The following is a 55,581-nucleotide window of genomic DNA, read 5'->3' as shown; positions in this document are numbered from 1 at the left end:
CAGTGACGCCGTCAGGGAACCGATGAGGTAAGGCGTGTTCAGCCCGCCGTCGTTGAATTGATAGCGCGCGCCCAGTTGGATGTCACCGATCCCCCGGCCGGAATTGCTGAATACCTGATCGTTGGCGGCACCCTCGGCAATCGGTCGCGTAATGGTGTTCTGGCGGCCATACACATAGGGGATCTTCGCATTCAGTTCCAGCCGGTTCGTCAGGCCGTAGCGAACGGCGGCCGCCGCCGTCACCGTCGTCGTGTCGACCTGGCGCACGTCGATCAGACCGACGAGAATGGCCGGCAGCACGCTGAAGCCGATGAGATTGATCTGATTGTCGGACGAATAGTCATATTGCAGCGACGGTTCTATGGCGAACCGGCCACGCGGCGTCAAGATGCCCGGCTGATCCAGAATCGGAGCGACTTTCGAGGCCTCGACCTCTTGAGGGTGAGGCGGTGCCTTGCCGACAGCATCCTGCTCCGTGGCCTGATAGTCCACCGGACCCTGCACGGGACCGCTGCCGGGCGCCTGCATGCGGATCTTCAGGCGCTCAAGGCTTTGACGGGTCTGTTCCAGCATCTTCTGCTGTTCGCTGAGCTGTTGCTCGAGCTGCTGGATGGTGGGTGCGTCTTGCTGAGCATGCACCGGCAGCGCTGCCACCAGAAGCGCCAGAAGAGTTGCATTGGGCAATATCTGTTTGACGTTCATGGGCGCTCGCTATCAGTTAAATGACATCTCGCAATGTGAATTATTCTACGAGTAACAAATGACATGCACTACTGTCATGCCGATGAAAACGCCGATTCAGTGTAGAAATCGCAACAGTGTATTTTGAGTCAGGGACTGCACGGCCATCGTCTGCGCCAGCATCTGACTGGTGATGGTGATATTCAAAGTATTGATCGAGTTGATCACCTGATCGTTCAGGCTGTTCTGAATCACGGTATTCAGCGAACCGCTGGGGATGCCGTTCAAGACCCCTGAGCCGACCGAATTATCCAGCCCCTGCTGGATAACGGTCGTCGTCCCGCCGGACGATCCGGTGGCCTGCTGTCCGGACACGGCATTTCCGTTGATCATGTTGACCTGGATCAGGTTCATGGCCAACATCAACTGACCGAAATTGAACTCCATGGAAAATCCACCCCGGATATGATCCAGGGCCTGCGTGCTGACCGGATTCAATCCGTCGAATGCATCGGCACTCGCAGGCGTCTGAAACGCCAGGGCACCAACCGCCAGGGCCAGCGCGGCCCCACTGCGCATAGATGAAGACATCATGCCTCTCCTTGCATCCACCGCTTCAGAACACGCCCGGTCTGGGGCTGACGAAGACGGTTTCCTGTGCCAGCCGAGCCGCCGACATTGCAGTCCCGAGCGGAGCCAGGGGTTCCGTGCGCCAATCGGTACGCCCATTGAATGTGGCTCGCTGGCGTTGATCGGTAATGACGAAGACAATCGGGGTGACGAGTATTTCCTGAAAACGTTCGCGGGACATCACCCGGGCCCCTGCGGACGGATCGCCCAGCAGCACACGATCTTTGCTGAGCCCCTTGATCACGACGAAATGGTTATATCCATGATCGCTGATCAGCATGACGGCCGGCACCGAGTTCTCGATCAGTTTTTCAATCGGCACTTCGTAGCCGTTTGATTGATAGCCACGCGCATCCAAGTAGCGTTTCATGTCCAGCAGCGAGAAACCATCCTGGCGGATTTTTGCCTGATCACCATGATCCCACATGGCCTGGAATACATCTTGCTCAGTAACCGGATCGCCATATTGGTAAGTCAGCAATGTCGCGACCGCGGCAGATCCGCAACTGAAATCGAACTGCTGATGCACCGTGCGGCTGAACGCTCTTTCCCGAATACTTTCAATGCCAGGCACGTTGATGCCGCCCAAGGCAGGCACCTGTACACTGCCCGCTCGTGCGGCACCGGCAAGGCACAACAGCAGGATGGCTGCCAGCAGTTGCGTTCTCATGGCGGACGCTCATTGCATCTTCACGTTGACGACCGTGGAGTTCTGGATCAGGACGTTGTTCCCGGAATTCTGAATGACGGTTGAAAACCCGTTCATGCCCGAAAACGCCTGTCCGGTCACCTGATTGCCCCCCGAAACGGTATTTGTCGCCTGGTTGTTATACAGCTGTCCATCCGTGTCTTGCATATTGAAGGTGATGTCGCGGGCACCACGGTATTGAGAAAGTGCCGACTCGGTTACCGGCACACCCAACTCCGAGACCTTGGACGCCTCAGCCTGAGGAGCTCCGGCCCAGGCGAGCATTGGCGCAACGCCCATCATCACGACAACAAAGAATTGCCGCCCGTTCATATTGACCTCCTAGCGTACAAAACGCTGTGGGGTGCCCAGGACGCGGCGGTTTCCGGGCGCATCCTGGGTAAGAACTACCACACTGCCGGCCGCTTACCGGAAACTGACGTTCCCCTGGACCGTCACACCCTGCTGGGTCAACGCGTTCGAGCCTGTGTTCTGGCTCACGTTCATGATGCCGGCCGCACTGGCAAACGAGCTGTTGGCGATGGAATTGGACACGGTGAAGTTGCCGGCCGCACCGCCATTCGCGGAACCGCCATTGCCGCCTGCTGCGCCGTTGCCGGTGGCAGCCATGGCCAAAGCGCCACTGGCAACCGCTCCGATGGCAGCACCGCCGTTGCCCGCCTCACCACCCGAACTTCCGTTATCGCCGTGCTTCTTGTCGTCGAAAACGAAACCCTCACCGCCCCCATGATGGCCGCCGCCGCTGGCGCCAACGCTACCGCCGTTGCCGCCATCGCCACCGATGGCCTTGCTGTGCGCATGGGCGTCGGCATCGCCATTGTTACCTACGCCGCCGTAGCCACCGCCGCCGCCATTGCCGCCCATATTGCCGTTGATCCCATCGGAACCATTATTCTGCACGGTGCCATTCAGCGTGGTGGTTGCATAATACATTCTGAGAGACACATCACCCAATTTGACGGACGTCGCACTGGCATGATCCGTCGCGACGGCACTGTGGTCGTTGTCACGAACGTAATTGGCGATGCCCTGACTCTGGTGTTTGCCAGTATGCTGCTGACCCTCACCCCCATGATCACCGGCAAATACCGGGCCACTAACAGCCATTGCCAGGGCAGCCCCCACCCCGGTCGCAATCAGCGATGCTTTGAACTTTTTCATGATGACATGCTCCTACACTTAGACCTGCTGAACAGGTGGAAACTACTCTGGAAACAGTCGAAATGGCACATGATTCAAATTGCAGCAACTGGTCATTTCCCAACTGCGGCTACAGTATGCGCTCAATCAAAAGTTGGAATTAGAAAAAAAATTTATCGTTGCCAATTATCATAATTGTGTCCCAGGTAACGACATTCGGTATTTTCTGAAACCGATGTTTATCCTGAGTAACCAGATATGATGGAACGCATTCATGGAAACTGATACCCGGTTGAAGGCAGGATCGACGAATTTGCCGATTTTCCACACAGGAATTCAATGACCGGGAGACGCAGAATATTCACCGTCTGCCGGCATCCAGGCGCGGCGGCGCCGACCAGCCCCGCGCGCCCAGAGCGCACGGCAGCAAGTCTCTTTTTCAATATCAATTCATTCAAAAGGGCAATGCGCGATCACCGCAGGACGCAGCGATGCCGGCCACGGTGCGCGAGCACCGCACCCGATATTCCGGATTGGCGCACCAACGACTTATTCTGAGTTTATATTGTCAGGCCGCGTATATTACCGGGCCTATGCAACCGGGCCCATATCATGATTGACTGGATAATCAAGCTGCGACGGCATGGTGTGCCGACAGGCACCATTGCGCCAAAGACCGCGCGGCCTGGCTGGCGATCGCATCGGGCATATAACGGGTGACCGGCTTCTTGCTGGCCAATGCCTCGGGCAGGCTTTCGTCGGAATAAATGGTCTGGGGCAACACCCGTGCGCCATAGTGGTGCTGCCAACCCGTCAGGACGTCGCACTCCAAACGCCTGGTCGGATCGAAAGCATTGATCAACAGATAGCTGCTTGTTTCGAAATCGATCTGGGACAGCAATTCCCGGGCCGCCATATCCGGGTGCACCACCATCAAGTCCAGAGAACTGCGAAACCGCAGCGCGGACGCCATCCGATGCGGACAAGGCGGGCAATCGAACAACACCCAGTCAAAGTCCCGGCTCAGGCTCGGCAATACCTGGAGCCAGAAGTCATCGCCCCGCAACAAATGCGAGACGCCTGACTCCTCGATGGCCTTGCGCCCAAACGGCGCCAGCACCAGGCCGTTGTCCAGTTGGAACGCCTGCTGGCGCCATTCGTCCGGAAACAGGGAAGCCACCCACCCGCGACCGTCCGCATGAGGGATGTCGAAATGCATCCGCAAGAGATCGGACGCATTCAGATCCACCAGCAGCACGCGCTGGTTCAGCGCATGCAAGGCGTCCCCCAGCATGCCGACGATGGTCGTGGTGCCGCCCCCTCCACGTACCCCGGTCAAGGTCACAAGGTCCATGGCGTCCCCCTGAACCGATCAAAGAAAAATTGCATGACTTGATCTCCTGCCACTCACCGCAAATCTTGCACATTCACAACACTCTGTGTCTGATGACAATAAATGTTCTGCGTTTGTTGTGGCGTGGGGCAGATGCCCGATCAGCCATTCGGCCTAAACCATGGGGGGGACGGCTGAACCGGCCTAGCGGTGCTTGAAGTCCGGTTTGCGCTTTTCCACGAAAGCGCGCATGCCTTCTTTCTGATCCTCGGTGGCGAACAAGGCGTGGAAATTACGCCGCTCGAACAGCAGCGATTCGCTCAGCGGCGCCTCGTAGGCGCGGTTGATGCATTCCTTGGCCATCATGACGGCGGGCAGCGACATCGAGGCGATCGTCGTGGCGGCCTCGAGCGCCTCGTCCAGCAGGCGCTCGGCCGGCACGATGCGCGACACCAGTCCGGCACGCTCGGCCTCGGCGGCGTCCATCATGCGGGCCGTCAGCACCAGGTCCATGGCCTTGGCCTTGCCCACCGCGCGCGGCAGACGCTGGGTACCGCCATAGCCGGGAATCACGCCCAGCTTGATTTCCGGCTGGCCGAACCTGGCATTTTCGGCGGCGATGATGAAGTCGCAGAGCATGGCCAGTTCGCAGCCCCCGCCCAGAGCGTAGCCGGACACGGCCGCGATGAGGGGTTTGCGGGTGCGGCGCAGCGCGTCCCAGTTGCCGCCCAGATAGTCGGACTTGTAGACGTCCATGTAGGTCCAGTCGGACATGGCGCCGATGTCGGCCCCGGCGGCGAAGGCCTTCTGGCTGCCGGTCAGCACCATGGCGCCGATGCCGTCGTCGGCTTCGAAAGCGCGCACGGCGGCCGCCAATTCGTCGATGACCTCGTTGCTGAGGGCGTTCAGGACCTCGGGACGGTTCAGGGTCAGCAGGCCGACGCGGCCCCGGACCTCGACCTTGACGAACAATTCGCTCATGGTGCCTCCAAAGTAAACTACCGACATGAAAAATGAACAGATGATCCAATACCAGGTGCGGCTGGCCGACCCGGCCGGGCACCGCTACGCCATTCGTCTGACGATTCCGCGCCCCGATCCGGCCGGACAGAACCTGCGCCTGCCCGCCTGGATTCCAGGCAGCTACCTGATCCGTGATTTTGCCCGACAGATCGAAACTTTGCAGGCTTCGTCCGGCGGTGCCCCGGTGGTCTCGCGCAAGACCGACAGTCACACCTGGCACTGCGCCCCCTGCTCCGGACCGCTGACCGTGGACTACCAAGTCTACGCCTGGGATCTGTCCGTGCGCGGCGCACATTTCGACGAAAGCCACGCCTTCTTCAATGGCTGCAGCCTGTTCCTGGCCGTCGTCGGCCAGGAAGCGCAGTCCTGCCTGCTGGATCTGTGCCCGCCCACGCATGCGCGCGGCTGGCAGGTCTACACCAGCCTTCCCTCCGCCGCCGGACATCCCGACGCGGCCCCCTTGCGCGGCTTCGGTCTGTACCAGGCCCGCAACCACGACGAACTGATCGACCATCCCGTCGAAATCGGCACGCCGCAGTGCGTCAGTTTCGAGGCCCACGGCGCGGTCCACGATCTGGTCTTCACCGGCCGCGTACCCAATCTGGATCTGGAACGCGTCGCCGCCGATGCGCAAAAGATCTGTGCCGCTCAGATCGAACTGTTCGAACCCCGCACTCGCCGCGCACCGTTCCTGGATGGCGCCGAACGCTACGTGTTCCTGGTGACGGTCACGGGCGATGGCTACGGCGGTCTGGAACACCGCGCCTCCACAGCCCTGATCACCCGCCGCGCCGACCTGCCTGCCCGGGGCTGCACGGTGCCCGAGGGCTACGTCACCTTCCTGGGCCTGCTCAGCCACGAATACTTCCACACCTGGAACGTCAAGCGCATCAAACCCGCCGCGTTCGTCCCCTACGACCTGAGCCGCCCAGAGCACACGGAGCTGCTGTGGGTGTTCGAGGGCTTCACGTCCTATTACGACGATCTGATGCTGCTGCGCGCGGGCGTGATCGACGAGCCCGCCTACCTGAAGCTGGTCGGCCGCACCCTGGATCAGGTGCTGCGCGCGGGCGGGCGCCTGAAACAGTCCGTGGCGGAAAGTTCTTTTGACGCCTGGACGCGCTACTACAAGCAGGACGAGAACTCGCCCAACGCCCTGGTCAGCTACTACACCAAGGGCTCACTGGTGGCCTTGGGCCTGGACCTGGAAATCCGCCGCCAGTCCGACGGCGCGCGCAGCCTGGACGACGTCATGCGCCTGCTGTGGCAGCGCTATGGCCGCGACTTCTATCGGGGCCGCCCCCGAGGGGTGGCCGAAGACGCCATGCCGGCGCTGATCCACGCAGCCACCGGTGCCGACGTGACGGACTTCATCGCCCGCCACGCGCTGGGCCGCGAGGACGTACCCCTGAAAGCCGCCCTGGCCCGCGCCGGCATCGAACTGTCCGCGCAGCCCGAGCACACCCGTCCCACGCTGAACGTCCGCACCCAGGCGGACCCGGCGGGTCTGCGCCTGGCCACCGTCTACGAGCACGGCCCCGCGCACCGCGCCGGCTTGTCGGCCGGCGATCTGCTGATCGCCGCCGACGGCCTGCGCATCACCGACGCGGCCAGCCTGGACCGCCTGCTGGACGCGCGCCGGCCGGGCGAACGCCTGAGCCTGCACGTGTTCCGACGCGACGAACTGCGCCAGCATACGGTGCGGCTGGGCAAGCCTGCCGCCCTGCGCCACCAGTTGCAACGAGTCGGCAACGAGGCATCTGCATGAGCGCAAACACCCGGCGCGTGATCCTGGACGAGTTGCGCGTCCAGGCGCCCATCGGCATGCTGGATCATGAACGCCAGGCCCCGCAGCCGCTGGTGATCCGGGCGGAATTCGATACGGACGCCGCGCGACCCGTGGACGACGCGGACATTGGCACGGTGCTGGACTACCGGCTGCTGCGCGCCGCCCTGATCGAGGAAGCCACCCGCGCCCACACCGACCTGCTGGAGACCCTGGTGGACCGCACACTGGACCGCATCCTGCGCGACTTCCCGGCGGTCCTGGGCGTTAAAATCCGCATCTGCAAGCCGCAGGCCTTCGATGATTGCGCCGTCTGCATCGAACAGGCCCGCTGCCGCTGAACCCACCCCCTGCCCGCCCCATGAACACATTCTTTTCGGCGCAGTCCGCTGCGACTTCCTCCTCCGATCCGACCCCGACCGCTCCCACGCCGGAATCCGACGCACACGCCCTCCAGCGACGCAGCGTCAACGAGAACAAGCTCGTCAAGCGCCTGCTGCGCGAAACCGGCAAGGCGATCGGCGACTACGGCATGATCGAGCACGGCGACCGCGTCATGGTCTGCCTGTCGGGCGGCAAGGATTCCTACGGTCTGCTCGACATCCTGCTGACACTGCGCGAACGCGCGCCCATCGATTTCGAGATCATCGCCGTCAATCTGGACCAGAAGCAGCCCGGCTTTCCCGAGCACGTCCTGCCCGACTACCTGCGTGCGCGTGAGATCCCCTTTCATATCGAGAACCAGGACACTTATTCCATCGTCAAGCGCCTGATCCCGGAAGGCAAGACCACCTGTTCCCTGTGCTCGCGCCTGCGGCGCGGCATCCTGTACCGCGTCGCCCGCGAACTGGGCGCCACCAAGATCGCCCTGGGCCACCACCGCGACGACATCCTGGCGACCTTCTTCCTGAACCTGTTCTACGGCGGGCGCATGAAGGCCATGCCGCCCAAGCTGGTGTCCGACAACGGCGAACACGTCATCATCCGGCCGCTGGCCTACGTGCGCGAAAAAGACCTGGTCGCCTACGCCAGACTGCGCGAATTCCCCATCATCCCCTGCAATCTGTGCGGCTCCCAGGAAAACCTGAAACGCAAGGAAGTGGGCCGCATGCTGGAGGAATGGGACCGCCACTTCACCAACCGCACCTGGAGCGTGTTCCGTGCCCTGTCGCACGTAGTGCCCTCGCACCTGATGGACCCGGCGCTGATGGACTTCGCCGGCCTGAAGCCCACGGGCCAGGCCGACGCCGACGGCGACCGCGCCTTTGACGAGGAAGACTTCCCCCCGCCCTCCTTCGCGGCGGACGAGGACGGACACGACGAGGCCCCGGACGCGGACGGCCCGGCGGAACTGGTCGTCGCCCGCCCGCGCGTGCGCCGGCCGGACACGCCCTAACAGGCGCCGGGCCGGTGCGGACGCACACGCCGGGCACAGCGCATCACGAGACACGAGGCGCGCCATGACGATACGCTGGACACTCGCGCTGCTCGCCCTGCTGGCCATCCTGGCGGCGGCCTGGTGGGTCAGCATCAAGCCCTCGAACGACCGCGACTGGGCCGACGAGGTCTCCCGCACCCTGCGCGGCAGCGTGCGCGGCTCCCTGGTCACGCTGCACGACATCCGCGATTTCGACTGGCGCAGCGACACCGACTACACCGCGCGCTGGCATGACGGCGTCTACGACCTGGACACCCTGACGTCCGTGGACATGGCGCTGTCCTACTGGATGGGGCCGGCCATTGCCCACACGCTGGTGTCCTTCGGCTTCTCGGACGGGCGTCACCTGGTGTTCTCCGTCGAGATCCGCCGCGAGCGCGACGAGGCCTTTTCCACCCTGGGCGGTTTTATCAAGCAATTCGAACTGTCCATCGTGGCCGCCGAAGAACGCGACATCCTGCGCGTACGCGCCGGCCCCCGGGGCGAACAGGTGTTCCTGTATCCGGTCCACATGCCGCCGGACGCCCGGCGCGCCCTGTTCCTGTCCTACGTGGAGCGCGCCAACCGGCTCGCGGACGAGCCGCACTTCTACCACACGCTGACGGCCAACTGCACGACCCTGGTCTACGACATGGTCCGCCCGCTGGTGCCCGGCCTGCCGATGGATTACCGGCTGATCCTGTCGGGCTACCTGCCCGAATATCTGTACAAGCACAGCGGCCTGGATACGAGCCTGCCGCTGGACACCCTGCGCGCCCGGGCCGACATCACGCAGCGCGCCGGACAGCCGGAAGCCGCACAGGATGCCGCACGGGTCTTTTCACGGCGCATCCGGGCGCCGCAACCGGCCGCCGGCCCCGCGCAGAACAGCACGGGCCCTTCACCATGAACGCCTCTCGCACCGAACGCAGAGGCGCGGCCCTGGCCCATTTTCCGCGCAGAATCGGCCTGCTGTTGATGATCGGCCTGATGGGCCTGCTGGTCGGCTGCGCCGGCGTGCGGATCAAGCCCGTCAGCACCCAGGAATTCATTGCTCAGCATCGGGGCGACATCCTCAGTTCCGGCACGCTCAGCATCGCCGCCCGCAACACCTTGTCCATCGTCGGCCAGGACCCGGCCCCCTGCCGCCTCGATCCCTCCCTCTGCATCGGGGCGCTGTTCAACCCGACGGGCCTGGACGAGGAGCAGCGGCTGTCGGCGCTGGCGGAACTCTGGCTGGTCCAGGCCTTGAATCAGGGCCGATCGGACGACTCGACCGGCCTGGACCCCTACCTGCAGGCAGCCCGGTACGCCTACGCCTATCTGTTCTACACCTCGCGGCCGCCTGCGCGGCGAGCCTTCGAGGACCGCCAGACCCAGGTCCGCGACTACTACAACTATGCCACCGAGCAGGTGTCCCTGCGAGCATACCGCCATTATCAGACTCATCCAGGCGAGGCTCCGCTCAACGGCGCGGCGCTGCAGACCGCGGAATGGCGGCTGCGCATCCGCAACGCCGACGTGCGCCTGCCCGAGGGAGAACGTCTGCCCGACGAACTGATTCCAGCCAGCACGCTGACGTTCCGGGGCCTGCGCAGCATCTACCGGCGCGACGGTCTGGGTGCCGAACTGGTCGCCGTCACCCAGTCCAATCGCGAGGACACGGGAAATTTTCCGCATCCCTGGAGCGAGCCTGCCTTCCCGGCCGTGACCGCCGTGCTGTCCTTTCCCGGAGGCGACCTGGAGGCCATCCTGCGCGCCCGCGAAGCCACGCTCAGGGTCTACGATCCCTACAAGCACGACGCCATCCGGCTGGCGGGCGATACGGTGCCGCTGGCGGCCAATTTCACCTCCGGCTACGGCCTGTGGCTGGCCCGCTCGGATTTCGCCAGCCAGGCCATCCGCAACGTCCTGGGCAGCGCGGACGGCCTGCGCGAGCCGCACATCTATCTGCTGCAGCCCTATGACCCCAAGCGGCGCATCGTCCTGATGCTGCACGGCCTGGCCAGCAGCCCGGAGGCCTGGGTCAATGTGGCCAACGAAGTCCTGGGCGACGAAGATTTGCGCCGCAACTACCAGATCTGGCAGGTCTACTACCCCACCGGCCGGCCGCTGGCCTACAACAACCGGGCCATTCGCCAGACGTTCCAGGCCACCCTGGATCATTTCGATCCCGATCATACGGCCCCGGCAGGACGCGACATCACGCTCATCGGCCACAGCATGGGGGGCGTTCTGGGCCGCCTGCTGGTGTCGTCCTCGGGCAGCGTCCTGCACGACGCCATACAGGCCCGCTACAGTCTGGAGCCCGAACAGCAGGCCCGCCTCCTCAACGACTACTCCGGCCTGCTGTATTTCACACCGGTCTCAGGCGTCAGCCGCGCGGTCTTCATCGCCGCGCCACATCGCGGCACCGCCTACGCCAACAACCACCTGGCGCGATTCGCCTCGTCGCTGATCCGCCTGCCCCTGGCGATTTTCCAGGATCTCAGCGGCCTGACCCGCATGACGCAGCGGGGCCAGGCCCAATACGACCGGGCCCTGATGTCCAACGGCATCGACAATCTGAGCGACCAGGACGGATACCTGCGCCTGAGCAACGCCATGGCGATCTCACCTGCCGTGCGCTATCACAGCATCATCGCCCGCCGCTCGGAGGACGGTCCCCTGGAAGACTCTGACGACGGGCTGGTGCCCTGGCGCAGCGCTCACCTGGAAGGCGCATCATCGGAAAAAATCATCCCGGGCACGCACAGCATCCAGGAAACCCCGCCGGCCATTCTGGAAGTCAGGAGAATCCTGCACGAACATCTGCGGGCCCTCGAGCCGGATCGCTGAGACCGCGATTACGGGGCCGGGCGTGCGTGCCGGGCCCGCCATTCGCTGGGCGACCCCCCGAAGCGGCGCCGGAAGGCGTGGCTGAACACCGAGGTGTCGATGAACCCATGTGCATACGCCAGTTCGCCGATCTGCCGGGTACAGGCGGGGTCCGCCAGCAGATCCCGGCACCGCTCCAGCCGGGCGCCCAGGATATAGTCCGCCGGGGTCAGCCCCCGGGCGGCAAACAGCTTGTACAGATAACGGCGGGACATCCGGAAACGCTGCGCCAGCGTATCGGCGTTCATCCCGCTGTCATGCAGGTGTTCGTGCACGTGGCGCAGGATGACGCGCAACTGTCCCTGGCGGACTTCCTCGAGGCTGGAGGCGCCGCCGCCATCGGCATGCTCGCCCAGGCTGAGCGCGAACAGCCGCATCACGGTCGAGGAGACCTCGAAGGCCAGCGCCGATCCCAGCGCCGGCCCCTGCGATACCAGCGCCCGCAAGGCATCCATGGCGACCCGCGCGCTGCCGTGCTCCGAACCGAAGCGCCGGGCAAGCTGGGACTGGATGCAGGGTTCCCACACGGAGAGCACGTGGGCCGGAACCTGCAGCACGAGAAAATGCGCGCTCGGTTCCTCGCAGATTTCGTAGGGCCGCGACGTGTCGTAGATGCCCCAGTCGCCCGGGTCGAGCAATGCCGAACGGCCATCCTGCTCGATCTGGGTGCGGCCGGAGAGCTGGACGCTGAATTTGTATTGTGCGTTCTCGGAGCGGCTGGCCAGCACGCGTGTGCGCCGCACCCGCTGCGCCGCCGTCACCAATTCGGAGACCTGGAGACAGCCGAGCATCTCGTTGGCCGCCAGGTTGCGGAACGCGCCCGTGCTCCTGGCCTCGACCTCCAGGGGCACGAAATGCTCGGAGATGCTGTCCGCCCAGGCGCCGCGCGTGTCGAAGCGCCGCAATGGCGTGCTCAGCCACGTGGGCTTGAACGGGGGCGCCGCGGACTTGGGCATAGGCGCGGACATGGTGTCGATCCTCACTTCCTGACTATCGGGAAATCTAGCCTCCCGGCACAATTCCGGCTAGCGGGACAAACCCCTAGCCGGACAGCCCCGAAGCCGAGTGACGATCGAATCCACGCACGCCGGGAAAGGGGTGGCGCTCCCGTGCGCTCAGTTTGACCCATAGAGATACGGGGCTGGCGTCAGGCCCAGCTTCTGAAGCTTGGCTTCCAGTTGCCGGCGCGAGGCCACCACGTCATCGAAGCGATAGGGCCGGACCGCCCCGACCTCGCCGGCCGTGAAAGGCCTGAAGTCGGGTGCCACCGCGTCCGGACTGTAGTTGGCAACCATCCAGTTCAGCACGTCCGCGAGCTCGGCGTTGCCCAATTGCGACTGGGCGGCACCCGGCACGCGGATCATGTATTCCCGGCCTTCGGGCAGACGGGTGAACAAGCCGATGGAGTTGAGAAAACTGGGCACCGCATTGCGGGCCACGCCCTGGCCGTCGTAGCGGTGACAGCCCCCGCAATTGAGCATGTAATCCTTGTAGGCCGACTGGCTGGCCGCCATGGATTCGAGCATCGCATGCGGGGCGGACGCGGCCTCTGCGGCCCAGACCGGGACCGACGGGGCCAGCCCCAGGCAAAGGAACAGACCAGCCCGGAACCCGCGTACGTACTTGGACATGATCCGCTCCCCCTTCTAGAAGGTCAATTCTTGCCCAGCCCCACGATGGTGGAGACGGTGCAATGGTAGGTCGTGTTGCTGTTGGCCATGCACCAGTTCACATCATTGTGCAGGAAGAACTCGTAGCCCGGCCGTTCACGCACCTGGCCGCCGCAGTAGCACCGGCCGCAGGCCGTCTTGCCGCAACAGTCATGGTAGCTGACCAGGTAGTCCTTGCCATCCTTGGGATTGTGGCAGGTGCCGACCCACGAGATGGGCGAGGGCTCGCTGCCCGGCGGGCAGGTCGTCGCCGAACCGCCGCAGCAGGTGCACAAAAAACCGTCCACCGCGCAATAGCGCCAGTAATCGCAGGAAGAGAGTTCCGCCTCGGTCGCGGTGTCCAGGTCCGTCTTGGGCGCCGATTCCGCAGCCTTCGCGATCCGGGCGACCGGCAGGACCGGCATGACGAAGGCCGTCCCGACGAACACCTTGCCGATCGAACACAGCACGCTGCGCCGCGACGAGGCATGGGCCACCTTGCGTGTCAGGGATTCACCAAAATGATCAAGCCATCGCATTGCCATTCTCCTTGCGAGTAATTTCCTGGACCGTCGTGCCGCGCTCCAGCCATTCCTGGGCCGAGGCCACACCGATCTCCTTGGCCGTGAACAGGCTTTCGAGCTGTTCACGGGAATTGATCAGGCCCTTGGCCCGAACGACGCCCTGCTCATCGAGCAAAATGGCATAGGGCAGCTTGCTGACCTGGAAACGCATGCCGATCTCGGTGGACAGCGCGTAGGGGAAGGCTTCCAGGCCGGCCTTGCGATAGAAGGCCAGGTGCTCGGGCATCTCGCCGTCGCTGGCCAGCACGATGTCCAGCCAGGCACCCTCGGTCCGCGCCACCGATTTCAGGATGGGCAGCAGCTTCTTGCACACCGGGCATGTGGGGGACACGAAGAACAGCAACTGACCACGCCCGCCGCCATGACCGATGCGCAGGGGACGGCCCAGCAGGTCGTCGAGTTCGAACCGGGGCGAGGCGGCGCCCACCGCCGGTCCCTTGTCGATGGTCAGGGCGCCCATCGGGGCGACCCGCTCGTACAGGACGCCAATCTGCCGGGACAAGGCCAGCACCACCAGCAGCAAGGCCAGCGTCACGACCCACAACACAATATTCGATACGATCAATGCCGTCATGATTGACTCCTTTTACGCATCTCGAGGTGAGATGCGAGCAACTGATTGAAAGCGAGGTAGAGGCCGAGCAGGGCCAAGGACATGCCGAAGAAGGTGACGCCGTCCAGCCAGACGAGGTCGCGCGCCGCAGCGCCGCCGCCCTCCGGCCAGGCCAGCAGGGCCAACAACGCCAGCAGGCCATTGCGCGCCACGACCCACCAGGACAGGCTGGTCGGCGCCTGGGACAGGCCGCCGCAACCGCAGTCGATATCGGTGCGGCCCCGCAGCAGGTTCACGGTGACGCCCAGCGAGGCCGCCGCCAGGACGGCCAGCGCCACGGCGACACCCGCCGCACGCGCGGCGGGCCACAGCAACAGCCCCCCCGCCAGCAACTCAGCCGCAATGAAGACGAGAGCGAACGGCCGGTGCAACACGGCAGGCAGCAGGCGGTAACCCGCCACGGCCGCCTCGAACCCGGTCCAGTCCCGCAGCTTGTGCAAGGCGCCCAGCCAGAAGATCGCCGTCAGCACCGCCAGCGCGGCATATGCAATGACAGGATCACCCATTGCCGCCTCCCGCATAACCCATCAGTTGCAAGGAAGCCTCGGCCGCCTCCGGGATCGTCAGGACTTCTTTGGGCTCGGGCTTGGAGATGTCATAGACGTTGACGTTCCCACCGTCGATGGTCAGCAACTGGGGCTTCTTGCCCGGGATGACGGACATGGACAACGCACTCTTGCCGGGCACACGGGCGATACGCTTGCGGGTCTTCAGATCGTAGACCCAGATCTCGGCAGCAGGATTCTTGTGCGAGCCTTCGACACCATCCGGGTGCATGAAGATGTACAGGCGCTCGCTGTGCGGCTCGACCGCCAGCAGGTTGTAGCCGCCCGGAACCCAGTGCTTCGCCCGGTCTGCGTCATCGAGCAAGGACCAGACGGGGTCGAATTTCATGTCGCCGTCCTTTTGCGGCCTGGCCGTGTAGACATTGCCATAGAAGGAGACGAACACCAGCGCGTTGGACAGGCGGCCCGGGGTGATGAAGACGGGATCGTCCTTGACCGGGAACATGGGCTCGCTGCGCTTCTGGGACGCCACCTTGCCGTCGTCTCCCAGCGCGATCGTCAGCAGGGCACCGTCGCCGCAGACCGTGGAGAAGCTGCGCGGCGTACCCGGGACGGGAATGATGCTCCAGCAGCCTGCCGTGGCGGTGATCTCATCGGCGAAGGCGTTTTTCCGCATGTCGACCACGCTGACCGAAGCAGCCGGCGTGGCATTCTGCACCAGGACGAAATGGCCGTCCCCCGTCTGGCGGAAAATGCCGTCGTAGTTCAGTGAGCCGGCCCGCTTGGGCGGAATCTTGATCTCCCGCACGAAGCTGAGCGTCTCGTTATCCCAGACTTCAACCACGTCCGTGCGTTCGCCGCGCGTGACGCGCTCGAAGTACGTGGTGGTGACATAGATTTGCTTGCCGTCCTTGGAAACCTGGGCCTGGCCGTTGAACGCGGTGGGGATCATCCCCAGGAGTTTCCCGGTGCTGCGATCGAACTCCTTCAGACGGCTGTCGGTCAGGTGGAAAAACACCGAATCCATCACATAGATGCGCTGGTCCGGGGCGACCTTGACTGAATGGCCGCCGGTCAATTGCTCAACGGGTAGCGGCGGAGCGGCCTGGACACCTGAGGCGGTGCCCAGCAGCAACGCCGCCGACAGCAGGCTCAGCCCGGTCGAGATCCTGAATACTGGTTTTTTCATGGCATGAGTCTCCTGGGTCCAGCCTAGAAGGCATAGACATAACGCATCTGCACACCGCGCATGCGCGGGCCGTTTTCGACCTTCAGGTCGTGGATGTACTGCAGTTGCACTTGGTTGGCGTCATTGATCTGGTGGGTGATCTCGAAGGCCAGCTGGTGGTTCCTGGCGCTGGATACCGTCTCGACCCCGTCGACTTTTTCGCGACCGCCCGTTTCGTAGCGGTAGCGCATGCCCACGTAGGTGCTTTCGGTGATGTTGGTCGACGCCAGCGCCATCAGACGGATGGCCGGCGCCTTCTTGAGCGTGCCGCCGTAGTAATTGGTGTTGTCACCGAAGAACTCGAATTCGGCCACAGCCTCGAGGAAGGTCGATTCGCCGATTCCCTGCACGAAGGCGAAGTCCTGGAGCGTCGTCCAGCGGTTTTTCCCCGGCGAAGCATCGGCGTGGTTGCTGTGATATTTGCCTGTGGGTACCGTGATGAAGGGCTCCCAGGCGAACCAGGTCTTGCTGGCTTCATTGTTGATGAACCAGACCGCTGCGCCCAGTTGGGCATCGCCCACGCCGGTGACACGGTCGTCGGGCGCGCCGCTGACCCCGATCGTGGTGCGCATGGCGGGCAGGATCAGTTCGTACTGGACGGTCTTGCCCATGATCTCGCTGAAATACATGGGGCGCAGGACCATGCCCCGCACGTCCACCGTGGGCCCGTCATCGATCTGGTTCCCACGGTCATAGAAACCATGGGAATTCAGGCCGAGCAGGTAAGCCGCGAACACACTGGTGCCCGGCGGCGCCGGAATCCAGTCTCGCGCGCTGGGATCCCCCGCATGGGCGGAACCCGCTGCCACCAAAGCTGCAGCCAGCGCAAGCCGGCGCATCGTACGCATCATCGTCATGCATGTCTCCTCGTGGCCGGCTTCCAAGCCGGCTCTGTTGGAATGAAAAAACCGCTGAAACCCAATCGTCAGACAGCGCCTGGATAGGCGATGCAAACCGACTTGGTCTCGATGTAGTTGTCGATCACGGCGCGGCCATGCTCGCGCCCGACCCCGGACTGCTTGTAGCCGCCGAACGGCATGCTCGGGTCCAGCATGTTGTGCGTGTTGACCCAGACCGTGCCGGCCTGGATGCGCGGCACCAGGCGATGCACGCGGCCCAAGTCGTTGCTCCAGATGCTGGCCCCCAGACCAAAGCGCGTGTCATTGGCCAGGGCCACGGCCTGGTCCTCGTCGCGGAACCGTGCCGCCACGACGACGGGGCCGAAGATTTCCTCGCGCACGATCGTGGCATCGGGCGCTGCGCCGTCGAATACCGTCGGCCGCACGAAATAGCCCGGGCCATCCCAGGCCTGTCCACCCGCCACCACGCGCGCGCCCGAGGTGCGCCCGGCCGCGATGAAGTCGGAAACCCGCTGGCGATGACGGGCCGACACCATGGGGCCGATCTGCGTGTCCGGATCGAAGCCGGAGCCGATCTTGAGGCTGTTTGCAACGGCCGCCAGGCCTTCCAGCACCTGGTCGTAGATGCCTTCCTGGACGAACAGCCGCGAACCGGCCGTGCACACCTGGCCCTGGTTGAAAAAAATGGCCCCGGCCGCGCCCTGGATCGCCTGATCGATGGGGCAATCATCCATGATCACGACCGGCGACTTGCCGCCCAGTTCGAGCGAGATCCGTTTCATGTCGTCCAGTGCGGCATGACCGATGAGCTTGCCGACTTCGGTGGACCCGGTGAAGGAAATCTTGTTGACGCCGGGATGGGCGACGAGCGCCGCACCGGTCGTCTCGCCCCGGCCCGTGATCACATTGATCACCCCAGGCGGGAAACCGACTTCGAGTGCGAGTTCCGCCAGCCGGATGGCCGTCAGCGGGGTTTCCTCGGCCGGCTTGAGCACGACCGTGCAGCCCGCCGCCACGGCAGGCGCAATTTTCCAGACCGCCATCAGCAGCGGAAAATTCCAGGGCACGATCGCGGCGACGACCCCCACCGGCTCCGCCCGGGTATGCGCGTGATACTGCACACCCGGCGGGAACGGAATCGACAGGTTCAGGGTTTCGCCCGTGATCTTGGTCGCCCAGCCCGCCATGTAGCGCAGCCATTGCGCGCTGGCGCCGACTTCGAGCATCTGGGACAAGCCCAGCAGCTTGCCGTTGTTCAGCGTCTCGAGGCGCGACAGAGACTCGCCCTCGGCCTCGACGCGATCCGCCAGCGCCAGCAGCAGGCGCTCGCGGCCCGCCGGCGTCATGGTGCGCCAGGCGGAAGATTCGAAGGCACGGCGCGCGGCGCGCACCGCCTGATCCACCTGGGCGGGACTGGCCTCGACCTGATGGGCGATGATGTCGCCGGTGGCCGGGTCATAGACGGGCAGGCGGCCTTCCCCCTGGGCGCAAGGCTTGCCGTCGATGATCATGTGTTCTCGAATGGCGGCCTGCTCGGGGCGCGGATCCGTCGCGATCATGTCTACCTCTTCTTCGCATTGATTTAGGCGAAGAATACCTGCGACCGCCCACCGCCAATTGTCCCGCCGTGCACAGAAAGATGTCACGCCGTGCACGCCCGACCTCAGGAGGCCGCTTCCGCAAGAGTCTAGACCTGCGCCGCCTCGGCCGCGCCCGACAGAATGTCCACATCCGCGAGCCGTTCCTTGACGAAGTCGATGAAGACCCGCGCCCGAGCCGGCATCATCCGCGACGGAAACAAGGCCACCATGGGGACGGGCGCAAAAGACCAGCCCGGCAATACCCGGATCAGACCGCCGCCCTTCATGTCCTGAATGGACAAGGGCACGATACCCATGCCCGCCTCACCCATGCGGCGCAGCATCAACACCTGGTTCAAGGCGATCCGCCCCCTGACCCGAACCCGCTGTTCCTGGTTGTCCCCGGAAAACAGCGTCCAGATGGAATCCACCCGCTCGGCGGTGGCGCGCAGGCACTCATGACGCGCCAGGTCCGCCGGACTGGCAGGGGCTCCCTGCGCGTCCAGGTATTCCCGGGACGCGTACAGCCCCAGGACCAGCGTGCCGAGCCGCCGCGACACGATCCCGGAAGCGGGCGGCTCGCCCACCCGGATCACCACATCGTAGGGGTCCGACTGCAGATTGATCCGGCGGATGCTGAGGTCGTACTCGCATTCGATCTCCGGGTAGCGCAGCGAGAATTCCCGCAAGGCGTTCGAGAGCAGGGACATGGCCAGCGTGGACGGCATCGACACTTTCAGGCGTCCGCGCGGATTGCTGGTCTCGTCCATGAGCACTTCATGGGCGATGCGCGCTTCTTCCACGATGTGCTGACAGCGCGCAAAATACGCCGCGCCCGCCTCGGTCAGACTCACCTTGCGGGTGGAGCGGTTCAGCAAGCGCACGCCAATGGATTTTTCCAGCGCCGAGATCCGCCGGGAAATCGTGGACGCCGGCATGTCCAGCGCCTCGCCTGCGCGGGTAAAACCTTGGCTGCGCGCCACCTCGACAAACAGCTCGATATCGTTCAATGAAGGAGACATGACTTCTTTCCTGGGCAAGATTCGGCCCGAGCGTGACATTGTCCCGCATTCCCACCCCGATTGCCTTCACAAATGGAAAACTGAATTCGCATTCAGCCTGTTTATCGCACAACAGCGGCAGTGCAGAATACGTTTCATAGGAGCAGGACATAGCGCGCAAAACGGAAAGCCCGCAGCGCCCTGCCTCATTTATCCATCTGATTGAAGGAAACCATCATGAAAGTCACCGCCACTCTTGCCGCCCTCTCGCTCGGTCTCGCCTCTGCCGGCCTGGCTCAGGCCGCCGATCTGTCTCGCGCCGAAGTCGTCCAGCAACTGCACGCAGCCCAAGCCCAGGGCATCGTGACCCTCGGCGAACAAGGCAACTACCCGATCGAAAGCACGCCCAGTACCCTGAGCCGCGCGGAAGTGGTCAACGCCCTGCGCCTGGCCCAAGCCCAGGGCCAGGTCGAGTTCGGTGAACACACCCAATATCCCCAGATCCAGCACGAAGGCGCGTCCAAGACCCGCACCCAGGTCCTGAGCGAATTGGCCACCGCACGCACCGACGGCGCAGTGATCATCAGCGACAACGAGCAGTATCCGCTGTAATCCTCGTATCCTTGTCCATCCTGCCCCCGCCCGCCGCGCCATGCGGCGCGCGGGGGATGACGGGACGGGAAGGCCCCCCGATCGCCTGGTAGAGAGTCTGGTAAAAAGGCTGCTTATGCCATCCCGCCCGCGATCGTCTCGACCTCATTGCACCCGTTGCCTCAGGCCCCTGACACATTGCCTGTGCGCTCATGTCACGATCGTGCCCAACCGTACGCGCGTACTGATTCTGCAGCACCCTGATGAACAAAGGCACCCACTGAACACGGGGCGACTGGCGGTACTGGGCCTGCAGCAGGCTGAACTGCTGATCGGCGAATGCTTTCCACAACTCGACGACATCATCGCCACGGCGCCATCGGTATTCGTGCTGTTCCCGACACAGAATCCGACCCTGCCGCGGCCGCTGGGTGCTGCCCATGAAAAATCGGCCGCCCTGCTGATCGTGCCCGATGGCACTTGGCGTAAAGCGCGCAAGATCATGCAGGCCAACCCCGTATTAGGCACCCTGCCCCATTTGAGTCTGCCCGTGGGCGCCCCCTCTCGCTACCGGATACGCCAGACTCAGGAACCCGCAGCCGTTTCCACCATCGAAGCCATCGTGCGCACACTGACCGTGCTGGAGCCTGAAAGCGACTTTCAGCCGGTATTGAAGCCATTTGAAGTCTTGATCGATCAACAGATCCAGGCCATGGGGCCGGACGTCTACAGGCGTAACTACCGTGGGGCCCCGAAGGGGAGCAATGACGCGCAGTCCGACGCTCAAGCGACTGGCATAAAGAACAAAAGCCATATCAGCTAAATGCATGATATGGCTCTGTGCTCTGGAATTCTGGTGGGCGGTACTGGGTTCGAACCAGTGACCCCTGCCGTGTGAAGGCAGTGCTCTACCACTGAGCTAACCGCCCAATCGCGCTGTTCAGGATCCGCGTGAAACGCACGGGACCAGCCGACTGGAAAGACGGCAATTATACATAGTTTTGACAGGCGGCGCAGAGCCCGCCTCAGACCACCGTCGCGTCCGTCTCGGGAGGATTGTCGATCTGCCGCCACAGGCAAGGCTTGCCGCCCGCCTTGTCCAGGCCATCCAGATAGGCTTCGTGCGCCTGCATGGCCTGGGCATCGACCTGGATGACTGCCAGACCGGAAGCATCGAAACGCCCCTGAGTTCCAGCCGCACCGGCGCCGGAACCGGTGGCTGAATCGTCGGCGCCCTCATCCAGCAGGGAATCCTGTCCGCGCGTCATGGCCAGCCAGACTTCGCCCAGCAACTCCGAGTCCAGCAAGGCGCCGTGCAGGGTCCGGTGCGCGTTGGAAATGCCGAAGCGTTCGCACAGCGCATCCAGATTGTTGCGCTTGCCCGGGAACATTTCGCGCGCCACCATCAGCGAATCGGTGACCTTGCCGCACAGTTCTGTGAAGGGCGGCAGCTTGGCGCGGCGCAGTTCGGCGTTCAGGAACTTCACGTCGAAGGCCGCGTTGTGGATGATGACCTCGGCGTCGCGCACGAAATCCACCAGTTGCTGGGCGACCTCCGGAAAGCGCGGCTTATCTGACAGGAAATCGGTCGTCAGGCCGTGGACCCGCAGCGCCTCGGGATCGCTGTCGCGGTCCGGGTTCATATACAGGTGCAGATGTCGTTTGGTGACCTGCCGGTTGAGGATCTCGACGCAGGCCATTTCCACCACGCGGTGGCCCTGCTCGGGCTCCAGGCCCGTGGTTTCCGTATCCAGAACGATTTGACGCATGAGATTCCTTGCCAGCCCGCCAGGACCGGCCATATCGCGAGCTTCAGGAGGCGCGGACGCCCTGCGGGTCCTCGACGCCAAGATTGGCCAGGGCATCCGCCCGTTCGTTGCCGGGGTCGCCGGCATGGCCCTTGACCCACCGCCAGTGTAATTCATGCCCGGAGGCCAGCTCGTCCAGGATCTGCCACAGGTCGGCGTTCTTTACCGGCTTCTTGTCCGCCGTGCGCCAGTCACGCCGCTTCCAGTTGGGCAGCCACTCGGTCATGCCCTTTTGCACGTAGGAAGAATCGGTGTGTACCGTCACGACGCAGCGCCGCTTGAGCGCCCGCAGTGCCTGGATCACCGCCATCAGTTCCATCCGATTGTTGGTCGTGTCCGGTTCTCCGCCATGCAGCGATTTTTCGTGCGGTCCCTGGCGCAGCAATACGCCCCACCCGCCCGGACCGGGATTGCCCTTGCAGGCGCCGTCGGTCCAGGCGTCCACTCTGGGTTCAGCCATGATGATCCTCATTGATTCGGTTGGCGACGGGCGCCACGGCGCCCCGGCGCTCGCGGCGGCGGCGCGGCTTGCGCCATGCCGGTCCGATCAGACGCATGCCCGACACCCGCTTGACCGCTGCGATCGCATACACGGCGCCGCCAGCGGGCCACCAGCGGTCGCCCGCATGTTCCATGAAACGCCAGCGATGCAGCCAGGCCTGGGTCGTGCACAGGGGCGTATAACAGCCGAAACGCCCCCGGTCCAGTTCGAAGGACAGCAGCTTGAACCAGTCTTTCAGGCGGGCGGGCGACACCTGGGACGGCACCGGCACCGGCAGGCGCAATTCCAGGCCCGGCAGGGACTCCCGCAGACCCCACAGGCTGTAGGGATTGAAACCGGTCAGCACCACCCGGCCCTCGGGCATCAGGACGCGCTCGGCCTCGCGCAGGGTCTGGTGCGGGTCTGCGCACCATTCCAGGGTGTGCGGCATCACCAGCAAGTCGATGCTTTGTGTGTCGAAGGGCAGTTGTTCGGGTTCGCAGACCAGGCGCCCGGCCCGCGTGCCAAAAGGTGCGCTGGAACTATGCGCCCAGGCCTTGTAGGGAATGCGGTTGGCCTGCAGCAGGTTCCAGTGCGGCAGCCCGATTTGTATGGCATGATAGCCAAACGTATTGCCGACCATGGCATCGACCTGGCGCTGCTCCCAGGCGCGCACGTACTGCCCCGCCGGGGTTTCCAGCCATTCAGCCAACTCGATCGGCAGTTCGCGCTGCGATGCCACTATGACTCCCTAGACATGAACACGTCCGCCCCCATCCAGGCCGCGCCGGCCGTCCTGACGCCCATCCCGGCCCTGTCGGACAACTACATCTGGATGGTACAGAAAAACGGCCACGCGATCGTCGTGGACCCCGGCGAACCCGGCCCCGTCGAATCTCTGCTGCGCGACGGGCTGATCCTGGAAGCCATCCTGATCACGCACCATCACGGCGACCACGTCGGCGGGGTGCGTGCATTACAACAGCGAACCGGGGCGCGCGTCTACGGGCCGCGCCACGAAAACATCCCGCTGTGCGACGTGCCCCTGGCCGAAGGCGACACGGTGGACCTGCCCGGCGCGGGGCTGCGCTTCAAGGTGCTGGACATCCCCGGCCATACGGCGGGCCACATCGCCTACACCGGCTTGCTGGAACCCGGCCGGCCCGTGGTCTTCTGCGGCGACACGCTGTTCGCGGCCGGTTGCGGCCGGCTGTTCGAAGGCACCCCGGCCCAGATGCTCGACTCCCTGGACAAGCTCGCCAGCCTGCCGCCTGACACCCTGGTGTGCTGCGCCCACGAATACACGGCCTCCAACATCCGCTGGGCCTTGCAGGTCGAACCCGATAACGCCGCCTTGCAGCAGCGCGCACTGGACGTGACGCATCTGCGGGCTCAGGGCCAGCCCACCCTGCCCTCCACGATCGGCCTGGAACTGGAAACCAATCCGTTCCTGCACAGCAGCCAGCCAGCCGTCCGCGCGGCCGCTGCCCGACAAACCGGGGCTTCCCTGGACACGCCTCAGGCCGTTTTTGCCGCGTTGCGCCAATGGAAAAACGACTTCCGCTAAAGGCTGGCCTGACAGGACGAGTCCGGCAATTTCTCACGTATTCCGCACAAACATGTGATTCCCTGGGTAAAATCGGGAAATTCGCGCCTTGAAATTCCCAATGATCCACCCATGAAAATCCTGCGACTTCTCCTGCCGCTGATCCTGGTGGTGCTGGCCGGTTGTGCCACTCGCCATCAAACGGCCGATCAGCGCCAGGCCTATGACGCGGAAGACACCTCGCGTACCGTTGACCTGACCCATCCGCCCCGCGACATGTGGGACCGCATTCGACGTGGTTTCGCCATCCCCAATCTGCGCAACGAGCGGGTCGACTACTGGACGGACTACTACGCCTCGCACCCGCAATCGGTGCTGCTCATGAGCCAGCGGGCGGGCAAGTACCTGTACTACATCGTCGACGAGCTGAACCGGCGCGGCCTGCCCACCGAACTGGCGCTGCTGCCCTTCGTCGAATCCGCCTACAACCCCAACGCCCTGTCGCGGTCCCAGGCCTCCGGCCTGTGGCAGTTCATTCCCAGCACCGGACAGCACTACAAACTGGAACAGAACTGGTGGCGCGACCAGCGGCGCGACCCGGTCGCATCCACCCAGGCGGCGCTGGACTACCTGAGTTACCTGTACGATTTCCAGGGCGATTGGTATCTGGCGCTGGCCTCGTACAACTGGGGCGAAGGCGCCGTGAAACGCGCCATGGACAAGGCCGCCAACGCCGGCAAGCCCACCGGCTACACGGCCCTGGACATGCCTGACGAGACCCGCAACTACGTGCCCAAGCTCCAGGCCATCAAGAACATCATCGCTCGCCCGGACAAATTCGGCATCACCCTGCCCGGCGTCAGCAACACCCCGTACTTCACCACGGTGCACAAGTCGCGCGACATGGACATCGCCGTGGCCGCCGCCCTGGCGGAAATGCCGCTGGAAGACTTCCAGGCCCTGAACCCCTCGTACAACCGGCCCGTCATGCTGGCCGCGCACAACCCGGCGCTGCACCTGCCGCTGGACAAGGTCGGCGTCTTCAACGACAACCTGGAATCCTATACGGGCAGCCTGTCGTCCTGGCAGGTCGTCCACCCGCAAAAGGGCCAGTCCCTGGCCAGCATCGCCAAAACGCACGGCATCACGCTGGACCAATTGCGCCAGGCCAACAGACTGGGCCCGAAGCAGACCCGCGCCACCGTCGCCACCCTGCTGATCCCCGCCCGGAAAGCCCCCGCAGGCGGCCTCATGCTGGCGTCCTACGCCCCCCCCGGCGCGGAACCGGCGGCCGAACCCAGGACGATCCGGCGTGTCGAAGTCCCAGCCCGGGCGTCTGCCAAGCAGAACACGCAGGACCTCCGGCCCAAGCCCGTCGTCCGCACGCATACGATCCGCCAGGGCGACACCCTGTATTCGCTGGCGCGGCGCTACAACACATCGGTGGACGCGCTGCGCAAACTCAACAACCTGAAGAGCTCCTCCCTGTCCACCGGCCAGCGCCTGCGCGTCCCGGGGACCGAGGTGCAAGGATAAGGCGGGACACGGAACAGTCCCCTGCGGACTGTTCCGTGCCTGACGAATCCGAGCCGCTTGCAAGCGGCAAGGTAGAGAGTTCTTCGCTTCTAATTGAACCCTTCTAGACTGGACACAACCATGGGCTTTCTGAACGGCAAACGCATCCTGATCACCGGCGTACTCTCGAATCGATCCATCGCCTACGGCATCGCGCACGCCTGTCGCGCCCAAGGCGCCGAACTGGCGCTCACCTATGTCGGCGAACGCTTTGAAGGCCGCGTGCGCGGCTTCGCCGAAGAGCTGGGCAGCAGCATCGTCATCCCTTGCGACGTCGCCGACGATGCCCAGATCGAGGCCACCTTCACCTCGCTGCGCGAACACTGGGATGGCCTGGACGGCCTGGTGCACTCCATCGGCTTCGCTCCCCGCGACGCCCTGGAAGGCGACTTCCTGGACGGCATGACGCGCGAGAACTTCCGCATCGCCCACGACATCTCCGCCTACAGCTTCCCCGCCCTGGCCAAGGCCGCGATGCCCATGCTGGAAGGCCGCAACGGCTCGGTCCTGACCCTGAGCTACCTGGGCGCTGAAAAAGCCATCCCCAACTACAACATGATGGGCCTGGCCAAGGCGTCCCTGGAAGCCAGCGTGCGCTACCTGGCCAAGTCCATGGGCAAAAAGGGCCTGCGCGCCAACGGCATTTCCGCCGGTCCGATCAAGACCCTGGCCGCCAGCGGCATCCGCGACTTCTCCAACATGCTGAAGTACGTCGAGTCGCAATCGCCGCTGGGCCGCAACGTCACCATCGAGGACGTTGGCAACGCCGCGTCCTTCCTGCTGTCGGACCTGGCCGCCGGCATCACCGGCGAAATCCTGCACGTGGACTGCGGGTTCTCCAATACCGTGCCGGGCATGGACTGATCTCCGGTGTCGGGCCCCGGGCGTGAGGCAGATTGCTTCCGCCCGCCGTTGCGCCCAGGATGTGATCTATCCGTATCCGTGGAAACCGTCATGAACGACGATGCCGACATTCACTCCACCTCCCGCCCGCTGCCCGAGTCGGCCACGCTGCTGAGCCGTATTTCCGAATCCGTGACCGAGGCCCGCAGCCTGGAAGACCTCACGCGACCGTTCCTGGAAATGCTGGAGGAAGCGACAGGGCTGGAATCCACCTACCTGACGACCATCGATCTTGACGCGGGCACGCAGCACGTACTGTACGCGCACAATACCAGGACGATGCAGATCCCCGAAAATCTGACGGTGGCCTGGCAGGACACGTTGTGCAAACGTGCACTGGACGAGGACAGGCCGTTCAGCGACGCCGTCGGCGAACACTGGGGCGATTCCCAGGCGGCGGCCGCGCTGGGCATCCAGACCTATGTCAGCACACCCATCTATGCGGGCGAAGGCATGCTGTTCGGCACCCTGTGCGCGGCCAGTTCCAGCCGCCGCCAGATCGACGAGCAGGCGCGCCGCCTGCTGAAACTGTTCGCCCGTCTGATCGGCAACCAGGCCGAACGCGAGCGGCTGCTGACACACTTGCTGAACGCCAATGCCCAGCTCTCGACCCTGGCGGCCACCGATGCGCTGACCCGGCTGCCGAATCGCCACGTTCTCCTGGATCTTTTGCAACGCCAGCTTGCACAGGCCGATCGCCAGGATACGACCGTCCTGGTCGGCTTCCTGGATCTCGACGGATTCAAGGACATCAACGACCGCTACGGGCACGCGACCGGAGACCGGTTCCTGAAGGACATGGCCGATCGGCTGCGGCAGGCACTGCGCGCCCAGGACATCGTGGCCCGGTATGGAGGCGACGAATTCACCGTCATCGGTCCCGGACCCGCGCCCGGCGCGGATCCGGAGGCAGCGCTGAAAGCCTTCATCGACCGCATCACCGACGCCACGACGGGCGAATTTTCCTATCCGCAAACGACGATCCACTACGCGGGCGCAAGCGTCGGCGGCATCATCGTATTACCGCGCACGCTGGACGCCGCCACCGCCCTGGAGCAGGCCGATCAGGCCATGTATCAAGTCAAGCTGACGCGGCGTGCAGCCCGAAGCAGGGTTCAGGGCTAGGCGACCAACCCGGACGCCCCATGAAAAAGCCCCCGACTCTTCCGGAATCGGGGGCTTTTGTATCCTGGCGGACAGAGGGGGATTCGAACCCCCGATACGCTATTCACGTATACACGCTTTCCAGGCGTGCGCCTTCAACCACTCGGCCACCTGTCCTGCACGTCTGCACGCCATAGCGGCAGACGAAGTCCGCTATTCTAGCAGAATAATGCCAAACCCGTCAGCCGCCCTCTGTGGAACCGGGCCCTGCGATCAGGCAACGCCCAAGCCACCGGGCGCTGCCGCACCCATGCCGCCCACCATCCGTTCGACGTAACGGGCGATCAGATCGATCTCCAGATTGACGGGGGAGCCGACCTCCAGGTTGCGCAGGGTCGTGACCTGGACGGTATGCGGGATCAGGTTGATGGAGATTTCGGTGCCTTCTTCCTGGTCATCCACGCGGTTGACCGTCAGGCTGACGCCATTGACCGTGACCGAGCCTTTGTACGCCAGGTATTTCGACAGGTGGACCGGGACGATGATGCGCAGTTCGGTTGATTCCGCCACAGCCTCGAAGCAGGTCACCCGGCCCACGCCATCGACGTGGCCGGACACCAGATGTCCGTCCAGGCTGTCGCCCAGCCGCAGGGCGTGCTCCAGGTTGACCTCGCCGGGCCGGTCCAGGCCGCAGGTGTGGTCCAGGCTTTCGCGCGACACATCGACCTCGAAGGCATCGTCGTGCAGGACGACGGCCGTCATGCAGGCGCCCTGGATGGCGATTGAATCACCCAAACGGGTCGCCGCCAGCGGCAGGCCGCCGGCCTGGATCGACAGGCGCACGCCCGCGTCCTCACCGTCTCCCAAGGGACGGACTTCGGTGATGCGGCCCACGGCCGCGACGATACCAGTGAACATGAGGCTATCCTTTATTTATTGCGCAGGCCGCAAGCCCGGACCAGCGCCTGCCATCGCGCCGTATCGCGCAAATGCAACCGCATGTCCGGGGACAGGAACTGAACGTCCAGGAACTCATATCGATAGGCCTGGTCCAGGTCCGAAATCGGAGCCGGCAGCGCCGCCAGGCCCTGGCCATCCCCCAGGATGCAGGGCGCCACATACGCCACCCACTCATCGACCAGTCCCGCCTGGACCAGCGCGCCCTGCAGACGTGCGCCGGCCTCGACGTGGACCTCATTGATCTCGTGATCCCCCAGCCAGCGCACCAGCGCCTCCAGGGACAGACCGCCACGATCATCCGCAGGCAGCACGATGACGCGCACATTGCGCGCCGCCAGACGGGCGGCCTTGCCGGCGTCGGGCCGTGTCGTGAAGACCCAGACCGGATCGCCATTGATGATCCGGGCCTGCTCGCCCAGAACGAATTGCGTGTCCAGCACGGCACGGATCGGCTGGCGCGGGGTCTCGACCGCACGCGCATCCAGCATGGGATCGTCGGCCAGCACCGTACCGATGCCGGTCAGCACCATGCAGGACCGTGCCCGCCAACGATGTCCGTCCTCGCGCGCGGCGTCACTGGTGATCCATTGCGAACGGCCGTCCGGCAGGGCCGTGCGCCCGTCGAAGGACGACGCCGACTTCAGCCACAACCAGGGCGTGCCACGCGTCATCCGGGCAAAAAATCCGGGGTTCTGCGTCAAGGCATCCTCGGCGAACAAGCCGACGTCGACCTGGATGCCGGCGGCCCGCAGCCGCACGATTCCACCACCCGCCACTTTGGGATTGGGGTCCTGGAGTGCGATCACGACGCGCGCGACACCGGCCGCAATCAGGGCATCGGCACACGGCGGCGTGCGGCCGGTATGACTGCAGGGCTCCAGCGTGACGTAAGCGGTGGCTCCGCGCACGTCCACGCCCTGAAGGGCGGCCTCGTGCAGGGCCTGGGCCTCGGCGTGCCGGCCGCCTGCCCGCTGCGTGCTGCCCTCGGCCAGCCAGCGGCCGTCGCGCACCAGCACGCAGCCGACGCGAGGATTCGGGCTGCTGACGAACAGGGCCTGCTCGGCCACCGTCAGGGCGCGCCGCATCCAGCGGTGGTCTTCCGTGGAGAAGGTACTTTCAACCCGTGTCATCGGTCTCATCCGCGCGGCGGAATTCGTCGATGGCCTGGACGAATTCGCGCAGATCCTCGAAGCTGCGATAGACCGAGGCAAAACGCACATAGGCCACGGGATCGAGCTGACGCAGTTCCGACATGACCAGTTCGCCCACATGGTCGGACGGCACTTCGCGCTGGCCGCTGGTCAGCAGGCGTTCCTGGATGCGCGCAACGGCAGCGTCCAGAGCCGTCGCGCTGACCGGGCGTTTGCGCAGCGCCAGGGACATGCTGCCGTGCAGCTTGGACGGATCGAAATCCGCGCGGGTTCCGTTGCGCTTGACGATGGCCGGCATCATCAGATCGACCCGTTCATAGGTCGTGAAGCGGCGGTCACAGGCCGTGCACCGGCGGCGGCGACGGATCGTGTCGCCTTCCTCGGAGACCCGGGAATCCACGACCTGGGTTTCGGGGCAATTGCAGAACGGACACTTCATCTGCGCTGCGGGCGCCCGCAGGCGCCCGTTCCGGTTGGATTAGCGATAGACCGGCAGGCGCGCGGTCAGTTCGTTGACCCGCGCGCGAACCCGGGCGACGTTGTCGGCATCGTCGGGATTGTCGAGCACGTCGGCGATCAGGTTGCCGGTGAGTTCGGCCTCGGCTTCCTTGAAGCCGCGCGTGGTCATGGCCGGCGTGCCCAGGCGGATGCCGCTGGTCACGAAGGGCTTTTCCGGATCGTTCGGAATGGCGTTCTTGTTGACCGTGATGTGGGCCTCGCCCAGCACGGCTTCGGCAGCCTTGCCGGTGATGCCCTTGGCACGCAGGTCGACCAGCATCACGTGGCTTTCGGTGCGGCCGGACACGATCCGCAGACCGCGCTTGACCAGGGTGTCAGCCAGCACACGGGCGTTGGCGGCCACCTGGGCGGCGTAGGCCTTGAAGTCGGGCTGCAGGGCTTCGCCGAAGGCCACGGCCTTGGCTGCGATGACGTGCATCAGCGGACCACCCTGGATGCCGGGGAAGATCGAGGAGTTGATGGCCTTTTCGAACTCGGCCTTCATCATGATCACGCCGCCGCGCGGACCGCGCAGGGACTTGTGCGTGGTCGAAGTGACGAAGTCGGCATGCGGCACCGGATTGGGATAGACGCCGCCGGCCACCAGACCCGCATAGTGGGCAATGTCCACCATGAACAGTGCACCGTTGTCATGCGCGATGCGCGCCATGCGTTCGAAATCGATGTGCAGCGAATAGGCCGAGGCGCCGCCGACGATCAGCTTGGGCTTGTGCGTGCGCGCCAGTTCTTCGAGCTGGTCATAGTCCAGGACTTCGTTGGCGTCCAGGCCATAGGAATGGAAGTTGTACAGCTTGCCCGAAGCATTGACCGGCGAGCCGTGCGTCAGGTGACCGCCTTCGGCCAGGCTCATCCCCAGCACGGAGTCGCCCGGCTTCAGAACCGCCATGTACACGCCCTGATTGGCCTGAGACCCGGAGTTCGGCTGCACGTTGGCGGCTTCCGCGCCGAAGATCGCCTTCAGGCGATCGATGGCCAGTTGCTCGACCACGTCCACGTATTCGCAACCACCGTAGTAACGCTTGCCGGGATAGCCTTCGGCGTACTTGTTGGTCAATTGCGTGCCCTGGGCCTGCATGACGGCCGGGCTGGCGTAGTTTTCCGAGGCGATCAGCTCGATGTGCTGTTCCTGGCGGGTGTTTTCCTGCTGGATGGCGGCCCAGATGTCCGGGTCGGCCTGATCGAGAGTGCGGGAACGGTCAAACATGGGGTAATGGTCCTGAAGGCAGAGAAGTCGGAAGGATAGGAGGAAACCGGGTCATTCTAGCGCGAACGCCTATAGAGCCTATACGGCCTATAGGGCGTGCAGGCGGGGATTCAGGGTATAGGTGCCGGTCAAGGACGCCTGTGCCAGGATGTGTCCCCGCATGGCGGCCAGGGCCTGCGCGCCGGTGAAGCGGCCGGACACGCCGAGCTCGGCCACATCCAGCGCGTAGACCGTGAAAACGTAGTGGTGGACACGCGCATCGTTCCAGGGCGGGCAAGGGCCGTCGTAGCCGAAGTAATCGCCGTTCATGTCGCGATCGGCCGCGAACCAGCCGGTGTAGTCATTCAGGCCCTGGCGCGTGCCGTCCAGGGCGAGAGGGCCGGCCTTGCCGCGCGGCGTGATGCCGTTGGAATAATCGCCTTCGGCGATGGCGCGCGCATCGGGTGCCACGTCCACCAGAACCCAATGAAAAAAGTCGGTGCGCGGCAGATCGGCCGGGACTTCGCGGCCTTCCTGGTTGACGTCGTCGGGCCGCGTCGGCACGTCCGGATCGACACACAGGACCGCAAAGGATCGCGTGCCCTCGGGCACGTCCGCCCAGGCCAGGTGAGGATTACGGTTGCCGGCCAGGGCGACGCGGGTTTGCGGATCGACCCGCGCAAAGGCGTTGCGCTCGGGAATGACCCCCTGATTGGGGAAAGAGTCGCTATGCAGTTTCATGGGGGGTCCTCCGTGAGTGCTTCGGGCTCAGGTCAGGGTGACCCGGGCGAACTTGCGCTTGCCGACCTGCATCACGTAGGTGCCCGCCGGCAGCAGCAGAGACTTGTCCTCGACGCGATCACCGTCAATGCGCACGCCGCCCTGTTCGATGTTGCGCTGGGCTTCGGAGGCCGAGGCCGCCAGCCCCGCTTCACGCAGCACCTTGAGGATGCCCATGGGCGCAGCCCCGGCGGTGACTTCGGGCATGTCCTCGGGGATCACACCGTCACGGAACCGCGCGGTGAACTGTTCCAGCGCACGCGCGCCGGCCCCGGCACCGTGGAACCGGTCGACGATTTCGCTGGCCAGAGAGACCTTGGCGTCGCGCGGATTGCGGCCGGCGGTGATTTCCGCCTGCAAGGCGCTGATGTCCGCCAGCGAACGGAACGACAGCAGCTCGAAATAACGCCACATCAGGGTGTCGGAGATCGACATCAGTTTGCCGAACATGGAATCCGGCGCCTCGGTGATGCCGATGTAGTTGCCCTTGGACTTGGACATCTTTTCGACGCCGTCGGTGCCTTCGAGCAGAGGCATCGTCAGGACACACTGGGGTTCCTGGCCGTATTCCTTTTGCAATTCGCGGCCCACCAGCAGGTTGAACTTCTGGTCGGTACCGCCCAGTTCGAGGTCGGCCTTCAGGGCCACGGAGTCGTAGCCCTGCAACAGCGGGTACAGGAATTCATGCACCGAGATCGGCACCCCGCCCTTGAAGCGGCGGGTGAAGTCGTCGCGCTCCATCATGCGGGCCACGGTGTAGCGCGACGCCAGCTGGATCAGGCCGCGCGTACCCAGCGGATCGCACCATTCTGAGTTGTAGCGGATTTCAGTGCGGTCCGGATCCAGCACCAGGCTGGCCTGGGCGTAATAGGTCTTGGCGTTTTCGCGGATCTGTTCCGGCGTGAGCGGCGGCCGGGTGGCGTTGCGGCCGCTGGGATCGCCGATCTGCGCGGTGAAGTCGCCGATCAGAAAGATCACGGTATGACCGAGATCCTGCAGTTGGCGCATCTTGTTCAGGACCACCGTGTGGCCCAGGTGGATGTCGGGAGCGGTGGGGTCCAGGCCGAGCTTGATGCGCAGAGGCGTGCCGGTGGCGCGGCTGCGGGCCAGTTTGGTGGCGAATTCGGAGACGACGAGCAATTCGTCGCAACCCCGTTGGGCCACACGCAGATCTTCGGCGATCCGGGGGTCGACGGGGTCGGATGGGGACGGCATGATATACGCTTTTATCAGAAAGAGATCAAAAAATTTGAAAAATCGCTCGAAAAAACGACAAGTATGCGCTAGCATAACGTGCCATCGCAGCTTTTGTACAACACATTCGACGCCACTTCGGGCGACGAGGACTTCATGTTAGCAGAAGCCCTCTTCCCGCCCGGAATCAGCGCAGCCTGAATCCACCACACCCATTCCGCCCATGATGCCCGAGGCCCACCAGCCACCACGCCGCCGACACATCACCCGCAGTCTGTTGTTTGCCGCCGGCGGCCTGTTTTTGACCGCGGCCGCACTCGCCGTCGTCCAGCCCTCCCCCCCTCCTGAACCCGTTTTCCAGGCCCGCCAGACGCTCGACCTGCCGCCCTTGGGTGCCGGAACCAGCCACGATGCCGCGCCCTACATTGCCTCGACCCGCATCCGCCGGGGCGACACGGTGGCCGATCTGCTGAACCGCCTGGGGGTGAACGAGGACGGCCTGCTGACCTTCCTGACGCACGATCAGCGCGCGCGTTCGATCTACAAGCTCTATCCCGGCCGCACGGTGCAAGCCGCCCTGGACGATCAGGGCCGGATGATGTGGCTGCGCTACGCCCACACACCAGGCACCACCGCCAAAGCCGGGGTTGATTCGGCCTGGCTGGAAGTCCGGCCTGCCGACAATGGCTTCTCTGCCCAGGAACGCACCATCGCCGCCGTGCGCGAGACCCGCATCGCCGAAGGCGAGATCACCAGTTCCCTGTTCGGCGCCGCCGATCAGGCCCAGATCCCGGACGCCATCACCATGGAAATGGTGGACATTCTGGGCAGCCGCATCGACTTCCTGAAAGACCTGCGCAAAGGCGACCGCTTCCGCATCGTCTACGAAGCCTATATGCACGACGGTGAAGAAGTCGGCACCGGTCACATCCGCGCCCTGGAATTCATCAACAAGGGCAAGACCTACAGTGCCGTCTGGTTCCAGAACGGCCAGCAACCGGGCGGGTATTACGACTTCTCCGGCGCCAGCCTGAAGGGCGCCTTTCTGCGCACCGCCATCAAGTTCACCCGCATCAGTTCGGGCTTCGGCATGCGCATGCATCCAGTCCACAACAAATGGACCGGCCACAAGGGCGTGGACTATGCCGCGCCCTCGGGAACGCCGATCTACGCCACGGCCGATGGCTCGGTGGAATTCATCGGCCGACAGAACGGCTACGGCAACGTCATCATCCTGAAGAACTTCGGCAAGTATTCCACGCTGTACGCCCATCAGAGCCGGTTCGCCAAGGGCCTGAAAAAGGGTGACCGCGTCCAGCAGGGCCAGTTGATCGGCTACGTGGGATCGACCGGCTGGGCGACCGGCCCGCACCTGCACTACGAATTCCGCATCGACAATCGGCCAGTCGACCCGCTGGCCGTCGACCTGCCTGTGGCGCGCACACTGGACTCGGCCGACCGCAAGGCCTTCCAGGCGATGGTGGCCCGCTACCAGCCGCAGATCGAACTGATGGCGCGGCTGCAGGAAAGCCGCATCCAGATCGCCCAGCAATAAGCCGTCAGGAACACCTCCGCATGGCCCCCGATCGGGTGATCGAGCCGTACATCGGCCTGATGTCGGGCACCAGCACGGACGGCGTGGACGGCGTGCTGGCGGACCTGGCGGACGGCACGATCCGCGTGCTGGCCAGCGCCAGCCTGGCGCTGCCAGACGGGCTGCGCCACGAATTGCTGGCGCTGAACGCACCCGGCCCCGACGAACTCGCCCGGGCCGCGCAGGCGGCCAACGCGCTGGCAGACTGCTACGCAACCGTCGTCCGCGACCTGCTGACGCAAGCCGGCCTGCCCGCTGCCCGTGTCCGCGCCATCGGCGCCCACGGGCAGACCGTGCGCCACGCACCCGAATCGGGCTACACCATCCAGATCAATGCGCCCGCGCGGCTGGCGGAACACGCCGGTATCGCAGTGGTGGCGGATTTCCGCAGCCGCGACGTCGCCGCCGGCGGCCAGGGCGCCCCACTGGTGCCGGCCTTTCACGCGGCGCGTTTCGGCTGCGGCGAGGGCCGCGCGGTCCTGAACCTGGGCGGCATCGCCAATCTGACGGTGCTGGAAGATCCGGTGCGCGGCTTCGATACCGGTCCGGCCAACATGCTGATGGACGCCTGGATCCTGCGCCATCGGAACCAGCCTTACGATCAGGACGGCACCTGGGCGGCGCAAGGCCGATGCCATGACGGGCTGCTGGCTGCACTGCTGACCGAGCCCTGGTTCGGCCTGGCACCACCGAAATCGACCGGGCGCGACTTGTTCAGCCTGGCCTGGCTGGACGCGCGGCTGGACGCACTGCCCGGCGGCGACCGCCCGCAGGCCGCCGACGTCCAGGCAACCTTGCTGCGCCTGTCAGTGGACACGATCGCGGATACCGTACGCCGGCATGCGCCGAACACACGGGAAGTCCTGGCCTGCGGCGGCGGTGCGCGCAACCCGGTCTTCATGGCCGCGCTGGCGCGCGCCTTGCCCTGCACGCTGACGACCACGGACGCCTACGGCGTACCCGCCCAGGACGTCGAAGCGCTGGCTTTCGCCTGGCTGGCGCAAGCGCACGTTCAAGGCCGTCCCGCCTGCCTGCCCGCCGTCACCGGCGCGCGGCACGCGACGATTGCAGGGTGTTTTTACCCTGCCTGATCAGGCCTGGCGCCAGGTTGCGGCTTGCACGCCGCCCGGATCAAGGCGTGAAAGAAGAACCGCAGCCGCAGGTGGTGTTGGCGTTGGGATTGCGGATGACGAACTGAGAGCCTTCCAGATCGTCCTTGTAGTCGATTTCTGAACCGACCAGATACTGAAAGCTCATGGGGTCCACCAGCAACTGGACACCATCGCGTTCGACCGTGGTGTCGTCTTCGGCCACGTCTTCGTCAAAGGTGAAGCCATACTGGAAGCCCGAGCAGCCGCCCCCCTGCACGAAAACCCGCAGTTTCAGGCCGGGATTGTTTTCCTCGACCAGCAGTTCGCGGACCTTGGCGGCAGCGGCGTCGGTGAAGATCAGAGGGCTGGGCGGAACGTCGAGAACCGCGTGTTCGATGGTGCTCAAGGCAAGACTCCTGCGCGGCCGGGAACCGCACGATTCAAAGCAGCGTCCTGGGCGGCCCGGACCGTGTCGCCTTCGAGGATTTCGAGGCGGACTGACTCGATCGTCAGGTCCGGCACCTGTTGCAAGACGCCCGTGCTGCGCTGGAACTGGTCAAAGACCAGGGCCAGAGGGTCCGCCCCCGGGGCGGACGACGCAGCAGCCTCGCCGGTGGCGGAGGCCACCGGCGGGTTTAATTCTATTTTAACGGCTTTACCGTGCGAACGGCCATTGGCCACAAACCGCATGCGACCTTTGAAGGGCTCTGCCTGGGGCGCGGCGTTGCGCGTCAGCAGCACCCGGTAGCGCAGGAACTCGCCATCGGCCTGGATGTCGAAGGCGCGCACCGCCACAGCGCCCGCCGGCCCCGGCGGAATCAATTGCTCGTAGAAGGCCAGTTGATCGCGGGTACGGCCCAGTTCCTGTTGTAGTTCGGCATTCTTGTCCTGCAGTACGCGCTGGGTGCCCGCCTGGACCTCGGCTTCGCTGCGGCGGGCCGCCAGGTCGGCCTGGGCGCGGGCCAGTTCGGCCTGCAGGGATTCGACCTGGGATTGCCGCGCCTGGAGGTCGGCGTGTTCGCCCGCATGCATGCCGAAATGCATGGCCAGCGCCCCGGCGGCGAACACCACCAGCAACAGCATGAGCCGGGACAGGCCGCGCACCAGCCAGCCGCTGAAACCGCCACCGCGCGCCGTGGAGGGTTGCGTCATCCGTGTCCCCTATGGCTCAGGGCAGCACCGCCACGTGCTGCAGACCCGTGGTTTCCGGCAGTCCGAACATCAGATTCATGTTCTGCACGGCCTGACCCGCAGCGCCCTTGACGAGATTGTCCTGGACCACCAGCACCACCAGGGTGTCGCCACCGGCGGGCCGGTGCACGGCGATGCGCAGCATGTTCGAGGCGCGCACCGAGCGCGTCTGCGGCAGACTGCCGGCCGGCATGACGTCGACAAAGGGCTCGTCGGCGTAGCGCTGTTCGTACAGTGCCTGGAAATCCGTGTCCAGGGCGTCGGGCAGGATGCGCAGATACAGGGTAGAGAACATGCCCCGGATCATGGGCACCAGATGGGGCACGAAGGTCAGCCCCACGGGCGCACCCGCGATGCGGGCGAGACATTCGGAAATTTCCGGGTGGTGGCGGTGTCCGGCCACACCATAGGCCGAAAAATTGTCGGCCGCCTCGGAGAACAGAGAGCCGACTGCAGCCTTGCGCCCCGCCCCGGACACCCCGGATTTCGAGTCGGCAATGACGTGCGTGGTGTCGATCAGGGGCCGGCCCGCCTGCAGCACGGGGGCCAGGCCCAGCAGGACCGTGGTCGGGTAGCAGCCGGGATTGCCCACGACCCGGGCCTGACGGATGCGGTCACGGTCCAGTTCGGGCAGCCCGTAGACGGCTTCTTTGAGCACGTCGGGGCTGCTGTGCGGCATCTTGTACCACTGCGCGAAGGTCTCGACGTCCTGCAGGCGAAAATCGGCTGCCAGGTCGATGACCCGCACGTCATGGTCCAGCAGACCGCGCGCCTGTTCCATGGCCACGCCGTGCGGCGTGGCGAAGAACACCACATCGCACTGGTCGAGCGCGGCTTCTTCGGGTGTCTGGAAACACAGATCCACGTGGCCACGCAGATTGGGGTACATGTCGGCCACCGGCATCCCGGATTCCTTGCGGGACGTGATGGCATGCAACTGGACATTCGGGTGCTGCGACAGCAGGCGCAGCAGTTCCACGCCCGTGTAGCCGGTCCCGCCGACGATGCCGGCCTTGATGGGGGTGGAGTTGTTCGTGCTCATGCGATGGAATCCTGTCTGCTATCCAAAAATGATCCGCCCGCCATGGAAGCGGGCCGAGGGATTTTCCTAGATTATGGCACGCACCGGCCTCCCAAAGAAAAACGCCGCCCGAAACCGGAGCGGCGTTTTTCTTCGCGCCGGGTGGCAAGCCACCCGGATGCAGGATCAGCGCTTGCTGAACTGCTTGCGCCGACGGGCCTTGTGGAAGCCGACCTTCTTACGCTCGACTTCGCGGGCGTCACGGGTCACCAGACCCGCTTGCTTGAGCGGCGACTTCAGGGTTTCGTCGTAGTCGATCAGGGCACGCGTGATGCCGTGACGCACGGCGCCGGCCTGGCCGGATTCACCGCCGCCGTGGACGTTGACGTGAAAGTCGAACGATTCCAGGTGGTTGGTGAGCGCCAGCGGCTGACGCACGACCATGCGGCCGGTTTCGCGAGCGAAGTACTCGTCGACGGGACGACCGTTGACGACGATCTTGCCCGTGCCTTTTTTCAGGAACACACGCGCCACAGACGTTTTGCGGCGGCCAGTGCCATAATTCCAATTACCGATCATGATGGCCTATCCTCAGAAGTCCAGGGGTTGCGGCTGCTGCGCGGTATGCGGGTGCTCGGCACCGGCATAGACCTTCAGCTTTTTCGCCATGGCGTAGCCCAGGGGACCCTTGGGCAGCATGCCCTTGACGGCCTTCTGCAGGGCGCGCCCGGGGAAGCGCTGCTGCATCTTCTGGAAGTTGGTTTCCGTGATCCCGCCCGGATAGGTCGAGTGACGGTAGTAGCGCTTGTCTTGCGCCTTGGCGCCCGTGACGACGATATCGGCGGCATTGACGACGACGATGTAATCGCCCGTGTCCACGTGCGGCGTGAATTCCGGTTTGTGCTTGCCACGCAGGCGGCGTGCGACTTCGCTGGCCACACGACCCAGGACCTTGCCCTTGGCGTCGATCACAAACCAGTCACGCTTGACTTCATGCGGCTTGGCCACAAAGGTCTTCATGATGGTGTTCCTGATTAAATGAATGAATGAATTCCGTCCGAACCGCCAGGGTTTTATGTAAAACGGACTCACGTTTATGTGAAAACCGCCCCAACCCGTACGGTGTGAATCCAAACGGAAATCCGACCATTGTATCTCGCACAGGGCAAGTAAGCAACAGCCGGTGCAGGAACCCCGGACGACCGGGCGGGCGGCGGCAGGCCGCGCACTGGTTCGTCGCCCCATGAAAAAAGCGCCCGAAGGCGCTTTTTTCATCCGCAGGAAAGATTACTTCTTGCGAGCCAGGGCGGCGCCCAGGTAGTTGTCGTACGAACCTTCGGCCACACGGAACCAGGGCACGATGTTGTCGCGGAAGGCCATGTAATTGTCGAAGATCTTCTTGAAGCCCGGGTCCTTGTCGCAGAATTCCTTGTAGACCTGATTGGAGGCCTCGAACGAGGCATCCATCACGTCACGCGGGAAGCTCTTGAGCACGGCGCCCCCGGCGATCAGGCGGCGCAGGGCCTCGGGGTTGTGAGCATCGTAATCCTGGACCATCTTCGAGCCCGCAGCGCGCGACGCGACGTCGATGACGTGCTGGTAAGCCTTGGGCAGTTCGGCATAGGCCTTGTCGTTGACGTACAGCGACACCTGGGCGGAGCCTTCCCACCAGCCCGGGTAGTAATAGTATTTGGCGACCTTCTGGAAGCCCAGTTTTTCGTCATCCACGGGGCCGACGAACTCCACGGCGTCCAGCGCGCCCTTTTCCAGGGACGGATAGATGTCGCCGGGAGGGATCTGCTGGGGGATCACGCCCATGCGCGACAGGACCTCGCCCGCGAAACCGGCCGTACGCATCTTCAGGCCCTTCAGGTCCTCGATCGACTTGATTTCCTTGCGGTACCAGCCGCCCATCTGGGTGCCGGTGTTGCCCAGGGGGAAGTTGACGATGCCGCGCGGCGCGAACAGTTCACGCATCAGCTTCAGGCCATCGCCCTCGTACATCCAGGCATTCATCTGACGCACGTTCAGGCCGAAGGGCACCGCCGTGTCGAAGCAGAACGAAGGGTTCTTGCCATAGTAATAGTAAGACGCGGTCTGGCCGCATTCCACGGTGCGGTTGCCGACAGCGTCCATCACACCGTAGCCCGGCACCAGTTCACCGACCGGATACAGGCGGATGTTGAAGTTACCGTCGGTGATTTCCTTGACCATGTCGCAGAACATCTGCGCCGTCGAAAACAGCGGCGGCAGCGACGGCCCATAGGTCGAGGTCATCTTCCAGTTGATCTGGGGGTTCGACTGAGCGATGGCCGGGGCGGCTACGGCCGCCGTACCCGCTACCGCGCCCAGGCCCGCCTTTTTCAGAAATGCGCGACGCTGCATGATGGAGGATCTCCTGTCTATTGGAATGAGGATGTGTGTAGAGTTTACAGGCCGGCGACTGCCATGTCTTCGATTAATACCGAGCCGGTGGATTTGGCGCCGCGCGCATACACATCGGCCCCCACGGCGACGATCCGGCGGAACATGTCGGCCAGATTGCCGGCGATGGTGATTTCCTGGACCGGATGGCGGATGACGCCGTCCTGCACCCAATAGCCGAAAGCGCCCCGCGAGTAATCACCGGTGACGTAGTTGACCCCCTGGCCGATCAGTTCGGTGACCAGCAGGCCGGTGCCCATCTTGCGCAGCAGCGCGGGCAGGTCGTCGTCCGGGCGGGTCAGGCGCGAGCGCAGGTTGAGATTGTGCGAACCGCCCGCGTTGCCGGTGGTCGTCATGCCCAGCTTGCGGGCCGTATAGGTGGACAGGAAGTATCCTGTGAGCACGCCCTGATCCACCACCCGGCGGGCCTGCGTGCACACCCCTTCGGCGTCGAAGGGCGAGCTGCCCTGAGCACCCGGAATGTAGGGATTTTCGACCACGTCCAGATGATCGGCCAGCACGGGCTTGCCCAGCGTATCCAGCAGGAAGCTGGCCTTGCGGTACAGCGCGCCGCCGCTGGTGGCCTGGACCAGCGCGCCCAACAGGCCGACGGCCAGGGGGGCCTCGAACAGCACGGGGTAGTGGCCGGTCTTGACCGGACGGGCGTTCAGGCGCGACAGGGCGCGTTCCGCCGCGTAGCGGCCGACCTCGGCCGGCGCGGACAGGCCATCGGCCCGGCGTGCGGACGTGTACCAATAGTCCCGCTGCATGCCGTCGCCGCGCCCGGCGATGGGCGCCACCGACAGGCTGTGGCGCGAATAGGGATAGCCCCCCAGGAAACCGCGCGAATTACCCAGGACGAAATGGCCTTCCATGGTGTCCAGCGAGGCACCTTCGGAGTTGGTGATCTGCTTGCTGGTGGCCAGCGCGGCGCGTTCGGCCTGGATCGCCAGACGGGCGGCGCCTTCTGCATCGATCGCCCAGGGATGGTGCAGGTCCAGATCCGGATAATGCCGAGCGAAGAGTTCGGGTTCGGGCAGGCCGGCGGCCGGGTCCTCGGCCGTGTAGCGGGCGATGTGCCAGGCCGCGTCCACGGTGCGGCGCAGCGCCTCGGCCGAAAAATCGGAAGTCGAGGCCGAGCCACGGCGCTGGCCCGCGAACACCGTCACGGCCATGGACCGGTCGCGGGTCTGCTCGATGGTCTCGATGGCGCGGCGGCGCACCGAAACGGACAAGCCCCGGCTTTCGGAGATTTCCGCGGCGGCGTCCGTGGCGCCAGCCTGCTTGGCGTAGCGCAGCGCATCGCCGACCAGTTCGCGGAACTGGGCCTGCTGGGCGGGGACGTCGAGAAAATCATCGTTATTTGAGTTCATGCGGCGGGTCACTCGGTGTGGGGCGTCTGGATGAGACGGTTATCATAGACAATCACGGATCATTTTATGCCCGAACCCATGGACGACACGCTCCCGCCCACCTCACCGGACGACTTTCCGGATGACCGGCCTCCCAGCAAATCCCAGGTCAAGCGCGACATGCACGCCTTGCTGGACCTGGGCCGCGAACTGATCGCGCTGCCCCCCGCCAAGCTGGCCAAGCTGCCGCTGAACGAATCGCTGCGCGAAGCCATCGCGCTGGCCCAGCGCATCCACAGCAACGAAGGCAAGCGCCGCCAGGTGCATTACGTCGGCAAGCTGATGCGCCAGGCCGACGCCCCCGCCCTGCGCGCCCAGCTCGATGTCTGGGCCAACGGCTCGCGCGAGGAAACCCGCTCCATGCATCGGCTCGAAGAACTGCGCGATCGCCTGATCGACAGCGACGACACCCTGACGCAACTGCTGGAACGATTCCCCGGCCTGGACATCCAGTCCCTGCGCGCCCAGATCCGCGCCGCCCGCAAGGAAACCCGCGACAACGCCGCCCTGCCGGAAGGCCGCGAACCGGCGCGCAAGCATTTCCGCGCCCTGTTCCAGACCCTGAAAACCCTGAATTTCGAGGACGAACCTTTCTGATGCCGACGCCGACACTGGAAACCATCGAACGCACCACGGGCCCCGAGCCCACGCACAGCGTGATCTGGCTGCATGGCCTGGGCGCCGACGGCCACGACTTCGAACCCATCGTGCCCGAACTGGCCCATCCCGGCCTGCCGGCCCTGCGCTTCGTGTTCCCGCATGCGCCAGTGCGCCCGGTGACGCTGAACCAGGGCATGCCGATGCGCGCCTGGTACGACCTGTACGGATTGGACCGCGACGCGCGCGAAGACATCGACGGCCTGCGAGCCGCCCGCCATGCGGTCACAGAGCTGATCGAACAGGAAAACCGGCGCGGCATCCCCGCCGAACGGATCGTGCTGGCAGGCTTTTCGCAGGGCTGCGCTACGGCCCTGTACACCGGCCTGCGCCACGCGGAACGCCTGGCCGGCCTGATCGGCCTGTCGGGCTACCTGCCGCTGCGCAACACCCTGCCTGCGGAACGCCACCCCGCCAACGCCGCCACGCCGGTCTTCATGGCGCACGGCACGATGGACATGGTGGTGCCCATGACCTACGCCGAAACCAGCCGGGACGCGATGACCGCGCAGCAACAACCGGTGGAATGGCACACCTACCCGATGCCGCACGGCCTGCATCCGCAGGAACTGAACGACATCCAGGCGTTTTTGATGCGGGTGACTGCGGGCGCCTGACAGACCTCAAGGGTCTCTCGGGTCGGAGCATCCACCTCCCGGCTTGCAAGCCGGTCGGATGAACCAGGCACACAATAGTCCTCAAGGGACTATTGTGTGTCCAGGTTCATCCACAGCCTTCTCATTCCCGGGTCTTCTTCGTCGGGGTCGTTGCGCATCCCCAGGGACATCATCAGGCCCAGCATGGGGCGGTTGGTCGCCAGGACGAGACCCTCGATGTAGCTCAGGCTCTGGCGGCGCGCAACGTCCAGCAGGCTGTGCATCAGCGCAGCACCGACGCCACGCCGCTGCCAGTCGTCGGCGATCACCAGCGCGTATTCCGCCCCCTGGCCATCGGCATTGCGCAGATAGTGCGCAAAGCCCACGATGCGCTCGCGCAGCAGGCCGCGGTTTTCCGGATTGGGCACCTGCGCCGTAGCGACCAACGCGACCTCGCGGTCGTAGTCGATGCGGGAATAGCGCGCCAGCATGCGTGGCGTCAGTTCGCGCAACATCGACACGAAGCGCATGTAGCGCGATTCATCGGACAGTTCCCGCACGAACTCCTGCAGCAGCGCGGCGTCTTCCGGACGAATCGGCCGCAACAGCCATTCCTGCCCGTCCTTGCGGATCTGCGGCTGGACCAGGCGGCGCGGATAGGGGTGAATCGCCATATGGCGGTAGGCGCGGTTCTCGGGACGCTCGCCGTCGTAGTCCGGGTCCAGGCCGACCCGGATACCACCGACGTACAGGTTGGTGTCATCCCACCAGAGCGGATCGATCGACAGGGAGCGGATGCCCGGCAGCTCGCTGACGATTTCGGAGATCCGCTCCAGCGATTCGCGCAGTTGCTCGAACACCGCCGGCGTCAGGTCGCGCTCCAGCACGCGCGACCAGAACTTGCCCCGCTGTATCAGTTGGCGCGCCAGATAGTTGTTCAACGGCGGCAGTTCGATTTCCCGATGGGGAGACGCCAGCCGGGCGGAATCGCCGCCCGGGCCAAACTGGATATACGGCCCGAAACGCGCGTCCTGTTGCACCCGGATGGCCATGGACACGTGTTCGCGCGCCGCATCGGGCACGGGCTGATCGTCCGGACGGATCGGCACGTGGAAACAGTCCAGCAGCCAGCGGCAACTGGCCGGGTCCAGCTCCGAGCGGCCCGACATGATGGCATCGTTGAGCAGCATGCGGGCCTCGTCCAGACGAGGGGGCCGGCTGAGCATTTCCGGCGGCAGCGTCTGCTGCGCCAGGGTCTGGTTGTACTGATAGGTGGCCAGGATGCCGAAGGCGTTGGCGGCCGATTCCGGCGTGCGGAAGGCCGGCAGCCCCACCGAGTCCAGCCGATGGCGCTGGGAGCGCATCGAGGCGTCACCCAGAAAGCAGGACATGATGGGCTTGGGCGAGGCCTCGGAGAACCGCGCCAGAGCCTCGACTGCACCATCCATGTCGGACAGCGCATCGGGGGCGATCAGCACCAGCACCCCGTCCACATTGGAGTCGCCCGCCAGCACACTCAGGGCCTGCTGCAGCCGGACGGAATCCAGCGGCGCATGGCTGATGACTGGGTTGCCCAGGGCCGCCCCCGGTTCCAGGATCGTGGCCAGATCGCGTCGCGTCTGCGTGGACAGGTCCGCCCGCGCCACCGGACCGCTGCCGCCCATGACGTCCAGCGCCAGATGGGCTGCGCCGTAGCCGTTGGAGAACAGCGCAATGCGGCGTCCCCGCTGGCGCTTGGCATGAACCAGGACCTTCAGCGCCGAAAACAACTGCACGAAGAACCGTATCCGCACCGCGCCGGTGCGCCGCACCAGGGCATCGAACACCGCATCGGCGGCCGGACTGCTGTCCGAACGGCCGGCCTTCAGCAGGATGACGGGCTTGACGCTGGCGGCGGCCATCAGCGCGCTGGTGAAGCGGCGCGAGGAATCGGCTTCCTCCAGATACAGCACGATGCTGTCGGTACGCGAGTCCATCGACAGGTATTCGAGGACATCGGCCACGGTAATGCCGTCTGCGTCGCCCGCCGACACCACGGCGGAAAAACCGAGCTGGATGTCGCCTGCCCAATCCAGCACGGCGGCGGCCACCATGCGAGACTGCGCGACCAGAGCGACCCGGCCCACCGGCGCGCCGTGCGGATCGAGCCCCAGATTCAGCCCCAGATGCGGACGCTGGATGCCGAGGGCGCCGGGTCCGAGCACCAGGCAGTCATTCATCCGCCCCCAGGACTGGCAATAGGTGCGCGTCTCGAGGGGGTCGACCGAAGACGTCGAATGCGGCAGCAACACCAGGACGCGGGGCTGATGTGCCTTGAGCGCCCCCAGCACGGTCGGCAGCAGCGCGGGGTCCAGGCACAGCAGCGCCATATCCAGGCGCTGTCCGTCTTTCAGGCCCTCCAACTGCGGCGGCATGCGCCAATGGCCGTCGTCCCCGACCCGCACGTCGGTGATCCTGCCCTGAAGCAGGGCGGGCGGCGTACGCACGACGGGCAGTTCGCGGGAACTGAGGATCAGCAGAGAACGCGGCTCGAACAGGGCCGCCAGGCGGTGGCGCAGCATGAAAATGACTCCGGACGCCCCTGGGCGGGCCGTCCCTTAAAATAGCGTATCGACCCTCCGATTCTACAGGGGTTTTCCGGTTTTTTTGTTGCAGTGCAACAAGCCCTTTCAATCCATCGCCATGACAGACTCCTCCTCGCGCCCCGTGCGCACGCGCTTCGCCCCGTCCCCCACCGGCTACCTGCACCTGGGCGGCGCCCGCACCGCCCTGTTTTCCTGGGCCTTCGCCCGTCACTTCGGTGGCACCTTCGTACTGCGCATCGAGGACACGGACCTGGAGCGCTCGACCCCCGAAGCCGTGCAGGCCATCCTGGACGGCATGCAATGGCTGGACCTGCAGGCCGACGAGGGCCCGTTCTACCAGATGCAGCGCATGGACCGCTACCGTGCCGTGATCGCCGACATGCTGGCCCAGGGCACGGCCTACCATTGCTACAGCACGCCTGAAGAAGTCGAAGCCATGCGCGAACGCGCCCGCGCCGTCGGCGCCAAGCCGCGCTACGACGGCACCTGGCGGCCCGAGCCGGGCAAAACCCTGCCGCCGATCCCGGCCGGCGTACAGCCCGTGGTGCGCTTTCGCAGCCCGCAGGACGGCGTCACCGCCTGGGATGACCTGGTCAAAGGCCCCATCAGTTTCGACAACGGCGAACTCGATGATCTGGTGATCGCCCGGCCCGACGGCACCCCCACCTACAACTTCTGTGTGGTGGTGGACGACTGGGACATGCAGATCACCCACGTCATCCGCGGCGACGACCACGTCAACAACACCCCGCGCCAGATCAACATCCTGCGCGCTCTGGGCGGCGAACTACCGCGCTACGGCCACGTGCCGATGATCCTGGGTCCGGACGGCGAAAAACTGTCCAAGCGCCACGGTGCCGTCAGCGTCATCGAATATGACCGACTGGGCTACCTGCCCGAGGCCATGGTCAACTATCTGGCGCGGCTGGGCTGGAGCCACGGTAACGACGAACTGTTCTCCCGCGATCAATTCGTGGAATGGTTCGACCCGCGCAACCTCAGCCGTTCGGCGGCTCAGTGGGATCCGAAGAAACTGAACTGGGTCAACGCCCACGCGCTGCGCGCGCTGGAGCCCGCCGATCTGGCCGCCCGCGTCGCGCCGCGCATCATCCGCCGCGGCGGCAACCCGGAATCCGTCGACCTGCTCGCGATCATGGCGCTGCTGCGCGACCGCGGCGAAACGCTGGAAGACCTGGCCGAAGGCGCGCTGCTGTTCTGCGGCCCTTACACGCCGGCCGACGAGGCCCTGCGCGCCGAGGTCCTGGATGACGCGGCACGAGTGCTGCTGGCCGATTTCCTACAACGGGCCGGCACGCTGGCGGACTGGACCGAAACGGAACTCGACGGTCTCATCAAGGCCGTCCTGAAGGACCACGGGGCCAAGATGCCGAAACTGGCCATCCCGCTGCGAGTAGCCGTCACCGGCCGCAAGCAGACGCCGGCCATCGGTGCCGTGTTGACGCTGCTGGGCCGCGACGTGGTGCTGTCGCGCCTGACCGAGAGCCTGGCCTAGAACGGCAGGCGGTAACCCGGCGACATGCGCCGCGCCTGGACGGCGCCGTCCGGGCCGCTCAGACGCAGATCCGTCGCATTGGCCCGGTCGACACGATAGCGATTGGTGTAGATCGGGTCGTCCAGGTTCACGGACGAGCCGTTCGATTCCAGGGTACGCAGGATCAGCGTCTGGCCTTCGTGTGACCAGCAGCCGGATTCGTCCAGCCCCTGGGACGGCGTGCGCGGCCGCTTGACCTGCTCGACGTAGTTCATGGTGCCGTCGGAATTCAGCGTATAGAGCCGGCGCACAGAGCCCGCGACGCCTCTCTGTGAACTGACCGACAGCCAGTTGCCCACTAGAGGGTCGCCCGCCACAGCCGCCGTGCAGGACGGCCGCGCGGCGGCGGGCTCGGCCGGTGCCGGGGCCGGCTTGATCGGCGCGCAGGCGGCCAAGGCGCCCAGAACGGCCGCGCACGCGACCCAGGCCTGAATACGAATGCGGTCCATTGCTTGATTCCTATCCATGACAAATGTCATTCAATACCCGGGATCGGCGCAGGGCTGCAACGGATCGGTGAAGCCGGTCAGCCTACAATTTCCCGGTGCACGCACATCCTGCGGGCAAGCCATTATTCTACCGACATGAGCCACTCACTACTCGTTACGCTGCATCTGTTCGCCGCCATCCTGTTCGTGGGCACGGTGTTCTTCGAAGTCCTCATCCTGGAAGGCATCCGCAAGCCCCTGGGCCGAGAGGCCATGCGCAACGTCGAGCTGGCCATCGGCCGGCGCGCACGGCGCATCATGCCCTTCGCCATCCTCGTGCTGTTCGGCGCGGGCCTGGGCATGGCCTGGGGATTCCGCGACTCGCTCGCCCACCCCTTCGCCAGCAGCTTCGCCACGCTGCTGTGGATCAAGATCATCCTGGCCTTCAGCGTGCTGGGTCATTTCATCACCGCCATGACGCTCAGCGGCACCGGCAAACTGAAGTCCCGCCATTTCCAGATCATCCACATCAGCGTGTTCTGCCACGTGATCCTGATCGTGTTTCTCGCCAAGGCGATGTTCTACCTGCAATGGTGAAATCAAGAAGTCTCCACGCTGCGCAGCCTGACGGCAAAAAATAATGAACGCGACTTTTTCGAGACAGGCGCAATCGAATATCGACGCATCGGACGCTACGCCGGGAATAATGCTTGGAACGCGAGAGGGCTTACGATAGACTTGAAGGCGCGCAGTATTCATGATATTGCGCGCCTGCGCCATTTGAGATGAGCCGCACATCCCGTGGGGGTCATATCAAATGGGTGGACACTCTCTTCGACCCCAAGGAGCATGACGATGGCAATCGCCAAGAAGGCCGCACCCGCCAAGAAAACCGCAGCCCCGAAGCCCGCATCCAAACCGGCAGCCAAGAAGTCCGCCCCGGCAGCCAAAAAAGCCTCTCCCTCGGCCACCGCCAAAAAGGCCGCGCCCGCCAAGAAAGCCGCGCCCGCTAAAAAAGCAGCGCCGGTGAAGGCTGCAGCGAAAAAGGCTGTCGCCAAAAAAGCCGCTCCGGCGAAAGCCGTCAAAAAAGCCGCGCCCGCCAAGAAAGCTGCGCCCGCCAAGAAAACCGCCGTGAAGAAGGCCGCTAAAAAAGCGGCGCCGGTCAAGGCCGTAGCCAAGAAGGCGCCCGCAAAAAAGGCCGTCGCTAAAAAGGCCGCACCTGCCAAAAAGGCCGCCGTGAAGAAGGCCGCAGCGAAGAAGGCTGCACCGGCCAAGAAGGCCGCCAAGCCCGCCGCGAAAAAGGCAGCAGCGAAAACCGCCGTCGCGAAAAAAGCGCCGGCGAAAAAAGCCGCTGCCAAGAAGGCGCCTGCCAAAAAGGCAGCGAAGCCTGCTGCCGCATCCGAGCCTGCCTCGGGCAAGCCTGCCGCCAAGAAGGCCGCCAAGCCCGACACGCCTGCGCCCGAAGCCCGCACGGACACCAACCCTGCTGGCGCCTGGCCATTCCCAACAGGCAAGCGTCCTTAACTGACGCATGCAGTGATCTTCTAGCAGCACACTCGGGCCCGGCGAATGCCGGGCCTTTTCATTCGCAGCGGCGAGGTGGCAGCGCCTCATAACAGCGGTCTTTTCGCCGCCGGGCCGCCCCAAGGCGAAAAGCGCCCCCCGTGGGGGGATAAGCCCGGACACAAGGCAGTCCTTGAGGACTGGCTTGTGCCGGGCGCATCCGAGCGGCATGCAGGCCGCGAGGTGGGTGATTTGATGCGACAATGATCGCTTCTTCTCGCAGCCTACGAGCGCCGCATGGTCCAAGACATCCTGCTGTTTCTGATCGATATCGTTTTCCCGCTGTTCGGCATCGGCCTGATCCTGCGAGCCTGGATGTTCGCGATCCGCCTGCACCCCTTCAATCCGTTCTCCCAGGTCATCCTGCGGGCCACGGAATGGCTGGTGGGACCGATCCGGCGCGTGATCCCCGGCAGCGGCCGCTTCGACTGGCCCAGCATCCTGGCCTGCTGGGTGACCGCGATCCTGTATCTGCTGCTGACCTGGCTGGTCGCCATGGGCGGTCTCATGCCCTCGGCCTCGGCCATCGGTCCTCTGCTGCTGTCAGGCCTGCTGGCCGGCTTGAAATGGGTATTCAACGTGATCGTCTGGGTCACGTTGATCCAGGCCATCCTGTCCTGGGTCAATCCCCTGTCGCCCATCATGCCGGTGCTCTACACCCTGACTGCGCCGCTGCTCGACCCCATCCGCCGGATGCTGCCGCGCATGGGCGGGCTGGACCTGTCGCCCCTGGTGTTGCTGGTCGTGGCTCAGATCGCCATGATGGTGCTCAATCATCTGGTCTTCACGACCTTCGGCGCCTGACCGTATCGGCCTGAGTGCCGATACGGCGTGCATACGGCACCAAAGCAAAGGCCCGGCATCTGCCGGGCCTTTGCGCATCCGGAAGCCGGAGCGATTACATCGGCACCACGCGGGTCGGGCCACCGCCGCTGATGACCTGGACGCGCTGGCCGGAACTGAGCGCCACGTCGGCCGCCTGGGCGATGACGCGGGTTTCGCCATTGTCCAGACGCACGGTGATTTCGAGACCCTGGGTCTTGCCGACCTGATTCTCGATCGCGTTGCCAGCCAGGCCGCCCAGCAAGGCGCCGCCGATCGAGGTCAGTATCTGGCCACGGCCACCACCGATGGCGCTGCCGGCCACCCCGCCCAGCGCCGCGCCGCCCAGGGCGCCGACACCGGAGGACTTATCGGACTGAATGACCACGGAGCGCACGGACACCACCGTGCCATAACGCACGATCTGTTCCTGCTGGGCCTGGCCATAGGTGTAGACGGAACTGGATGCGGACTGATTGGCACAACCGGCCAGCGTCAGCACCGAGAGGGAGATGCCGGCAATGGCGACAAGGCGCACCGTGCGGGACGAAAAAGCATGCGTGGGGATCGCCATGGGCTGACTCCTGGAGTGAAAACAAATACCAAAAAGGGGCCGTGTCCGGATCAGGCGAGCAAACCCGCATCGATACCGTAGTGCGTCTGCAGAACCGCCGCCACATCGGCACGCGACGGGCTGTGATTCTGCGGACCTCTGTGGGCGATTTTAAAGCCGCCCATGACGTTCGCCAAGCAACAGGCGTCCCGCAAAGACCAATCGTGTGCCAGGCCATACAGCAGGCCGGCACGGTGTGCGTCACCGCAGCCAGTCGGGTCGACGACGTCGGTCACGGGCGCGGGCGGGATGTCGGTGCACGTGTCGCCGACGAACAGCGAGGCGCCATCTGCGCCACGAGTCACCACCACCGCCTGCAGGCCGGCGGCCAGTTCCTGGAGCGTGCGTCCCGTGCGTTCCTCGATCACGCTGGCTTCGTAGTCGTTGGCCGTCAGGATGTCGGCCATGCCCAGCATGCGCCGCAGATCGTCGCCGTCGAACAGCGGCATCGCCTGTCCTAGATCGAAGATGAAGGGAATGCCGGCGGCCTGCAGGCGCTGGGCGTGAGCGAACATGCCGTCCTTGGCGTCGGGCGAGACGATCGCCCAGCACGCGGCGTTGCCGCTCAGGTCATTTTCAGCCGACCGCAGCATCGCCCCAGGGTGGAACGAGGCGATCTGATTATTTTCCTGATCGGTGATGATGTGGCACTGTGCCGTGAAGGTGTCGGGCAGCACGCGCACCAGGCGGGTATCGATGCCCAGGTCGCGCAGGCGCTGCAGATAGTCGTCGGCGTCCTGGCCCACCGTGCCGACCGGCACGGGCTGGCCGCCCAGCAATTTCAGGCTGTAGGCGATATTGCCCGCACAGCCGCCGTATTCCTTGCGCAGCAAGGGCGCGAAGAACGACACGCTGAGGGACTTGAGACTGTCAGCCAGGATATGGTCGCGGAAACGACCCTCGAACACGGCAATGGTGTCGAAGGCAATGGACCCGCAAATCAGGACGTCCTTGGACATGGCGATGAAATTCCTTCAGGGATAAAAGAGGTCGAGCTGGTAGCCGTTGATGCGCACGCCGCTCAGGGTCAGAGGGACGCGCACCAGGACTTCGCTGCGGGCCGCGAAAGGCTCGGCCGCGCGGGACGGCCCGAGATAGTCGGCAGGAGCCAGGTTGCGGCGCACCAGAAGCGTGCCGGCAACGTCTTTCAGATCCAGGACCAGGGTCGGCCATTCCTGCGGCTGCTCGGCCTGGTTGCGCAGCGTGGCGTGCAGCACGAAATGCTGTTCGGCGGTGTCCTGAGCGCCGGAGGCGGGGCCTGAGGGAACGTCGGTATCGGCCGCCTTGAGGGCAGAGCCGGTGATGGCGAGCCGATCGATTTCGCGGGCATAGGGCACCCGGCAATGCAGCGGCTCGCAGGCCCGTTCAAGCACGGGCCGCAGCGCCGGCACCATCCGGGCGATACCGCCCCGATAAACGTAGACTGCCTGAGCAGCCAGCAAGATCAGCAGCAGGATGAACAGCAAGCGGGCGCAGAAACGCACCAGCGCGTCCCACCAGTCCAGGGCATCCTCGTCCCGCAGCAGGGGCGCGGCGGACCCGCCCTGGCTGCGATGGCCCGGACGCCCCTCGACCACGAACGGCGCCGCCTGGGCAGGCGGATCGTCGCGACCAAAGACCGGTGCAACCCCGGAGTCGGGCACCCAGCCTTCATCGGCCAGGATTTCATCGACCGGACGAGGCGCGTCGCGGCCCTCGATTTCGCCGATGAGGGGTTCGGGGCGGTCGTCAGGCCAGGGCGCGACACCGATGCGAAACGCGGAGGCCGGATCGGATGGCGGGGCCGGGGGACGGCCGGAGCGGATGACCTGGGGCGGCTCGGAGGACGGCGGGATCACGGGCTCGACGGCCTGGTGCGGCGGCGGCACGGACGGGCCGGATGATCCGGCCGCAGGCGCATCAGAAACCACCTCGGCATAGCCGTCGAAGATGTGCGCGCACTGTACGCAACGGATATAGCCCTTGCGAAGTTGCAGGTCCGACAGGCCCGCCTGGAACACGGTCCCGCATTTCGGGCAGCGTGTGGTCAGGTCCATCACCACACGCTCCGTCAGGCCCTGCGTCCCGCCAGGCAGACCCAGCCATCGCGGGCTGCCCAGACCCGCAGGGGCAGGTGGGGCGCATAAGCCTGACAGACCTCGTCAGCCTGACGTTCCAGAACACCGGACAACGCCAGCCAACCGCCGGGAGCAACCCGGGCGGCCAGCATGGGGGCCAGGAGTTTGAGCGGATTGGACAGGATGTTGGCCACCACCACCTGGCTGGTCCCGGCCGGCAGATCGTCGGGCAGACAGGCCGCGACGTCCACGTGATTGGTGTCCGCGTTGCGGGCCGTCGCCAGCACCGCCTGCTCGTCGATGTCCACCCCGCGAGTCGGACCGGCGCCCAGCAAGCGCGCGGCGATCGCCAGGATGCCGGAACCACAGCCGTAGTCCAGCACGGTCTCGCCGCCTTGCAGATGGGCCGCCAGCCATTCCAGGCACAGGTGCGTCGTGGGGTGGCTGCCGGTGCCGAAGGCCAGTCCGGGATCGAGCTCAATGCGCACGATGCCGTCCCGGGCGCCGACCGAGGGCAACCCGGCGTCATCGCGATGCCAGCTCGGCACGATCCAGATGCGCTCGCTGACCACGATGGGGCCGAACTGGGATTGCGTCAGGCGGACCCAGTCGGCGTCCGGCACGTCGCGCAAGAACCAGTCACCCGCCACGGGCGCAGGACCTGCCAGACCGTCCAGCGCGGCCAGCAACTGAGCGGGGTCATCGCCGTCAGCCAGCAAGGCCACCAGGCGGTTGCGCCGCCAGGCCAGGACCTCGGGCTCGGTGCCCGGTTCGCCGAACAGCGCCTGTTCGTGCTCCGTATCACCGTCGGCGTCTTCGACCGACACGGACAGGGCACCGGCTTCCAGCAAAGTGTCGGACCAGGCCTCGGCCTGGCTTTCCGGGCAGTTCAGCACCAACTCTCGCATGCCGGGCCTCAGGCGCGCGCAGCGAGCTTGTGTTCGAGGTAGTGGATGCTGGTGCCGCCTTCGATGAATCGGGCATCCTGCATCAACTCGCGGTGTAGCGGGATGTTGGTGTTCACCCCCTCGACGATCATTTCCGACAGGGCGATGTCCATGCGCATGATTGCCTGATGGCGGTCGTCGCCATAGGTGATCAGCTTGGCGATCATCGAGTCGTAGTAGGGCGGCACGGTATAGCCGGTGTACACGTGCGAATCCATGCGCACGCCCGGGCCGCCCGGCGTGTGCCAGTTGGTGATCCGGCCGGGGCTGGGCGTGAACTTGTAGGGGTCTTCGGCGTTGATCCGGCACTCGATCGCATGACCATGCAGATGGATGTCGCGCTGGCGCAGGGTGAATTTCTCGCCGGCGGCGATCCGCAGCTGCTGCTGGACCAGATCGATGCCGGTGATCATTTCGGTGATCGTGTGCTCGACCTGGATGCGGGTGTTCATTTCAATGAAGAAGAACTCCCCGTTCTCGTACAGGAACTCGAAGGTGCCGGCGCCACGGTAGCGCATCTTGCGGCAGGCCTCGGCGCAGCGTTCACCGATGCGCTCGACCAGCGCACGGTCGATTCCGGGGGCGGGCGCTTCTTCGATGATTTTCTGGTGGCGGCGCTGCATGGAGCAATCGCGCTCGCCCAGCCAGACGGCCTTGCCCTCGCCGTCGGCCAGGATCTGGATCTCGATGTGGCGCGGGTTCTCCAGGAATTTTTCCAGGTAGACCTCGGGATTGTTGAAAGCAGCGCCGGCCTCGGTACGCGTCATGGCGACCGAGGTGAGCAGGGCCGCCTCGGTGTAGACCACCCGCATGCCGCGTCCGCCGCCACCGCCCGCCGCCTTGATGATGACCGGGTAGCCGACCTCGTTGGCGATGCGCTGGATTTCCTTGGGATCATCGGGCAGCGCGCCGCCCGAGCCCGGCACGACCGGCACGCCGGCGGCGATCATGGCCTGCTTGGCGCTGACCTTGTCGCCCATGGTGCGAATGCTTTCGGGGCGCGGTCCGATGAACACGAAGCCGCTTTTTTCCACGCGCTCGGCGAAATCGGCGTTTTCCGACAGGAAACCATAGCCGGGGTGAATGGCCTCGGCGTCGGTGACCTCGGCGGCCGAGATCAGCGCCGGCATGTTCAGATAGCTGTCACGCGGCGTGGCGGGCCCGATGCAGACGGACTCGTCGGCCAGACGCACGTACTTGGCCTCGCGGTCGGCTTCAGAATGCACCACCACGGTCTTGACGCCCAGCTCGCGGCAGGCACGCAGCACCCGCAGGGCGATTTCGCCGCGATTGGCGATCAGAATTTTTTCGAACATGGCACTCAAGCAATGATGAACAGCGGTTGGCCGTATTCGACAGGCTCGCCGTTTTCGACGAGGATTTCCTTGATCACGCCGGACTTGTCGGCTTCGATCTCATTGAGCAGCTTCATCGCTTCGATGATGCACAGGGGATCGCCTTCCTTGACGGTCTGGCCGACTTCGGCGAAGGCGGGAGCGTTCGGATTGGGCGCGCGGTAGAACGTGCCCACCATGGGCGCCTTGACCTGATGACCCTGCGGAGCGGCGGGTGCCGGCGCGGCGGCTGCGGCCGCCGGTGCCGCCACGACCTGGGCG

Annotated in this window: 59 protein-coding genes and 2 tRNA genes (1 of these 61 only partly in view); 19 read left to right on the top strand and 42 right to left on the bottom strand. The window is 64.9% G+C overall.

The window, feature by feature from the left end:
• From WA983_RS11730 to WA983_RS11700, 7 genes are all read right to left on the bottom strand, one after another.
• Positions 1–702: the 5' portion of a transporter gene (locus WA983_RS11730; RefSeq protein ID WP_424247715.1), read on the bottom strand. 507 nt of this gene lie to the left of the window's left edge; only the first 702 of its 1,209 coding nucleotides appear in the window; it begins with the start codon at positions 700–702; its stop codon lies off the left edge, out of view.
• Between the two features lie 96 nt (positions 703–798).
• A complete protein-coding gene (locus tag WA983_RS11725) occupies positions 799–1,260 on the bottom strand; it encodes a hypothetical protein (RefSeq protein WP_424312076.1) in 462 nt (153 codons plus the stop codon).
• Positions 1,261–1,297: 37 nt separating this feature from the next.
• Positions 1,298–1,981, bottom strand: coding sequence for a C39 family peptidase (locus tag WA983_RS11720; RefSeq protein ID WP_424247711.1), 684 nt, complete (start codon positions 1,979–1,981; stop codon positions 1,298–1,300).
• 9 nt (positions 1,982–1,990) lie between these two features.
• Entirely contained in the window at positions 1,991–2,332 is a 342-nt protein-coding gene (locus WA983_RS11715) for a hypothetical protein (protein WP_424312075.1), read from the bottom strand.
• Positions 2,333–2,425: 93 nt separating this feature from the next.
• Positions 2,426–3,181, bottom strand: a complete 756-nt coding sequence (locus WA983_RS11710) for a hypothetical protein (RefSeq protein ID WP_424247708.1) — start codon at positions 3,179–3,181, stop codon at positions 2,426–2,428.
• Positions 3,182–3,788: 607 nt separating this feature from the next.
• Positions 3,789–4,514 carry a cellulose biosynthesis protein BcsQ gene (gene bcsQ / locus WA983_RS11705; protein ID WP_424312074.1) on the bottom strand — a complete coding sequence of 242 codons (726 nt, stop codon included), beginning with the start codon at positions 4,512–4,514 and terminating at the stop codon, positions 3,789–3,791.
• A gap of 183 nt (positions 4,515–4,697) precedes the next feature.
• Positions 4,698–5,474 carry an enoyl-CoA hydratase gene (locus WA983_RS11700; RefSeq protein WP_424247704.1) on the bottom strand — a complete coding sequence of 259 codons (777 nt, stop codon included), beginning with the start codon at positions 5,472–5,474 and terminating at the stop codon, positions 4,698–4,700.
• A 25-nt stretch (positions 5,475–5,499) separates the two neighbouring features.
• Here WA983_RS11700 and WA983_RS11695 point away from each other — a divergent pair, with 25 nt between their 5' ends.
• From WA983_RS11695 to WA983_RS11675, 5 genes are all read left to right on the top strand, one after another.
• On the top strand, positions 5,500–7,284 hold the full coding sequence (locus WA983_RS11695) for a M61 family metallopeptidase (RefSeq protein ID WP_424312073.1): 1,785 nt from the start codon (positions 5,500–5,502) through the stop codon (positions 7,282–7,284).
• Positions 7,281–7,643 carry a dihydroneopterin aldolase gene (locus WA983_RS11690; protein ID WP_424248639.1) on the top strand — a complete coding sequence of 121 codons (363 nt, stop codon included), beginning with the start codon at positions 7,281–7,283 and terminating at the stop codon, positions 7,641–7,643. The genes WA983_RS11695 and WA983_RS11690 overlap by 4 nt, the downstream gene beginning before the upstream one ends.
• 20 nt (positions 7,644–7,663) lie before the next feature.
• Positions 7,664–8,698: a tRNA 2-thiocytidine(32) synthetase TtcA gene (ttcA, locus tag WA983_RS11685; RefSeq protein WP_424248637.1), complete on the top strand. Its 1,035-nt coding sequence runs from the start codon at positions 7,664–7,666 to the stop codon at positions 8,696–8,698.
• A 64-nt stretch (positions 8,699–8,762) separates the two neighbouring features.
• On the top strand, positions 8,763–9,629 hold the full coding sequence (locus WA983_RS11680) for a DUF4105 domain-containing protein (RefSeq protein WP_424252210.1): 867 nt from the start codon (positions 8,763–8,765) through the stop codon (positions 9,627–9,629).
• Positions 9,626–11,557, top strand: a complete 1,932-nt coding sequence (locus WA983_RS11675; protein WP_424312072.1) for an esterase/lipase family protein — start codon at positions 9,626–9,628, stop codon at positions 11,555–11,557. Before WA983_RS11680 ends, WA983_RS11675 begins: the two co-directional genes overlap by 4 nt.
• 8 nt (positions 11,558–11,565) lie before the next feature.
• Here the strand turns inward: WA983_RS11675 and WA983_RS11670 are convergent, their stop codons facing one another.
• The 9 genes from WA983_RS11670 to WA983_RS11630 all read right to left on the bottom strand — a co-directional run bounded on the left by WA983_RS11670 (position 11,566) and on the right by WA983_RS11630 (position 19,638).
• The gene (locus WA983_RS11670) at positions 11,566–12,564 is read right to left on the bottom strand and encodes a helix-turn-helix domain-containing protein (RefSeq protein ID WP_424252214.1); all 999 of its coding nucleotides are present in this window, start codon (positions 12,562–12,564) and stop codon (positions 11,566–11,568) included.
• A gap of 147 nt (positions 12,565–12,711) precedes the next feature.
• Positions 12,712–13,227 (bottom strand): cytochrome C, encoded by a 516-nt coding sequence (locus tag WA983_RS11665; RefSeq protein ID WP_424252216.1) that lies wholly within the window; start codon positions 13,225–13,227, stop codon positions 12,712–12,714.
• Between the two features lie 23 nt (positions 13,228–13,250).
• Entirely contained in the window at positions 13,251–13,784 is a 534-nt protein-coding gene (locus WA983_RS11660; RefSeq protein ID WP_424252218.1) for a methylamine dehydrogenase light chain, read from the bottom strand.
• Positions 13,771–14,403 (bottom strand): methylamine dehydrogenase accessory protein MauD, encoded by a 633-nt coding sequence (gene mauD / locus WA983_RS11655; protein ID WP_424252220.1) that lies wholly within the window; start codon positions 14,401–14,403, stop codon positions 13,771–13,773. Before mauD ends, WA983_RS11660 begins: the two co-directional genes overlap by 14 nt.
• The gene (locus tag WA983_RS11650) at positions 14,400–14,948 is read right to left on the bottom strand and encodes a MauE/DoxX family redox-associated membrane protein (RefSeq protein WP_424312071.1); all 549 of its coding nucleotides are present in this window, start codon (positions 14,946–14,948) and stop codon (positions 14,400–14,402) included. The genes mauD and WA983_RS11650 overlap by 4 nt, the downstream gene beginning before the upstream one ends.
• Entirely contained in the window at positions 14,941–16,137 is a 1,197-nt protein-coding gene (locus tag WA983_RS11645; RefSeq protein ID WP_424249738.1) for an amine dehydrogenase large subunit, read from the bottom strand. The genes WA983_RS11650 and WA983_RS11645 overlap by 8 nt, the downstream gene beginning before the upstream one ends.
• 23 nt (positions 16,138–16,160) lie before the next feature.
• Positions 16,161–17,033 carry a transporter gene (locus tag WA983_RS11640; RefSeq protein ID WP_424249736.1) on the bottom strand — a complete coding sequence of 291 codons (873 nt, stop codon included), beginning with the start codon at positions 17,031–17,033 and terminating at the stop codon, positions 16,161–16,163.
• A gap of 68 nt (positions 17,034–17,101) precedes the next feature.
• Entirely contained in the window at positions 17,102–18,595 is a 1,494-nt protein-coding gene (locus WA983_RS11635; protein WP_424249734.1) for an aldehyde dehydrogenase family protein, read from the bottom strand.
• A 128-nt stretch (positions 18,596–18,723) separates the two neighbouring features.
• Positions 18,724–19,638: a LysR substrate-binding domain-containing protein gene (locus WA983_RS11630; RefSeq protein ID WP_424249732.1), complete on the bottom strand. Its 915-nt coding sequence runs from the start codon at positions 19,636–19,638 to the stop codon at positions 18,724–18,726.
• A 216-nt stretch (positions 19,639–19,854) separates the two neighbouring features.
• Here WA983_RS11630 and WA983_RS11625 point away from each other — a divergent pair, with 216 nt between their 5' ends.
• Positions 19,855–20,229, top strand: a complete 375-nt coding sequence (locus tag WA983_RS11625) for a DUF4148 domain-containing protein (protein WP_424249730.1) — start codon at positions 19,855–19,857, stop codon at positions 20,227–20,229.
• Positions 20,230–20,344: 115 nt separating this feature from the next.
• A complete protein-coding gene (locus WA983_RS11620) occupies positions 20,345–21,031 on the top strand; it encodes a tRNA-uridine aminocarboxypropyltransferase (protein ID WP_424249728.1) in 687 nt (228 codons plus the stop codon).
• Positions 21,032–21,062: 31 nt separating this feature from the next.
• Here WA983_RS11620 and WA983_RS11615 read toward each other — a convergent pair.
• From WA983_RS11615 to WA983_RS11600, 4 genes are all read right to left on the bottom strand, one after another.
• A tRNA-Val gene (locus tag WA983_RS11615) sits at positions 21,063–21,137 on the bottom strand.
• Between the two features lie 96 nt (positions 21,138–21,233).
• Entirely contained in the window at positions 21,234–21,977 is a 744-nt protein-coding gene (gene dnaQ / locus WA983_RS11610) for a DNA polymerase III subunit epsilon (protein WP_424250478.1), read from the bottom strand.
• Positions 21,978–22,020: 43 nt separating this feature from the next.
• The gene (rnhA, locus tag WA983_RS11605) at positions 22,021–22,476 is read right to left on the bottom strand and encodes a ribonuclease HI (protein WP_424250476.1); all 456 of its coding nucleotides are present in this window, start codon (positions 22,474–22,476) and stop codon (positions 22,021–22,023) included.
• Entirely contained in the window at positions 22,469–23,239 is a 771-nt protein-coding gene (locus WA983_RS11600) for a class I SAM-dependent methyltransferase (RefSeq protein ID WP_424250474.1), read from the bottom strand. Before WA983_RS11600 ends, rnhA begins: the two co-directional genes overlap by 8 nt.
• Before the next feature lie 15 nt (positions 23,240–23,254).
• Between WA983_RS11600 and gloB the strand changes: the two genes are divergently transcribed.
• From gloB to WA983_RS11580, 4 genes are all read left to right on the top strand, one after another.
• Positions 23,255–24,064: a hydroxyacylglutathione hydrolase gene (gene gloB / locus WA983_RS11595; RefSeq protein ID WP_424250472.1), complete on the top strand. Its 810-nt coding sequence runs from the start codon at positions 23,255–23,257 to the stop codon at positions 24,062–24,064.
• A gap of 111 nt (positions 24,065–24,175) precedes the next feature.
• Positions 24,176–25,579 carry a transglycosylase SLT domain-containing protein gene (locus tag WA983_RS11590; protein WP_424250470.1) on the top strand — a complete coding sequence of 468 codons (1,404 nt, stop codon included), beginning with the start codon at positions 24,176–24,178 and terminating at the stop codon, positions 25,577–25,579.
• A gap of 120 nt (positions 25,580–25,699) precedes the next feature.
• Positions 25,700–26,482, top strand: a complete 783-nt coding sequence (gene fabI / locus WA983_RS11585; RefSeq protein WP_424250468.1) for an enoyl-ACP reductase FabI — start codon at positions 25,700–25,702, stop codon at positions 26,480–26,482.
• A 90-nt stretch (positions 26,483–26,572) separates the two neighbouring features.
• The gene (locus tag WA983_RS11580) at positions 26,573–27,646 is read left to right on the top strand and encodes a diguanylate cyclase domain-containing protein (RefSeq protein ID WP_424250467.1); all 1,074 of its coding nucleotides are present in this window, start codon (positions 26,573–26,575) and stop codon (positions 27,644–27,646) included.
• Between the two features lie 65 nt (positions 27,647–27,711).
• Here the strand turns inward: WA983_RS11580 and WA983_RS11575 are convergent.
• From WA983_RS11575 to tyrS, 7 genes are all read right to left on the bottom strand, one after another.
• Positions 27,712–27,802 (bottom strand) — tRNA-Ser (locus WA983_RS11575).
• A 96-nt stretch (positions 27,803–27,898) separates the two neighbouring features.
• The gene (locus WA983_RS11570; RefSeq protein ID WP_424250465.1) at positions 27,899–28,543 is read right to left on the bottom strand and encodes a riboflavin synthase; all 645 of its coding nucleotides are present in this window, start codon (positions 28,541–28,543) and stop codon (positions 27,899–27,901) included.
• An 11-nt stretch (positions 28,544–28,554) separates the two neighbouring features.
• Positions 28,555–29,715 carry a bifunctional diaminohydroxyphosphoribosylaminopyrimidine deaminase/5-amino-6-(5-phosphoribosylamino)uracil reductase RibD gene (gene ribD / locus WA983_RS11565; protein WP_424250463.1) on the bottom strand — a complete coding sequence of 387 codons (1,161 nt, stop codon included), beginning with the start codon at positions 29,713–29,715 and terminating at the stop codon, positions 28,555–28,557.
• Positions 29,702–30,175: a transcriptional regulator NrdR gene (gene nrdR, locus WA983_RS11560; protein ID WP_424250461.1), complete on the bottom strand. Its 474-nt coding sequence runs from the start codon at positions 30,173–30,175 to the stop codon at positions 29,702–29,704. The genes ribD and nrdR overlap by 14 nt, the downstream gene beginning before the upstream one ends.
• A gap of 39 nt (positions 30,176–30,214) precedes the next feature.
• The gene (gene glyA, locus WA983_RS11555; protein ID WP_424312070.1) at positions 30,215–31,459 is read right to left on the bottom strand and encodes a serine hydroxymethyltransferase; all 1,245 of its coding nucleotides are present in this window, start codon (positions 31,457–31,459) and stop codon (positions 30,215–30,217) included.
• Positions 31,460–31,546: 87 nt separating this feature from the next.
• Positions 31,547–32,179 (bottom strand): YbhB/YbcL family Raf kinase inhibitor-like protein, encoded by a 633-nt coding sequence (locus tag WA983_RS11550; RefSeq protein WP_424251583.1) that lies wholly within the window; start codon positions 32,177–32,179, stop codon positions 31,547–31,549.
• A 27-nt stretch (positions 32,180–32,206) separates the two neighbouring features.
• Complete coding sequence (tyrS, locus tag WA983_RS11545; protein WP_424312069.1) at positions 32,207–33,433, bottom strand: tyrosine--tRNA ligase; 1,227 nt, start codon at positions 33,431–33,433, stop codon at positions 32,207–32,209.
• 202 nt (positions 33,434–33,635) lie between these two features.
• Here tyrS and WA983_RS11540 point away from each other — a divergent pair, with 202 nt between their 5' ends.
• Together WA983_RS11540 and WA983_RS11535 are read left to right on the top strand one after the other, a co-directional pair.
• Positions 33,636–34,967, top strand: coding sequence for a peptidoglycan DD-metalloendopeptidase family protein (locus tag WA983_RS11540; RefSeq protein WP_424251579.1), 1,332 nt, complete (start codon positions 33,636–33,638; stop codon positions 34,965–34,967).
• A 20-nt stretch (positions 34,968–34,987) separates the two neighbouring features.
• Positions 34,988–36,097, top strand: coding sequence for an anhydro-N-acetylmuramic acid kinase (locus tag WA983_RS11535; RefSeq protein WP_424251577.1), 1,110 nt, complete (start codon positions 34,988–34,990; stop codon positions 36,095–36,097).
• A 40-nt stretch (positions 36,098–36,137) separates the two neighbouring features.
• Here the strand turns inward: WA983_RS11535 and erpA are convergent, their stop codons facing one another.
• From erpA to pmbA, 7 genes are all read right to left on the bottom strand, one after another.
• Positions 36,138–36,503 carry an iron-sulfur cluster insertion protein ErpA gene (erpA, locus tag WA983_RS11530; RefSeq protein WP_424251575.1) on the bottom strand — a complete coding sequence of 122 codons (366 nt, stop codon included), beginning with the start codon at positions 36,501–36,503 and terminating at the stop codon, positions 36,138–36,140.
• Positions 36,500–37,249 carry a DUF6776 family protein gene (locus WA983_RS11525; protein ID WP_424312068.1) on the bottom strand — a complete coding sequence of 250 codons (750 nt, stop codon included), beginning with the start codon at positions 37,247–37,249 and terminating at the stop codon, positions 36,500–36,502. The genes erpA and WA983_RS11525 overlap by 4 nt, the downstream gene beginning before the upstream one ends.
• A 16-nt stretch (positions 37,250–37,265) precedes the next feature.
• Positions 37,266–38,330, bottom strand: a complete 1,065-nt coding sequence (argC, locus tag WA983_RS11520; RefSeq protein WP_424250203.1) for an N-acetyl-gamma-glutamyl-phosphate reductase — start codon at positions 38,328–38,330, stop codon at positions 37,266–37,268.
• A 165-nt stretch (positions 38,331–38,495) separates the two neighbouring features.
• Positions 38,496–38,888, bottom strand: coding sequence for a 30S ribosomal protein S9 (rpsI, locus tag WA983_RS11515; RefSeq protein ID WP_376811172.1), 393 nt, complete (start codon positions 38,886–38,888; stop codon positions 38,496–38,498).
• Positions 38,889–38,900: 12 nt separating this feature from the next.
• Positions 38,901–39,329: a 50S ribosomal protein L13 gene (gene rplM / locus WA983_RS11510; RefSeq protein WP_376811173.1), complete on the bottom strand. Its 429-nt coding sequence runs from the start codon at positions 39,327–39,329 to the stop codon at positions 38,901–38,903.
• A gap of 267 nt (positions 39,330–39,596) precedes the next feature.
• Complete coding sequence (locus WA983_RS11505) at positions 39,597–40,694, bottom strand: TRAP transporter substrate-binding protein (protein WP_424250201.1); 1,098 nt, start codon at positions 40,692–40,694, stop codon at positions 39,597–39,599.
• Positions 40,695–40,738: 44 nt separating this feature from the next.
• On the bottom strand, positions 40,739–42,106 hold the full coding sequence (pmbA, locus tag WA983_RS11500; protein ID WP_424312067.1) for a metalloprotease PmbA: 1,368 nt from the start codon (positions 42,104–42,106) through the stop codon (positions 40,739–40,741).
• A gap of 78 nt (positions 42,107–42,184) precedes the next feature.
• Between pmbA and yjgA the strand changes: the two genes are divergently transcribed.
• Together yjgA and WA983_RS11490 are read left to right on the top strand one after the other, a co-directional pair.
• The gene (gene yjgA / locus WA983_RS11495; protein ID WP_424250207.1) at positions 42,185–42,742 is read left to right on the top strand and encodes a ribosome biogenesis factor YjgA; all 558 of its coding nucleotides are present in this window, start codon (positions 42,185–42,187) and stop codon (positions 42,740–42,742) included.
• Positions 42,742–43,419, top strand: coding sequence for an alpha/beta hydrolase (locus tag WA983_RS11490; protein WP_424250197.1), 678 nt, complete (start codon positions 42,742–42,744; stop codon positions 43,417–43,419). Before yjgA ends, WA983_RS11490 begins: the two co-directional genes overlap by 1 nt.
• 89 nt (positions 43,420–43,508) lie before the next feature.
• Here WA983_RS11490 and WA983_RS11485 read toward each other — a convergent pair whose 3' ends face one another.
• Positions 43,509–45,959: a GNAT family N-acetyltransferase gene (locus tag WA983_RS11485; protein WP_424250195.1), complete on the bottom strand. Its 2,451-nt coding sequence runs from the start codon at positions 45,957–45,959 to the stop codon at positions 43,509–43,511.
• A gap of 121 nt (positions 45,960–46,080) precedes the next feature.
• Here WA983_RS11485 and gltX point away from each other — a divergent pair, with 121 nt between their 5' ends.
• Positions 46,081–47,496 carry a glutamate--tRNA ligase gene (gltX, locus tag WA983_RS11480; protein ID WP_424250193.1) on the top strand — a complete coding sequence of 472 codons (1,416 nt, stop codon included), beginning with the start codon at positions 46,081–46,083 and terminating at the stop codon, positions 47,494–47,496.
• On the opposite strand, the gene WA983_RS11475 is transcribed toward gltX, so the two are convergent.
• Positions 47,493–47,984 carry a hypothetical protein gene (locus WA983_RS11475; RefSeq protein ID WP_424312066.1) on the bottom strand — a complete coding sequence of 164 codons (492 nt, stop codon included), beginning with the start codon at positions 47,982–47,984 and terminating at the stop codon, positions 47,493–47,495. The genes gltX and WA983_RS11475 overlap by 4 nt on opposite strands.
• A 135-nt stretch (positions 47,985–48,119) precedes the next feature.
• On the opposite strand from WA983_RS11475, the gene WA983_RS11470 reads away from it, so the two are divergent.
• The 3 genes from WA983_RS11470 (at position 48,120) to WA983_RS11460 (ending at position 50,330) form a co-directional block, all read left to right on the top strand.
• Positions 48,120–48,560 (top strand): CopD family copper resistance protein, encoded by a 441-nt coding sequence (locus WA983_RS11470; protein ID WP_424251082.1) that lies wholly within the window; start codon positions 48,120–48,122, stop codon positions 48,558–48,560.
• A 258-nt stretch (positions 48,561–48,818) separates the two neighbouring features.
• Complete coding sequence (locus WA983_RS11465) at positions 48,819–49,487, top strand: histone H1-like repetitive region-containing protein (RefSeq protein WP_424312065.1); 669 nt, start codon at positions 48,819–48,821, stop codon at positions 49,485–49,487.
• Between the two features lie 276 nt (positions 49,488–49,763).
• Positions 49,764–50,330, top strand: a complete 567-nt coding sequence (locus tag WA983_RS11460; RefSeq protein ID WP_424251078.1) for a YggT family protein — start codon at positions 49,764–49,766, stop codon at positions 50,328–50,330.
• A 94-nt stretch (positions 50,331–50,424) separates the two neighbouring features.
• Here WA983_RS11460 and WA983_RS11455 read toward each other — a convergent pair whose 3' ends face one another.
• The 6 genes from WA983_RS11455 to accB all read right to left on the bottom strand — a co-directional run.
• Positions 50,425–50,922: a glycine zipper 2TM domain-containing protein gene (locus WA983_RS11455; protein ID WP_424251076.1), complete on the bottom strand. Its 498-nt coding sequence runs from the start codon at positions 50,920–50,922 to the stop codon at positions 50,425–50,427.
• Positions 50,923–50,972: 50 nt separating this feature from the next.
• Positions 50,973–51,920, bottom strand: a complete 948-nt coding sequence (locus tag WA983_RS11450; RefSeq protein WP_424251074.1) for a carbohydrate kinase family protein — start codon at positions 51,918–51,920, stop codon at positions 50,973–50,975.
• A 15-nt stretch (positions 51,921–51,935) separates the two neighbouring features.
• Complete coding sequence (locus tag WA983_RS11445; RefSeq protein WP_424251073.1) at positions 51,936–52,997, bottom strand: zinc-ribbon and DUF3426 domain-containing protein; 1,062 nt, start codon at positions 52,995–52,997, stop codon at positions 51,936–51,938.
• 14 nt (positions 52,998–53,011) lie between these two features.
• A complete protein-coding gene (gene prmA, locus WA983_RS11440; protein WP_424251071.1) occupies positions 53,012–53,926 on the bottom strand; it encodes a 50S ribosomal protein L11 methyltransferase in 915 nt (304 codons plus the stop codon).
• 8 nt (positions 53,927–53,934) lie between these two features.
• A complete protein-coding gene (accC, locus tag WA983_RS11435; protein ID WP_424251069.1) occupies positions 53,935–55,281 on the bottom strand; it encodes an acetyl-CoA carboxylase biotin carboxylase subunit in 1,347 nt (448 codons plus the stop codon).
• Positions 55,282–55,286: 5 nt separating this feature from the next.
• A partial coding sequence (gene accB / locus WA983_RS11430; RefSeq protein ID WP_424251067.1) for an acetyl-CoA carboxylase biotin carboxyl carrier protein occupies positions 55,287–55,581 on the bottom strand: 295 nt, incomplete at its 5' end.

The sequence above is a fragment of the Castellaniella sp. genome (assembly GCF_049650445.1).
Lineage (GTDB): Bacteria > Pseudomonadota > Gammaproteobacteria > Burkholderiales > Burkholderiaceae_B > Castellaniella.
The sequence above is the reverse complement of the archived record's forward strand: the minus strand, read 5'-3'. Positions and strand labels throughout refer to the sequence as shown.

Coding starts and splice junctions, on each gene's coding strand:
- WA983_RS11580 (WP_424250467.1), top strand. CDS start 26,573: ATGAACGACGATGCCGACATTCACTCCACCTCCCGCCCGCTGCCCGAG.
- WA983_RS11540 (WP_424251579.1), top strand. CDS start 33,636: ATGATGCCCGAGGCCCACCAGCCACCACGCCGCCGACACATCACCCGC.
- WA983_RS11485 (WP_424250195.1), bottom strand. CDS start 45,959: ATGCTGCGCCACCGCCTGGCGGCCCTGTTCGAGCCGCGTTCTCTGCTG.
- WA983_RS11455 (WP_424251076.1), bottom strand. CDS start 50,922: ATGGCGATCCCCACGCATGCTTTTTCGTCCCGCACGGTGCGCCTTGTC.
- WA983_RS11725 (WP_424312076.1), bottom strand. CDS start 1,260: ATGCGCAGTGGGGCCGCGCTGGCCCTGGCGGTTGGTGCCCTGGCGTTT.
- WA983_RS11550 (WP_424251583.1), bottom strand. CDS start 32,179: ATGAAACTGCATAGCGACTCTTTCCCCAATCAGGGGGTCATTCCCGAG.
- WA983_RS11490 (WP_424250197.1), top strand. CDS start 42,742: ATGCCGACGCCGACACTGGAAACCATCGAACGCACCACGGGCCCCGAG.
- yjgA (WP_424250207.1), top strand. CDS start 42,185: ATGGACGACACGCTCCCGCCCACCTCACCGGACGACTTTCCGGATGAC.
- WA983_RS11720 (WP_424247711.1), bottom strand. CDS start 1,981: ATGAGAACGCAACTGCTGGCAGCCATCCTGCTGTTGTGCCTTGCCGGT.
- WA983_RS11690 (WP_424248639.1), top strand. CDS start 7,281: ATGAGCGCAAACACCCGGCGCGTGATCCTGGACGAGTTGCGCGTCCAG.
- WA983_RS11660 (WP_424252218.1), bottom strand. CDS start 13,784: ATGCGATGGCTTGATCATTTTGGTGAATCCCTGACACGCAAGGTGGCC.
- rnhA (WP_424250476.1), bottom strand. CDS start 22,476: ATGGCTGAACCCAGAGTGGACGCCTGGACCGACGGCGCCTGCAAGGGC.
- WA983_RS11635 (WP_424249734.1), bottom strand. CDS start 18,595: ATGATCGCGACGGATCCGCGCCCCGAGCAGGCCGCCATTCGAGAACAC.
- WA983_RS11590 (WP_424250470.1), top strand. CDS start 24,176: ATGAAAATCCTGCGACTTCTCCTGCCGCTGATCCTGGTGGTGCTGGCC.
- WA983_RS11640 (WP_424249736.1), bottom strand. CDS start 17,033: ATGACGATGATGCGTACGATGCGCCGGCTTGCGCTGGCTGCAGCTTTG.
- WA983_RS11620 (WP_424249728.1), top strand. CDS start 20,345: ATGCCATCCCGCCCGCGATCGTCTCGACCTCATTGCACCCGTTGCCTC.
- WA983_RS11470 (WP_424251082.1), top strand. CDS start 48,120: ATGAGCCACTCACTACTCGTTACGCTGCATCTGTTCGCCGCCATCCTG.
- WA983_RS11715 (WP_424312075.1), bottom strand. CDS start 2,332: ATGAACGGGCGGCAATTCTTTGTTGTCGTGATGATGGGCGTTGCGCCA.
- prmA (WP_424251071.1), bottom strand. CDS start 53,926: ATGCGAGAGTTGGTGCTGAACTGCCCGGAAAGCCAGGCCGAGGCCTGG.
- WA983_RS11700 (WP_424247704.1), bottom strand. CDS start 5,474: ATGAGCGAATTGTTCGTCAAGGTCGAGGTCCGGGGCCGCGTCGGCCTG.
- dnaQ (WP_424250478.1), bottom strand. CDS start 21,977: ATGCGTCAAATCGTTCTGGATACGGAAACCACGGGCCTGGAGCCCGAG.
- WA983_RS11475 (WP_424312066.1), bottom strand. CDS start 47,984: ATGGACCGCATTCGTATTCAGGCCTGGGTCGCGTGCGCGGCCGTTCTG.
- WA983_RS11535 (WP_424251577.1), top strand. CDS start 34,988: ATGGCCCCCGATCGGGTGATCGAGCCGTACATCGGCCTGATGTCGGGC.
- WA983_RS11665 (WP_424252216.1), bottom strand. CDS start 13,227: ATGTCCAAGTACGTACGCGGGTTCCGGGCTGGTCTGTTCCTTTGCCTG.
- WA983_RS11680 (WP_424252210.1), top strand. CDS start 8,763: ATGACGATACGCTGGACACTCGCGCTGCTCGCCCTGCTGGCCATCCTG.
- WA983_RS11445 (WP_424251073.1), bottom strand. CDS start 52,997: ATGGACCTGACCACACGCTGCCCGAAATGCGGGACCGTGTTCCAGGCG.
- nrdR (WP_424250461.1), bottom strand. CDS start 30,175: ATGAAGTGTCCGTTCTGCAATTGCCCCGAAACCCAGGTCGTGGATTCC.
- WA983_RS11670 (WP_424252214.1), bottom strand. CDS start 12,564: ATGTCCGCGCCTATGCCCAAGTCCGCGGCGCCCCCGTTCAAGCCCACG.
- gltX (WP_424250193.1), top strand. CDS start 46,081: ATGACAGACTCCTCCTCGCGCCCCGTGCGCACGCGCTTCGCCCCGTCC.
- WA983_RS11465 (WP_424312065.1), top strand. CDS start 48,819: ATGGCAATCGCCAAGAAGGCCGCACCCGCCAAGAAAACCGCAGCCCCG.
- WA983_RS11625 (WP_424249730.1), top strand. CDS start 19,855: ATGAAAGTCACCGCCACTCTTGCCGCCCTCTCGCTCGGTCTCGCCTCT.
- WA983_RS11645 (WP_424249738.1), bottom strand. CDS start 16,137: ATGAAAAAACCAGTATTCAGGATCTCGACCGGGCTGAGCCTGCTGTCG.
- fabI (WP_424250468.1), top strand. CDS start 25,700: ATGGGCTTTCTGAACGGCAAACGCATCCTGATCACCGGCGTACTCTCG.
- gloB (WP_424250472.1), top strand. CDS start 23,255: ATGAACACGTCCGCCCCCATCCAGGCCGCGCCGGCCGTCCTGACGCCC.
- WA983_RS11570 (WP_424250465.1), bottom strand. CDS start 28,543: ATGTTCACTGGTATCGTCGCGGCCGTGGGCCGCATCACCGAAGTCCGT.
- bcsQ (WP_424312074.1), bottom strand. CDS start 4,514: ATGGACCTTGTGACCTTGACCGGGGTACGTGGAGGGGGCGGCACCACG.
- WA983_RS11460 (WP_424251078.1), top strand. CDS start 49,764: ATGGTCCAAGACATCCTGCTGTTTCTGATCGATATCGTTTTCCCGCTG.
- WA983_RS11675 (WP_424312072.1), top strand. CDS start 9,626: ATGAACGCCTCTCGCACCGAACGCAGAGGCGCGGCCCTGGCCCATTTT.
- WA983_RS11710 (WP_424247708.1), bottom strand. CDS start 3,181: ATGAAAAAGTTCAAAGCATCGCTGATTGCGACCGGGGTGGGGGCTGCC.
- WA983_RS11505 (WP_424250201.1), bottom strand. CDS start 40,694: ATGCAGCGTCGCGCATTTCTGAAAAAGGCGGGCCTGGGCGCGGTAGCG.
- ttcA (WP_424248637.1), top strand. CDS start 7,664: ATGAACACATTCTTTTCGGCGCAGTCCGCTGCGACTTCCTCCTCCGAT.
- pmbA (WP_424312067.1), bottom strand. CDS start 42,106: ATGAACTCAAATAACGATGATTTTCTCGACGTCCCCGCCCAGCAGGCC.
- WA983_RS11650 (WP_424312071.1), bottom strand. CDS start 14,948: ATGGGTGATCCTGTCATTGCATATGCCGCGCTGGCGGTGCTGACGGCG.
- accC (WP_424251069.1), bottom strand. CDS start 55,281: ATGTTCGAAAAAATTCTGATCGCCAATCGCGGCGAAATCGCCCTGCGG.
- WA983_RS11630 (WP_424249732.1), bottom strand. CDS start 19,638: ATGTCTCCTTCATTGAACGATATCGAGCTGTTTGTCGAGGTGGCGCGC.
- rpsI (WP_376811172.1), bottom strand. CDS start 38,888: ATGATCGGTAATTGGAATTATGGCACTGGCCGCCGCAAAACGTCTGTG.
- WA983_RS11450 (WP_424251074.1), bottom strand. CDS start 51,920: ATGTCCAAGGACGTCCTGATTTGCGGGTCCATTGCCTTCGACACCATT.
- ribD (WP_424250463.1), bottom strand. CDS start 29,715: ATGACACGGGTTGAAAGTACCTTCTCCACGGAAGACCACCGCTGGATG.
- argC (WP_424250203.1), bottom strand. CDS start 38,330: ATGAGCACGAACAACTCCACCCCCATCAAGGCCGGCATCGTCGGCGGG.
- glyA (WP_424312070.1), bottom strand. CDS start 31,459: ATGTTTGACCGTTCCCGCACTCTCGATCAGGCCGACCCGGACATCTGG.
- WA983_RS11695 (WP_424312073.1), top strand. CDS start 5,500: ATGAAAAATGAACAGATGATCCAATACCAGGTGCGGCTGGCCGACCCG.
- mauD (WP_424252220.1), bottom strand. CDS start 14,403: ATGACGGCATTGATCGTATCGAATATTGTGTTGTGGGTCGTGACGCTG.
- tyrS (WP_424312069.1), bottom strand. CDS start 33,433: ATGCCGTCCCCATCCGACCCCGTCGACCCCCGGATCGCCGAAGATCTG.
- rplM (WP_376811173.1), bottom strand. CDS start 39,329: ATGAAGACCTTTGTGGCCAAGCCGCATGAAGTCAAGCGTGACTGGTTT.
- WA983_RS11525 (WP_424312068.1), bottom strand. CDS start 37,249: ATGACGCAACCCTCCACGGCGCGCGGTGGCGGTTTCAGCGGCTGGCTG.